The sequence below is a fragment of the Streptomyces sp. NPDC104226 genome (assembly GCF_055584085.1).
Genome location: NZ_JBVJMS010000005.1, coordinates 219713 through 275772 on the forward strand (window position 1 = coordinate 219713; position 56060 = coordinate 275772).

The following is a 56060-nucleotide window of genomic DNA, read 5'->3' on the forward strand; positions in this document are numbered from 1 at the left end:
CGTCGAGTGCGTCGAAGGTCCGGCCGGTGGGCAGCAGGATGGCGGCCTTCGGGTTCTTGCCCCAGAGCCGCCTGACCTGCACCGCGCTGCCCGAGGCCTGGGAGGCCCAGTCCTTGCCCGCGGCGTGTGCGCCGGGCGCCGGGCACTCCGCGGCCCCGCACGAGCACCGTTCCCGCCCGTCGCCGGACTCCAGCCAGGTGCCGGCGAAGACATCCCAGTGCCGCTCTTCCGTGTACCGCACGGCATGGTCCAGCAGCGGCTCACTGCGCTGCAGGGGGATGGGCGCGGTCTCCGTGACTCCGATGGTCTCTTCCACGTGCAACACAACTCTTGCGGTCACCGGGGGTTACGGGCGTAAACCCGCCGGGCTGGGGAGCATCGATCCTGCATGCGGGGCGCATCGGTGCATCGTGGGGGGCGCGTAGGAGGCCGGGGCGCCGTAGGTGGGTAGCGACAGGACGCAATGGGGAAGATTCCCCGCACATCAGGCGGGAAGTGATCATTCCAGCGATCACCCGCGGCCCCTGGGGGTTTTCATGGCAGCCAGGCCACTCGTCGCCCGTCAGCCGAACGAACGGCTGCAGGCGCTCATCCAGGAAGCCGGGTGCTCCAATGCCGGGCTCGCCCGGCGCGTCAACATGTGCGGGGCCGAGCACGGCCTCGACCTCCGCTACGACAAGACCTCCGTGGCCCGCTGGCTGCGCGGCCAGCAGCCGCGCGGCCGGGCCCCCGGCATCATCGCCGAGTCCCTGGGCCGCAAACTCGGCCGGACCGTCACCATCGACGAGATCGGCATGGCCAACGGCAAGAACCTCGCCTCCGGTGTCGGCCTGCAGTTCTCCCCGACCGTCGTCGGCGCGATCGAGCAGGTCAGCGAGTTGTGGCGGAGCGACGTGGGGCGGCGCGACTTCCTGTCGGGGTCGAGCGTGGCCTCCTCGGCGCTGGTCGAGCCGAGCCGGGACTGGCTCATCACCGGGGCCGACGCGCAGGTCGCGCGCAGCGGCGGCTCACGGGTGGGGATGTCGGACGTGGAGGCGGTACGGGCCACCACGCAGGCGCTGAAGGACCTCGACCACCGCTTCGGCAGCGGGCACGTGCGCCCGGTGGTCGTGCACTACCTCAACTCGGTGGTCTCCGGACTGATCGGCGGCGCCTACCGGGAGCCGGTCGGCCGGGCGCTGTTCGCGGCGGTCGCCCGGCTCACGGAGCTGGCGGGCTACATGGCGGTGGACACCGGCCAGCCGGGCCTGGCGCAGCGCTACTACATCCAGGCGCTCCGGCTCGCGCAGGCGGCGGGCGACCGGGCGTACGGGGGCTACGTGCTGGCGGCGTCGATGAGCCACCTCGCGGCCGAGCTGGGCAACCCGAGGGAGATCGCGCAGCTGGCGAGAGCCGCACAGGAGGGGACGCGGGGCCAGGTCACCCCCCGGGTGGAGGCGATGTTCTACGCGGCGGAGGCGCGCGGGCACGCGCTGCTGGGTGACGCGCGGTCGACGGCGGTGCTGTCCTCGCGGGCGCTGACGGCGCTGGAGCGGGCGGAGCCGGAGTCGGGGGACGACCCGGAGTGGATCCGGCACTTCGACCAGGCGTACCTCGCGGACGAACTGGCGCACTGCCACCGGGACCTGGGGCAGGCCGACGCGGCGGCCAAGCGCGCGGAGGAGGTCCTACGGGACCTGCCGGCGGGCAAGGCGAGGCGCCGGGCGATCGGGCTGCTCCTGCTGGCGGCGGCGCGGGTGCAGCAGCGCGAGGTGGAAGCCGCCTGCCAGACGGCGACGCAGGCGGCGGAGGTCCTGTCGGGCCTCCGCTCCCACCGAGGGGCGGTGTACCTGGAGGACTTCCGCACCCGCCTGGACCCCTACCGGGAGGAACCGGCGGCCCGGGAGTTCACGGCCCGCCTGGAGGCGGTCCGCCTGGAGCCGGTCCGCTGACCCCGCCGCCCGGCCCTGTGAACCGGGGCCGTCGGGCGGCGGGCCCGCCGGGGCGGGCACCGCCCGATGTACCGCAGGCTCAGCCGATGACCTCGATGCGGCCCTCACGGCCCGTGCTGATGAGGTGGGTGGCGTCGGCATCGACGAAGCGGATGAGCCAGGAGCCGCTGGTCTGCGCGGTGAACTTCATGCTCACGGCTCCGTAGGCCCCGGAGACGGAGGTGCCCATCTCCTTCCACGCGGTGGAGCCGTCGGGCCGGAAGTAGTAACGGACCTTCTTGCCGGAGTACGGCACCAACCCCTCGGGGGTGGAGGTCCGCAGGACCCCGGAGACGGACAGCTGCTTCCCCTTGACCGCCTGGAGCGGTGCGAAGCGCTCGCCCGAGATCCGGGTTTCGACCCGGTTCTGGGTGAGCACCCGGGTGCCCGTGCTGGGGCCGATGTTCTTGGTGCCCGGCGTGTGCACCCGCCACCCGGTGGCGGTGTACCACCGCGACGGGGCGACCGTCGCGGTGAACGGCTTGTTGTACGGCACGGCGAGGGTCGTCTTGGTGATCCACCGACCGTCGGTGGTCCGGAACTGGATCTCGACCGGCGCCTGCTGGCCGGTGATGCCGTCGACGGTGATCTTGGCGCCGAGGGTGAGCCTGCCGTACTTGTCGGTGGAGACCAGCTTGTCCTCGACGACCTTGGTCGTGTGGGTGACCTTCTTGACGGTCGCGGTGCGCGTGCCGTCGCCGATCAGCCAGCTGCTGGTGGCGACGGCCACGTTCACGGAGCCGGTCCTGAAGATCGGGGGCAGCAGGGTGTAGCTGCCGTCGGGGGCGGCGGTGGCCTCCCCCGTGCCGACCCCCGTCGCGGTGACGCCCTGGCCGGCGGCGGGCTTGACCGTGCCGTCGTCCGCCCGGCGGGCGAGCTTGCCGAGCACGGGCACGGCGGTCCCGTAGCGGGCGGTGAGGGGGGCCGTGGAGGTCAGTGTGAGGATGGACTTCTGGGCCCGGATCGTCGACGGAGCCGTCACGGACACCTCGGTGTCCCCGCTCGCCAGGGCCACGGTGTGCGTCAGGGCCTTCTCGGTGCCGAGGGCGGCGACGGTGATGGTGAACCTGCCCTGCGCGTCGGACACCCCGGTGGCCCAGCCCTCGCCCAGGCGGGCACCGACGAGGGCGCCCGCCAGCGGCATGCGCTGTCCGGTGTGCGGGTGGACCGCGGTGACCGAGCCGGTGACCCGGGTGTCGAGGGCGTCCAGGGAGAACTCCTGTCGGCTGGATGCCGCCTCGAACCGGGCTGCGAGCGCGTAGGTGGACCGGCCGGCGTTGCGGCGGGTCACCTCATTGCCCTTGTAGTCCCGGGCGTACACGTCCAGTTCGTAGTCCGCCATGTCGTCGAGGACGAGGGGCCCGCTCGTGTACCACACGCGTCCGGTCGTACCCGACTCGCCGATCCCGTCCTCGTGGCGCGTGAGGTTGTCGACCACGGCGACGACCTTGTCGGCGCCCGCCCGGCGCACCTCGACCCGGTACGGACGCGCGTTCCAGCCGCCACCGACGTAGACGCTGAACGTGGTCCCGTCCACCTGGATGCTGGCGGACCCCACCTCGACCGGAACGGACTTCGTCTCCGGGTCGGACGTCAGGGCAGTCTGCCGCGCGGCCGGAGTCGCCCCGGGGGCGGCGTTGGCCGTGGGAGCCGTCAGGGCTCCCACGGCCGCGAGCGCGACGGCCGTGCCGACGGCCGTCATGGTCCTCTTGAAACTGTTCACCGGAATCCCCCGTGCGTCACTTGTGATCGACTGCACGGGTTGGACGGCCGAAGGGCCCCGGAGGTTGTACGCGTTCAGCGCGCGAGTTCGACGCGGCCCTCACGGCCCGTGCTGACGAGGTGGGTGGCGTCGGCGTCCACGAACCGGATGCGCCAGTAGCCACTGGTCTGGGCAGTGAACTGCTTGCTCACGGCTCCGTTGGCCCCGGAGACGGAGGTGCCCATCTCCTTCCACACGGTGGAGCCCTCGGGCCGGAAGTCGTAACGGACCTTCTGGCCGGCGTACGGCACGAACCCGCCGGGGGTGGACGTCTTCAGGACGGCGGAAACGGTGAGCTGCTTCCCCTTGTCGACGGTGCTCGGTCCGGCCTTCGCATCGGTGAGCTGGGTTTCGGCGCGGGTCTGGCGCAGCACCCGGGTGCCCGTGCTGGGGCCGATGTTGGAGGTGCCCGGGGTGTACACGCGCCAGCCGTCGGACGGGTACTGGGTGCTCGGGATCGTCACCCTCACGGTGAACGTCTTGTTGTAGGGCACGGTGAAGGACTGGCGGGTGACCCACTTGCCCGGGGCGTACTGGAACTGGATCTGGATCGGCGCCTGCTGGCTGGTGATGCCGTCGACGGCGACCTTTCCGCTGATGGTGAGCCCGCGGTACTTGTCGGTGGAGACCAGCTTCTCCTCGACGACCTTGGTCGTGTGCGTGACCTTCGCGACGGTCGCGGTGCGCGTGCCGTCCCCCAGCAGCCAGGCGTCCTGGACGGTCACGCCCACGGAGCCGGTCTTGAGGATCGGGGGCAGCAGGGTGTAGCTGCCGTCGGCTCCGGTGGAGGCCGTCGCCTTCCCGGCCCCCGAGGCGGCGACGCTGCGGCCGGCGGCGGGCTTGACCGTGCCGTCGTCCGCGACGCGGTTGAGCTTGCCGCGCACGGGTACGGCGGTCCCGTAGCGGGTGGTGATCGGAGCCGTCGTGGTCAGCGTCAGCGCGGACTTCTGGGGACGGATCTTCGCCGGGGTCGTCACGGGCACCTCGGTGTCCCCGCTCGCGAGGGCCACCGTGACGCTCTGGGTCAGGGTCTTCTCCGTGCCGAGGGCGGCGACGGTGACGGTGAACCTGCCCTGCGCGTCGGACACCCCGGCGGCCCGGCCGTCGCCGAGGCGGGCCCGGATGGCGGTGCCCGTCAGCGGCATGCGCTGTCCGGTGTGCGGGTGGACCGCGGTGACCGTGCCGGTGACCTGGGTGGCGAGGGCGTCCAGGGAGAACTCCTGCCGGCTGGACTTCGCCTCGACCCGGGCGTCGGACGCGTACGTGAACCGTCCGGCGTTGCGACGGCTCACTTCGGTGGTGCCGTTCTTGGCGTACACGTCCAGCTCGTAGTCGCCTATGTCGGCGAGGACGAGCGGCTGCTTGTCACCCTCGTACCAGTCGATCCAGGGGCCGCCCGATTCGTCGGGACCCGGGTCCATGTGCGTGAGCTTGTCGACCACGGCGACGACCTTGTCGGTGCCGGCCCGGCGGACCTCCACCCGGCTCGGAGCGGCTGCGTCGCCGTCGACGAAGACGATGAACTGGTTCTTCTCGTTCTTCCGGACACTGGCGGCCGGCAGCGCGATCGCCGCCTTCGTCTCCGCGTCCGCCGCCAGGGCCGTCTGCCGTGCGGCCGGTACGGCCGCATGCGCGGCGGGAGCCGCCAGCGCCCCCACGGCTGCGATGACGACCGCCGTGCCGACGGCCGTCATCGTCCTCTTCAAGCTGTTCACCGGTTGTCCCCCCACACGTTCGTATGCCTGCTGCGGGGTTTGACGGACGGCCCGTCCCCAGGGTTGTACGGCCTCGGCACCCATCTCGCCGATACCGGACACCAGGTGGCCGGTAGGGCCCCGGCGAGGAGGCCGACACTGGCAAACTCGGCGGAGGACGGTAGCGTGAGCCGACGGTTCCGCGGACGCGGACAGGTCGGAGAGGGAGTTCCGGTGACGGAGAGCGGACAGGGCGCAAGCCCGCAGGGAGGCGAGCCGTGGGGCCCGCCCATGCCCGCACAGCCGCCGGCGCAGCCGCCCGTGCAGCCCGGCGGGGAGCCGGAGTACCTGTACGGCCAGTCCTCCTACGGTGAGACCCCCCACGGCCGGCCGTCCTACGGTGAGCCCTCCCACGGCGAGCCCTCCTACGGCTACCCCGCACCCGGTGGCCCCGCCTACGGCTACCCGCAGGGGCACGTCGTCGGCCCCGGCTACGAGGGCCCCGGCGCCCCCCACGGCTACGGCTACCCGCCGCTGCCGGAGGCAGCCACCCAGTACATCGCGCCGGTCCCGGCCGCCCCCGCGCACGGCGAGGCGGCCACCCAGTACATACCGCCGGTCCCCGCGGCCCCCGGGCACGACGAGGCCGCCACGCAGTACATTCCGCCGGTACCGGCCGCGCCCACCGATCCCGGCCCCGGGTTCGACGGGCTGTTCCGGGAGGACGCGCAGCCCACGCAGCAACTGCCCCCGATCCAGGAGCCGGTGCTCGGCGGCCAGCCGCCGCGGCGACCGCGTCCGCAGCAGCCGTACCAGCAGCAACCGCCGCAGTACCAGCAGCAGATGCAGCAGCACCCGCAGCAACAGCAGTACCCGCCGCAGCAGTTCCAGCAGCAGCCGCACTTCCAGCCGCCGCAGGACCCCGGACCCGCGCCCCGCAGGGTCTCGCCCGCGATCGTCGCCGCCGTCGTCATCGGGTTGGCCGTCGCCGGACTCGGGGTCGGCGCCCTGCTCAGCGACGGCAAGGCGCAGAACAACGACCCGGCCGCCACGGCCCCCACCCCCAAGCCCGGCAGCTCCGCCGCGGAGAGCGGGGAGGCTCCGCTGGACCCCGCGCAGCCGCAGGCGGTCCAGCTCGACAAGCTCCTCGCGGACAGCAACGACAGCCGGGCCGCGGTGATCAAGGCGGTCGACGACATCAAGGGCTGCAACAACCTGGACCAGGCGGCCACCGACCTGCGCGACGCCGCCCGGCAGCGCGAGGAGCTGGTGACCCGCCTCCAGGAGCTCAAGGTGGACCAGCTCCCGGACCACGCGAAGCTGACCGCGGCCCTCACCAAGGCGTGGAAGTCCTCCGCCGAGGCCGACAACAGCTACGCGGCCTGGGCGGACGACATCAAGTCCGACGGCGACAAGTGCAAGGACGGCAAGGCCAAGTCGACCGGCAACGCCTCGGACGGGAACAAGGCCAGCGGCGACGCCACCCGCGCGAAGGAGAACGCGGCGGGCATGTGGAACGCCATCGCCGGCAAGTACGGCCTCACCAAGCGGGACAAGAGCCAGCTGTAGCGGCGCGTCCGGGCCCCTCGGCCCGAACTAGCTCGACCGGGGGGCCTGTTCCAGGGTCTTGGTCATGTCCATGGACTGCTCGCCGCCCGGCTGGGCGACCAGCCGGCCCTGCTGGACGACCTGGAAGGCGACCCGGCCGTTGACCATGCGGGGGAAGCCGGAGACGGCGCGCATGTCCTGGTAGCGCCAGCTGAGGTCGGGGGTCAGGCCGCCGGTCTTGACGGGGTCGGACTGGTTGAGCTTGCGGGTCAGGCTCCGCCCGGTGAGCTCCTCGCCCTCCTTGAACCGCTTCACCATCTCGCTGAACACCGTGTACGCGATCCAGGTGGTCTGGGCGCCGCTGTCGTCGGGGTCGACGGCGTTGTCGCCGAAGGCGTGGTCCGAGATCACGTTGCGCATCTCCGTCCACAGGGGGTCGGTGGAGACCGGGTACCAGCTCGTGACGTACGCGCCCTCGAAGGGGCTCTCCTTGCCGCCGGTGCGGTCGACCAGGGCCTGGCTGACGGAGCCGAGCACGGAGGAGACCTGCGGTTTGCGATTCTGGGCGTCGGCGCGGCGGAAGGCGTCGAAGAAGGTCTCGGTGCGGGCGCCGAGCACGGCGGCCACGCAGCCCCGCTCCTTGCCGTCCTTGCCGTCCTTCGCGGAACTCGCGCCGCCCTTCGCCGGGGCGGGGGCGGTGGAGGCGGCCAGTGCCTCGTTGGCCTGGACGGAGAGGTCCGCGGCGTCCTCGGCGGCCCGGATGTCGCTGGCCGGGCCCATCTGGTTGGCCTTCAGGCCGGCGTTGAGCTGGAGGGGCAGGGAATCGCCGGCGAGGGTGTCGGGGCGGACCAGGGCGACCTTGGCGCAGGCGCGCCCCAGCTGGTGGCCGGCGCCGGCCACCAGGACGGGCTGGCCGCCGTTGACGGGGTAGGAGAGCGGGGACTGGAACTCCTCCGCGGAGACTCCGTACCCTCCGATGAACGGGATGCCCTCGGCTTCCAGCGGGGCCAGGAAGGCGCGTCCGTGCTGGCTGTAGGAGCCGATGACGGCGACGGCCTTCTCGGCGACCGCCTTGCGGGCGCAGTCGGCGGCGCCGGTCGGCGTGTTGCGCTCGTCGCAGGTCAGGACGCGGAGCTTGCGGCCGTTGATGCCGCCCTTGGCGTTGACCCAGCGCTCGTAGGCCTTGGCCATGCCCGGCATGCCGGGCATGTTGGTCGCCTTCGAGTCCACCGGGGCGAAGGTCATGACCGTGAGGGTGTCGGCGCCCCCGGAGCCCCCCGAGCCTCCGGGGAGCGCCCCGCAGCCGACGACGAGACACGCGCCCATCGCCATGGCCGTGGTCCGGGCCAGAAGGGTGCGGGACAGTGCTGCTGCGCATCGCCGGGTGGTCATGTGCATGCACCATTCCGCGCCCCGGGTAACTCAAGCGTGAGGTGTACACAACATCAGGTGACACCCAGGTGAATTACGGGTGGCGCCCATACGCTGGGTGAGCGCCGGGCGGGTCCCGGCCCCCGGCCGCAGGTGCCTGAAGATCACGTCCAACGGGAACGTACGATCGAAAGCGTGACATTCGCCCAAGGTTCGAAGAACTCTTCCCGCCGCGGCGGCCGCTCCACCACCATGGGCGGCATGCCCCTCAACGACATGCCGTGGTGGCGCTGGCGCAGCAACGTGCGCTCGGCGCTGCACATGCTCTCCGACCCCGCGTTCCAAGAGGACACCTGGCTGGCCGGCGCCGAAGGGTACGGGGACGTCACCGACGCCGTGTACCGGCTCGTCGAGGACACCTGGCTCGACAGCTGGTCCGCGGAGAAGTACGTCGGCACGATCTTCCGCGACTCGCAGGAGGCGGCCTTGGTCGACCTCGCCGTGCTGCGGGTGCTGCGGATCATGCACCAGATAGGCCCCGACGCCCCGGTCTCCGGCTACCTGGAGCACCACGCCTGGCCGGAGGCGGTACGGGCCGCGCGCGAAGCCCACGTACGGATGGCGACCGTGGACGGGGAGGACCCGGACGCGCGCCCGTGCTCACTGGACGTCCTGAGGATCCTCACGCGCGCGGTGTGATGTGAAAGGCTGTGGGGTCATGAGCGACGACCCGCAGCCCCAGGCCCCGCAGCAGTACGTACTGACCCTCTCATGCCCGGACAAGCAGGGCATCGTGCACGCCGTGTCCAGCTATCTGTTCATGACCGGGTGCAACATCGAGGACAGCCAGCAGTTCCGCGACCGGGACACCGGCCTCTTCTTCATGCGGGTCCACTTCGTCGCCGACGCCCCGGTGACCGTGGAGAAGCTGCGGGCCAGCTTCGCCGCGATCGGCGACAGCTTCCGGATGGACTGGCAGATCCACCGCTCCGACGAGCGCATGCGGATCGTGCTGATGGTGTCGAAGTTCGGGCACTGCCTCAACGACCTGCTCTTCCGCCACCGGATCGGCGCGCTGCCCGTCGACATCGCGGCGGTGGTGTCGAACCACACCGACTTCGAGGAGCTGGTCGGCTCCTACGGGGTCCCGTTCGTGCACATCCCGGTGACGAAGGACACGAAGGCGGCGGCCGAGGCGCAGCTGCTGGAGCTGGTCCGCGCCGAGGACGTCGACCTCGTGGTCCTCGCCCGCTACATGCAGGTGCTGTCGGACACCCTGTGCAAGGAGATGAGCGGGCGGATCATCAACATCCACCACTCCTTCCTGCCGAGCTTCAAGGGCGCGAAGCCCTACCACCAGGCGCACGCCCGGGGCGTGAAGCTGATCGGCGCGACCGCGCACTACGTGACGGCGGACCTGGACGAGGGCCCGATCATCGAGCAGGAGGTCGAGCGGGTGGGGCACGACGTCACCCCCGACCAGCTGGTGGCGATCGGGCGCGACGTGGAGTGCCAGGCGCTGGCGCGGGCCGTGAAGTGGCACAGCGAGCACCGTGTCCTGCTGAACGGGACCCGGACGGTCGTCTTCGCCTAACCCCGGCGGGCGGGGGTCGGCAGGGCGTCCGGGTGGGCAGGGCGTCCGGGCGCCCGGGCCTACATCCGGCTGAGGGACGCTGCCGCGAAGAGGACGTCGCGGATGGCTTCGCGGTCGCCGTTCTGGCCGACCGCGGCGTCCTCCGGGGAGATGTGGCCCGCGGCGAGCTGGCAGAATTCGGCGCCGTCCAGGGCGATCCGGGCCACGGTGTGGTCCGGCGAGGGCTTCGCCGCGGGGGAGTCCAGGGCGATGTCCCAGCCGCCGCCTCCCGCCCCCTCGATCTCCAGGTGCAGGGTCCGGCCCGGCGCTCCCGCCGCGACCAGCCCGCGCGGCGGCGCCGCCAGTCCGGCCCGCCGGCGCCCGGCCAGGGCGGCCGGCAGGAGCCGGGCGGCCAGGTCGATCATCCGGTTCAGGTGCGGCGCGGCCGGCGGGTCGTACGGGTAGTCCACCGCGTCCGCGATGTCCAGGGCGTGCACCCAGCACTCGAAGGCCCGCTCCAGGAAGGCGTCCCCGAGGGGCAGGGCGAAGGCGCCGTAGTCCACGTCCAGCTCGGCCACGCCGCGCCCCGCGAAGGACACCGTGCGGACCAGGTTGTGGCCCTGCTCCCGCCACGGCTCGCGGACCCGGCGGGTGGTCGGGTACGGGGAGTCCTCCCAGAACCGTTCCGTGCGCTCGGCCGGGGTGTCCGCGGCCGCCTCGCGGCCCAGCGGGTCGTCCAGGCCCAGCGCGGCCGCCACGAGGCCGTCCACCGCCAGCAGGTGCCCGATGACCCCGGCCACCGTGGTCCGGCGCGTCCGGCGGCCCTCGTCCTCGAACCACTTCAGCCGGACCGGGGTGTGCCACTCCGAGTCCCCGAAGTCCCGTAGCAGCGCGTCGAGCCGCGCCGTCTCGGTGTCGTACGGGCTCGCCCACACCGGGACCGGGATGCGGGCCGGGCGCTTGCCGAGGCAGTCCTCCAGCACGCGCGAGCGCAGCAGCGGCTTGAGGTCGAGGCTCTCCTCCGGCTGCAGCAGCCCCACGGCATCGCGCAGCCGCAGCGCCTCCTCGGCGCAGCGCGCGCATTCGGTGAGGTGGTCCTCGACGGCCTGGGTCTCCTCCGCCGAGCACGCCGCCAGGGCCCAGGCGCCGAGCAGGGACTTCAGTACGGCGTGGGTGGGCGGGGGGCCGGCGGGGACGGGAGCGGGTTCGGCGTCGGGTTCGGGGTCCGCGGGCGCGGGTGTGAAGGTGTGGGCGTGGACCTCCGGGTACCGGGTGTACCGCGCGTCGACGATGTCATCGAGGTCGTCGACGTCATCGAGGTCGTCGAGTTCATCGCGATCGTCCATGTCACGGAGGCCGTCAAAGCCATCGAGGTCGTCGAGGTCGTCGGCCGCGCCGCGCGGGCCCGGTATGCGTGCCGGGCCGACGGGGTTGCGGGACTGCTCGTGCCGCTCGTTCTGCTGGTGCGGTCCGTACTCTTCGCCGTCTTCTTCACCGAAGGGGCTGCTCGGCGTCGTCATCGGGTGGTTCCATATCCGGAAGGTCCGTATTCCGGCGGGACCGTGTCCTCGCGCGGAACGGTGTTGGCCGTGGAGAGGAGTTGCAGGCCCAGGCGCAGCCGGCGCCGGGCCTCGTCCTCGCTGATCTGCAGGTCTGCGGCGGTCTGGCGGTAGTTGCGGCGCTTGAAGTAGGCGAGTTCGAGCGCGGCCCGCAGGGGTGCGGGCATGGAGGTGACGATGAAGTCGGCGCGGGCAGCCGCGTTGGCGGTGCGCACCTTCTGTTCCACTTCCTCGCGGGAGCCGTTGCCCAGTTCGGCCTGGCGCAGGCGGGCCACGGCCTGCCCCTGGGTGATGCGGGCGATCCAGGAGCGCATGGAGCCCTGTTTGGGGTCGTAGGCGTCCGGGTTCTCCCAGATGTAGCCGAAGACCTCGCGGGTGACCCGGTCGGCCGCCTTCTCGTCGCCGAGGACCCGGTGGGCGAGGCCGTGCACGAGCGAGGCGAAGCGGTCGTACAGCTCCCCGAGCGCGGCGGCCTCGCCGCGGGACAGGCGTTGTTGCATGCGGCGGTCCCAGCGCGGTGGTGCGTCCTTCGGCATCGTGCCCCCAGCCGGGATTCCCGGTTTCGCAGCCGTGTGTCGACCACTCGAATGTAGTGGGCATCCAGCCGTGTGCGCCCGTTTTGGCTGAACCTCGTCCCGGACGTGCGCCCTGCGTGATAGCGGCGTCGCGCGGGGTGAAGGCCGATGTCGGCCGTGCTCCATGGGTACAGGCGTACGCGCCCCACCGCGCTCCTCGTGCGCTGGTTCGATGCGGCCACCTCCTTGACCGCTTCGCTTAACGCGCAGGCCACGTAGGCCTTACGCTCCTGTCCTGTCTTGAACTGCACCCCACCGCACACGTGAAGGCGGAACGCCGAAAATGGACAGCGCAGAATACGAGCGCAAGATCGCCGCCCGCTTCGCCACCTTCGACCAGGACGGGTCCGGGTATATCGACCGGGAGGACTTCAGTACGGCCGCCAAGGCGGTCCTGGCCGAATTCGCCGTGGCGGCCCGGTCCGACAAGGGCCAGGCCGTCTTCGCCGGCGCGGAGGCCTTCTGGCAGGGCATGGCCGGAATCGCGGACGTGGACGGAGACCAGCGGGTGTCCCGCGAGGAGTTCGTCACGGGCGCGGCGAAGCGGCTGCGGGACAACCCGCACCGGTTCGCGGAGATCGCGCGCCCGTTCCTGCGGGCGGTGATCGCGGCGGCGGACACGGACGGCCTCGGCGCGACCCCGGTGGCGACGGCCCGCGTGCTGCGCGTGCTGGGCACGCCGGAGGAGTTGGCGACCCCGGTCGCCACGGCCCTGGACGCGGACGGCGACGGCCGCATCACGGAGGACGAGATCCTGGCGGCCTTCGCCGGCTACTGCGGAGTGGCCGCCCCGGACGCGTAACCCACGTCCCCGGCCCCTGGGACCCGCCCCGTGCCGTTCGGCAGGGGGCGGGTCCTCGTGTTCGTCGGCTCCTGCGCGCGGGGTGACGGGCGGCGCAGGCTGCGGCGTCATGCGAAGGACGGGGTGCCGCGGAGGGCCTGGCGGACCGCGTCGGCCAGGGTGGCGACCTCGGTGGGGGAGAGCGGGGGCGCGGGGGGCGTCTTCGTGCCCGGGGCCGTGCAGCTGCGGCAGGGGGTGTCCGGGGCGGGGAGCGGGTCGCGGCAGGAGCCGCATTCGGCGGGGCGCGCGGGGTCCTCGCGGAGGCGGGGGGACGGGAGTTTGCGGACCAGGCGGTCGGCGAGCAGGGCGCGGGCGGAGTACACGAAGCGCGGCAGCCCGTCGGCGAGCAGGGAGCGGGCCTCCAGGAACGACACGCCGTGCGCCGCCCATGGTTCGGCGAGGGGGGCCAGCCCGAGGGCTTCGACGGCGCTGAGTGCGAGGCGCGGCTCGTAGGCGGCGATCCGGGCGAGCAGCGCCGCCCCGCGGCCGGTGGCCCCCGGGGGCGGTTCGGCGGGCTCGGTGGGTCCGCCGTGTTCGCGGTGTCGGCCGGCTTCCTCGCGTCCGTCCCGGCCGCCGCGTCCGTCGTGTCCGTCGGCTCCGGGGAGGGAGGGTTCTTCTTTCCCGGTACTTCGTCCCTGGGGGGACGCTCCCGTCGCGCCGTGCTGCGTGTCACCGGTTCCCGGGTTCGGACCCGGGGGCGGGGCCGCTGCGGGTTCGCCCTCAGGAGTGAGATTCGGGTCCGCTTCCGGAGCGGGTGGCGGGGGCGCTCCGTCAGGCCCTGGCCCGTGGTCCGCGTGCGGGGTGTCGGTGACGAAGGTCTGCGTGTGGACGTACCCGGTCTCCGCGTCGCGCACGGTCCGCCGCACGTAGTAGCCGTAGCGGACCAACTCGTCGACGGCCTTGGCCACTCCGCGCCGGCCGACGCCCGGGTGCTTGTCGGCGAGCGTACGGACGTCCTCGCGGGTCCCGTCGGGGAGGGAGAGCAGATAGCAGAGGATGCCCCGGGCGGTAAAGCTGAGGCGCCGGTCCCGGACGACTTCGTTGCCGAGGACGGTGAACGCGCGCTTGCGCGGGCTAATCTGAATACGCATCGGAGACCTGATTTGTCTCTAGTGCCGGGCCCCGGGGCGTTGGCGCGCCGCCGGGGTCACCTGACTGTCCAGTTCGTGACGAGCCGGACGATAGCGCAGCGTTCGCGGCATATTCCACCCGTGGCCAGGGCTATCAACTCCGCGTCAATCGCACGGAGTTCGACGGAACGTGCCGCCAGTTGCCCCGTACGGCGCCGCGGCCGCCAGGGGCGACAGGACGGCGGCCCCCGGTCGGCCCGCACCCATGACATACGCTGCCCGGGGGGCGGTGCGATCGGCGCGTCGGCCACGGGGGAGCGCGCGCGGGGGCCGATGACGCAGCGACGGAACGACGGAGCGCCCGGGGCGGCGTCCGGGGCGGTGCCCTTCCGTGAGGGCGGAGGGTGGGACTCCGCCTTGTCGGCCGGAGCGTTCGCGGCTGTGCGGGAAGCCGGATTCGAACCGGTCGGGCAGGTCGTCGGAACGGCCGTCTTCCACATCGGCTACACCGGAGTCTGGGGCTGCCCGGGTGCCTGGTCCGTAGAGGACGGCAAGAGGTCCAACGCCTCGGCGTGGGACGCCTCCTTCTCCTTCCTGGTGCGGTCCTTGTACGAGGCGCGCAGGCTGGCGATCGGCCGCGCGGTGGCCGACTGCCGGACGCTCGGCGGGGACGGCATCGTCGGCGTGGAACTGAAGGCCAGGGAAATCACCCCGGAAACAGTGGAGTTCGCCGCATCGGGCACCGCGGTCCGGGCCCGCTCGCGCGTCCGGCCACGAGCGCCGTTCACCTCGCACCTCACCGGCCAGGACTTCGCCAAGCTGCTGCACGGCGGCTGGGTACCCACCGGGCTCGTCCTCGGCATCGCCCTCGAAACCCGGCACGACGACTGGCGCACCAACCGCCGGAAGACCTGGATCGCGGGGAACCAGGAGATCGAGGGCCACACCCGGCTGATCGGCCACGCCCGCCGCACGGCACACGAGGAACTGGCCCGCGACGCCGCCCGGCACGGCGGCGACGGGGTGGTGGTGGACGAGATGAGGCTGGTGGTGCGCGAGAACGAGTGCCCGTCCTTCGGATACGGCCGCGACCTCGTCGCGGAGGCGGTCCTCGTCGGCACCTCGATCGCCCGGTTCCGCCGCGCCGAGCGGCCCGCCGGGCCCGGACCACTGACCATCATGAGACTGGAGCGCGAACACTGACATGAGCGAGCGAACGGGGCGGGAACCGGGCGGGACGCCCGCATGGCAGGCGGCGGAGGCCGTCTCCGACGACGCGATGCGACGGCTCGCGCAACTCCAGCCGGGCGAGAAGGGATCGCTCTTCACCTCGGACCTCACGGTGAACGAGTTCCTGCTGGTGCGCGAAGCGGGCTTCCGCCCGCTCGGCCTGGTGCTCGGCTCCTCCGTCTACCACGTGGGCATCCAGCTCGGCCGGTGGTCGAAGAACCAGGAGCTGACCAAGCTCTCCCAGGCGATGTACGAGGCGCGCGAGCTGGCCATGGGCCGGATGGAGGCCGAGGCGCACGCCCTGGGGGCGGACGGGATCGTCGGGGTGCGCCTGGACATCGAGTTCAAGGAGTTCGGCTCGGACATCGCCGAGTTCATCGCGGTCGGCACGGCCGTCAAGGCCGACGGAGCAGATCCGGGGCCGGGCGGGAGCTGGCGCAACAACAAGGGCAGGCCCTTCACCTCCGACCTGTCGGGCCAGGAGTTCTGGACCCTGATCCGCGCCGGGTACGCGCCGCTGGACCTGGTCATGGGGTCGTGCGTCTACCACGTGGCGCACCAGCGCCTCACCCAGGTCATGGGCAACACGGGGCGCAACGTCGAGATGGAGCAGTTCACGCAGGCCCTGTACACGGCCCGCGAGCTGGCCATGAGCCGGATGCAGGCGGAGGCGCAGGCCTTGGAGGCCGAGGGGATCGTGGCGGTCCGGTTGCGGCAGCACTCCCACAGCTGGGGGTCGCACACCACCGAGTTCTTCGCCGTCGGGACCGCGGTGCGCCCGCTGCGCGAGGACCACGTCATCGACCGGCCGTCCCTGGTGCTGGGTCTCGATGCCTGAGGCGGACGTGGAACTGCTGGCCGCCGCCCTGCGCCGGGACAGCGCGGACCTGCGCCTCTACGTCGCCGTGCTCTCGGCCGGCCTCGTGGAGTCGCTGCCCCCCGGTACCGTCCGGGTCGATCGCCGGCGTTCCCTCGCGGAACGCCTGGCCGGGCGCGAGGGGACGGTCACGGGGCTGGACGTCGTACTCGGTGAGCGGCGGCTCTCGCTGCGCACCGAACGGGGCGACGTGCTGGGGGAGGTCTGCCACGAGGTGCGGGGGATCGTGCTCTCGCGCCGCCGTGTGGACCTGGACGAGTGGATCGGCTCCCTGGCCCGCGCCCTGACCGAAGCCGCGGCCTCCAGCGCTCGCGCCCGCGAGGCCGTGGAGCGCTTCCTGGCCTGACCCCCGAGCTGCCCCGGGGGTGCCCGGAGGGCTGCGACGGCTACGCGAAGCGTTCGCGGAGCTTGTACTTGAGGACCTTGCGCAGGGCGTCGTTGCGGGGGAGGGCGTCGACCAGCTCCAGTTGTTCCGGGAGCTTGTGCGGGGAGAGGCCCTCCGTGCGGAGGTACGAGACCGCCTCGGCCAGGGTCAGGGGGGCGGCGCCGGGGGGCTGCTCGATCACCGCGCAGACGCGCTCGCCGCGTTCCGGGTCCGGGAGGCCTATGACGGCGACGTCGGCCACGGTCGGGAGCTGGTGGAGGAGGTCCTCGATCTCCTTCGCCGAGATGTTCTCGCCCTTGCGGATGATGACGTCCTTGCTGCGGCCCGTCAGGACCAGGTAGCCGTCCTTGGTGAGGTGGCCGAGGTCGCCGGTGATCAGGTAGCCGTCGGCGTCGAAGGTGCCGGCGTTCTCCTCCCGGCCCAGGTATCCCTGGCAGACGGCCTCCCCGCGCAGGCGGACCTCCCCGTCGGTGTCCGGGGGCAGGAGCGCGCCCTCCGGGGTCGTGATGCGGATCGACATGCCCTCCGGCGGGCGGCCCTCGGTGGTGGCGAGGTTGTCCGCGGTGTCGTCCGGGGCGCCCATCGTGATCATGGGGACTTCGGTCATGCCGTAGCCGTGGGTGAGCTGGCAGCCCAGTTCGCGGACGACCGCGTGGTAGATCTCCGGGGGCTTCGGGGCCCCGCCGCCCGCGAGGAGGCGCAGGGTGGGGATGAGCTTGGCGGAGGGGTCCTTGCGCTGCTCGGTGAGGAACATGGAGTAGAAGGCCGTGGAGCCGCCGGCGACCGTGACCCCGTGGCGGCGGTAGCCGTCCAGGGCGTCGGGCATCGCGAACTTCTCGAAGAGGACCGCCGGGAACCCGTAGAGCAGGAGCATCACCGTGTAGTCGGGGCCGGCGATGTGGGCGAACGGGAAGGCCATCGAGCCGACGTCGTCCGGTGACAGGTGCAGGGCGTGGGCCAGGCAGGAGCCGCCCGCGATGAGGGAGCGGTCGGTGTGCAGGACTCCCTTGGGGTCCGAGGTGGTGCCCGAGGTCCAGTAGATCCAGCGGACCGAGACGCCCTCCTCGGGGGGCGGGGGGAGCACGGCCGGGTCGCCCGTCGGGAGGGAGTCGTAGGCCTCGAAGACGCCGTGCGCGCCGAGGCGGTGTGCCATCGCGGTGTGGTCGAAGCCGCGCCAGGTGCCGGGGACGGCGAAGAACTCCGCCTTCGACTCGCGCAGCGCGAAGCCGACCTCGCGGTCCCGGTAGAAGGGGATGACGGGGGTCTGGACGGCGCCGATGCGGGCGAGGGCGACCGAGAGCAGCACGGTCTCGATGCGGGTGGGGAGCTGCCAGGCGACCACCGTGCCGGGGCGCACGCCCATGCCGTACAGGCCGGCCGCGACCTGCTCCGAGCGGTCGCGCAGCTCCGCGAAGGTCAGCCGCCGGTCGTCGGCCGCGTTCTGCTCGGGGCCTTCGGCGGCCTCTATGAGGACGGGGGCGTCCGGGGTCATGGCGGCCCGGCGGGTGATCAGGTCCCACAGGGTGCGGGACCGGCTGAGTTCGACTGCGGTGCTCTTGTCCGTCATCCCGGACCCGCCTCCCCTTGGCCGCCACATGACCTGACGGATAGTCAGATCCAGCGCAGAGCGTAGAGCGCGGACGCTTGTCGGTCCAGGGGTGGGGAGCTAGCTTGGTTCCAGATTTCTGACGCTCCATCAGATTCGGGATGTCGGAGCGGATCAGGTCCAACGGGATTCAGCGAGGGGACACCATGGAACTGCCTCGGATCATCAGCGTCGACGACCACGTCATCGAACCGGCCCACCTCTTCGACGTGTGGCTGCCGGCCAAGTACCGCGACCGCGGCCCCAAGGCCCTCACCGCCGGCATCGGCGAGCTCGCCTACACCGGCGGCAAGTACGTGATCACCATGGACCCCGACGGCCCGCCGACCGACTGGTGGATCTACGAGGACCTGAAGTTCCCGTACAAGCGCAACATCGCCGCCGTCGGCTTCGACCGCGACGAGATGACCCTGGAGGGCATCACCCGCGAGGAGATGCGGCGCGGCTGCTGGGACCCCAAGGCGCGCCTGCTCGACATGGACCTCAACCACGTCGAGGCCTCCCTGTGCTTCCCGACCTTCCCGCGCTTCTGCGGGCAGACCTTCGCCGAGGCGAAGGACAAGGAAGTGGCCCTGGCCTGCGTGCGCGCGTACAACGACTGGATGGTCGAGGAGTGGTGCGGCGACAGCGGCGGCCGCCTCATCCCGCTCTGCATCATCCCGCTCTGGGACATCGACCTGGCCGTCGCCGAGATCCGCCGCAACGCCGCCCGCGGCGTGCGGGCCGTGACCTTCTCCGAGATCCCCACCTACCTCGGCCTGCCGTCCATCCACTCCGGCTACTGGGACCCCTTCTTCGCCGTCTGCCAGGAGACCGGCACCGTCGTCAACATGCACATCGGGTCCAGCTCCCAGATGCCCGCCGCATCCCCCGACGCCCCGCCCGCCGTACAGGCCTCGCTCAGCTTCAACAACGCCATGGCCTCGATGATGGACTTCCTCTTCAGCGGGGTCCTCGTCAAGTTCCCGACGCTGAAACTCGCCTACAGCGAGGGCCAGATGGGCTGGATCCCGTACGCCCTGGAGCGCGCCGACGACGTCTGGGAGGAGCACCGGGCCTGGGGCGGGGTCAGGGACCTGATCCCCGAGCCGCCGTCCACGTACTACTACCGGCAGATGTTCTGCTGCTTCTTCCGCGACAAGCACGGCATCGCCTCGCTGGACGTCGTCGGCCGCGACAACGCCACCTTCGAAACCGACTACCCGCACGTGGACTCGACCTTCCCGCACACCAAGGAGGTCGCCCTCGACCACGTCAAGGGTCTCGACGAAGAAACGGTGTACAAGCTCATGCGCGGAAATGCCATCCGTATGCTCGGACTTGACTTCGACAAGGACCGGCGGACGGGGCGGTAGGCGCAGTGGACCTCACCTATACCGAGGAGGAGCGCGAGTTCCGGGCCCGGCTGCGGGCCTGGCTCGCACACGTGCTCCCCGGGCTGCCGCCCAGGCCCTCCCCCGACGACTGGCCGGGCCGCCGCGCCTACGACGCGGGCTGGCAGCGCCGGCTGTACGACGCCGGGTACGCCGGACTGCACTGGCCGGTCGACGCCGGCGGCCGCGGGGCCACGCCCACGCAGCACCTGATCTACCTGGAGGAGACCGAGCGCGCGGGAGCCCCGTACGTCGGTGCGAACTTCGTCGGACTGCTGCACGCCGGGCCGACCATCGCCGCCGAGGGCACCGCGGAGCAGCGGGCGCGCTGGCTGCCGCCCGTCCTGCGCGGCGACGAGATGTGGTGCCAGGGCTTCAGCGAGCCCGGCGCGGGCTCCGACCTGGCCTCGCTGCGCACCCGCGCCGTCCGCGACGGCGACGAGTACGTGATCACCGGCTCGAAGATATGGACCTCGCACGCGGAGGTGTCCGACTGGTGCGAGCTGCTGGTCAGGACGGATCCGATCAGCGAGACCACCCCCAAGCACCGCGGGATCTCCTGGCTGGCCATGCCGATGGACGCCCCCGGGGTGACGATCCGGCCGCTGCGCACCCTGGCCGGGTCCACGGAGTTCGCGGAGATGTTCCTCGACGAGGTCCGGGTCCCGGTCGCCAACCGGGTCGGCGCGGAGAACGACGGCTGGCGGGTCACGATGGTGACCCTGTCCTTCGAGCGCGGCACCGCCTTCGTCGGCGAGGTCGTCGCCTGCCGCCGCACCCTGGGCGAGCTGGCGCGCGCCGCGAAGGCCAACGGCCGCTGGGACGACCCGGTGCTGCGGCGCCGGCTGGGCCGGCTGTACGGGGAGTTCGGCGCCCTGTGGCGGCTCACCCAGTGGAACGTCAGCGAATCGGAACGCTCCGGCGGGGTCCCCGGCATCGGCGGCAGCGTCTTCAAGCTGGCGTACTCGCACGCGCGCCAGGAGCTGTACGACACGGCCGCCGAGGTGCTGGGGGCGCAGTCCCTCTCGCTGGAGGAGGAGTGGACCCTGGACCGGCTCTCCTCGCTCTCGTACACGATCGCGGCGGGCACCTCGCAGATCCAGCAGAACATCGTGGCCGAGCGCATCCTCGGCCTTCCGAAGGGCAGGTGAGCGATCCGTGGACTTCCAGCCGACGCAGGACCAGCGGGACCTGCGGGCAGGCGTACGGGACCTCCTGGAGGGCCGCTACGACCGCGACGCGCTGCGCGCCTCGGTGGACGGGGCGGCCGCCACCGGCCGGTCGGTGGACCGGGCCCTGTGGCGGGAGCTCGGCGAGGCCGGGTTCTTCGCGCTGCGGCTCCCGGAGGACGAGGGCGGGGTCGGCCTCGGGCTCCCCGAGGCCGTCCTCCTCTTCGAGGAGGCCGGGCGGGCGCTGCTGCCCGGCCCGCTGGTCGCCACCCACCTGGCCGCCGGGCTGGTCGCGGGGGCCGCGGAGGGCGCGGCGGTGGTGACGGCCTTCGACATGGAGGGCCCGCTGGTGGCCCACCTCGGCGAGGCCGACGCGGTCCTCGGCGCGGACGGGGAGCCGGTGGAGGTCTACGCCGGGGAGCCGGTGCGCTCCGCGGACCCGCTGACCCCGCTGGCGCGGGTCTCCGTACCGGGACGGCCGGTCGCGGCCGGGACGTACCGGGACGAGGGCGCACTGCTGACGGCGGCCCTGCAGCTCGGCAGCGCGCTGCGGACGGTGGAGCTGGCCGTGCGGTACGCCAAGGAGCGCGAGCAGTTCGGGCAGCAGATCGGGGCGTTCCAGGCCGTCAAGCACCTGTGCGCGCAGATGCTGGTGCGGGCCGAGGTGGCCCGTACGGCGGTCTACGCGGCCGCCGTGACGGCCGACCCGGCGGAGGTGGCCGGAGCCAAGCTGCTGGCCGACGAGGCGGCCGTGCGCAACGCCAGGGACTGCCTGCAGGTGCACGGCGGGATGGGCTTCACCTGGGAGGCGGACGTGCACCTGCACCTGAAGCGGGCGTGGGTGCGGGCGGAGCAGTGGCGGACGGCGGCGCAGGCGGAGGAGGCACTGGCGGCGGAGCTGCTGGCGGCGGCGGAGTAGGCGGGGGGCCGAGCCGGGGGCTGTGCGGGGGACTGTGCGGGGGACCGGCTGTGCCAGGGTTCGGTCGCCTGCTCGCTCGCTGTGACGGAGGGGTGCGGGAGGGACGGCGCGGGACGCATGTCCGATTACAGAGAGTTGATATCGGTTTGTGTCCTTCGCCCGACTCATTGCGGCCCGGAGGCGGGGGGTCGCTCCGGTACGCTCCCGGGAATGCAAGCGGTTGAGCGGCGGAAGCGCCGCACAGTATGCACCACGCCTACTCCTTCACGCTGGAATATGCCCGAAGCGCTTGTTGTGGTGACTGTAGGTCAACCATGCTGCTCCGCAAGGGGGTCACGCGCTGTGACCCCGTCGTCCCCTCGTGAGGCGAAGTGTCCGCCGGTTCGGATGGTGTGAGCGGTGCAGGTGCTTCAGGTGCAGCTGGAGGTAGGACCGGACCCCGCCGAGGTCGGCCGGGCCCGCCGATGGGCCCGCTCCCGGCTCGCGGGCTGCGGCATAGGGGATGACGAGCCGCTCGCCGAGACGCTGATCCTGCTGATCTCCGAGCTCGTCACCAACGCCGTCGTGCACACCGGCTGTCCGGCCGTGCTGCGCATGCTCTTCGGGGAGCCGGGGGTGCGGGTGGAGGTCGCGGACGCGAGCGACCGGGCCCCGTCCCCGCGGCAGGCCGCCGGGGACGACACGGGCGGCCGCGGACTGGAGCTCGTGGACGGGCTCGCGGACCGCTGGGGCTGGCAGCGCGAGGGCGCCGGGAAGCGGATCTGGTGCGAGATCGACCGCGAGGAGAAGACCGCGGAGGGGATCGCGGAGGGGATCGTGGAGGAGGCTCTGGAAGGGGTCGCGGAGGGGCGGGCGGACATCCTTGGCGGCGGGCCGGAAATCCGTTCCGCGATCCGGGAACCGCACGTGTACCTCTAACGAGGTGTTGACGGTTCGTCAACTGGTGATCACTCTTGTGTTCAACGATTCGTCGCGAGGGGACGCCAAGGGTCAGTCCTGCCTTGACGAGTGCGGGTCGTGGGGTGGCGGCCGCCGTGCCGCGCTCGGGGCGCGCATGCGCGCCGCCGCCACCCGCAGGTACCGGGAAGTACGCGGACGGAGCTTGGGGCATGGACGACGACGAGAAGCTCAAGCGCCGGCTCGGGATCGCGAACTGGAGGCACCTCTCCCGGGAGAAGGTGGTCCGGTTCGCGGCGATGATGCCCGACATGGGCAGCGAGGCCCGCCTGAAGCTCATCGAGATGTTCCCCGAGTTCAAGGACCTCGCCAAGCACTCCGTGGAGTCGATACGCAAGGCGCACAAGGCCACGCTCGACGCCAACGAGAAGAGCCAGGAGCGCTTCCAGCAGGCCTCCCAGGATCAGCGTGACGCCCTCAGGGAAGACCTGCGCAGGGACGACCTCGACGCGGAGCAACGGGATTCCCTGCACGACCGCATGCAGCGGAACGTGGACCAGGCGGCCGAGAAGGACAGCGAGAACAAGCGGTTGCAGGAGAGGCTGTTCCAGACGGTGGCGGCCACCGGCGTCGCCGCGGCCGCCCTGGGCGCCGTCTTCGTGGGAGCCAAGATCGTGGGCGCGACCAAGGACGGCCCGGAGGAATCCCTGGAGGCCTGAGCGCTGCTCCGCGGGATCCGTACGCGGGGAACCATGAGGTGTACATGACGTGTCTCTTGTGCGGGTGACACGTCACTCCACCCCGAGAACCCACCCTCACCGCAGGAGGAGCGCAGATGGCAAACCCGTACGAGGTGACGCCTCCGTCCACCCCGAGGCGCCGCGGGAGCAGACTCCCCGGATTCCTCGTCCTCGTGCTGGTCGTCGCGGGCGGCTACGGAGCCTTCCAGTGGCTCGGCAAGGACGGCGGCGGGAGCGACGCCAAGCCCTCCTCCTCCGCCTCCTCACCGGCTTCCGCGGCGCCCTCCAAGGACCCGGGGAACCCGGAGTCCTCCTCCGACACGTCGAGCTCGTGGGCGGTGGGCGACTGCGGCGGCCCCGACCCGGACAACAAGCCGGACGGCTACCGGCCGCAGAAGTGCTCGGCCTCCGGCGCCACCTTCAAGGCGATCGACATCAAGGACGCCAGTATCCTGCCGGGCGCGATCCAGTGCCCGCCCGGCACCGACCTGATGATCCAGGTGAGCATCTCCTACGGTTCCGCGAAGTCGGGCGGCATCCCCACCAACACCGTGTGCGGCCGGAACCTGACCGGCGAGCACCCCGGCGACGCGGGCGCCGGCGGCGGCCAGCTGGTCCAGGGCGACTGCGTCACCGACCAGGCCCAGGAGGTCCCCTGCGCCTCGGGCGGCTCGGGCGCGTACAAGGTGCTCGGCCTGGTCAAGACGAAGGCCGAGTGCCCGTCCGGCACCACGGAGCCGATGCAGCTGACCATGGCGGTGGGCCGCCCGTACGACGTGATCTGCGCCAAGGGCTGACCGTAGGGCGACCGTGGAAGCGGTGGTCCCGGACCACCGCCTCTCGTCGGCGACTTCGTGGCCGAGGGAATCGGCGAACTCCGGTCGGCCTCCCATCAGGCCGTGAGGGCCTGGGCTTCATCGCGGTTCGGCAGGGCCGTCCGCTCGCACGTCGGAGGCCGGCTGCGGAGGGCTGACCATCGCCTGAACCACAGCCGCAAGTAGCTGGGCACGCTCTTGGGTGGGAAGCTGCGCCTCCATGACCAGCCGTTCTGCGGCGAGGTAGCGGGACAGCTCCAAGGGCTGGTCGAAGTAGGCGCGCAAGTGTCCGGCGGAAGATTCCTGGGATCGGACGAAGGTGCGACTCACGTAGCCGGCGAGCGCGGCAGAGGTCACCCCGAGAGCGCCGGCGACGATGCTTGCGGTGGTCGTTTTCGCGACCAGAGCCAGCAAGGTGAATCCGACCAGGAGGATGAAACCGGTACCCATGGCGAGCTGTGCGTTCCGGAAGGACTTGGTCGCCTGCCCCAAGGCGGTCGCGTGGTAGTGATCCAGTCTCCGGTGGTTCACTCTCCACAGGTCTGAGAACAGCAGGCCGCTGCGTTCCGGAGTGCCGATCCCCCCGCCTTCGGACTGGGGCGGATGGTGGAGGCGGAGGTTCTCTTCGAGGTTCTCCTCCGCTTCGCGGACCCGGGCGCGCGATTCGTTGCCGTTCCTCTCCTCCCGCCGCAAACGGGAGTAGAGCACCAGCGCTGGTCTTGCGGCCGTCAAACCCCCGCACAGCACCAGTACTCCCGCGAATGCCGTGAGCGGCTGGGGAAGCGGCTTCTCCTTCTCCGGGGTCGAGGCGGATTCGCGCTGCACCGTCACTTCGATCGGGCACTCGACGGGTTTGCTGAGGGTGAGGGAGAGGGTGACGCTCGTGGCAGAGGTCCGGATGGGGATCTCCACCATGTTGCGAGTCAAGTTGGCGGCCGCCTCACCCGGCACCGACTTCTGGAAGGGCTTCGCCTGACCGTCCACGGCGCGGACGTCGATCGTCGTGCCGCGGCCGCAGGTGAAGTCCTTCGCGATGGAGACGGACAGTTCGGCTCGCTCGTACCCACGGGGTATGGGGAAGGTGAACGCGACGGGTTTACCCGAGTCCACTTCCTCCGTCTTCCCTCCCGCCTTCTCCCAGAGGGTCAGACTTCGGCCTTCGGTGTGGGACTGGTCCTTCGCCAGCGTGAAGAGGAGCATGCCGCCGGCGGCGAGCAATGCTGCCAGCAGGAGCATCAGGGGCTGGTCCCGGCCCGGTGGGCCGGGTGGGAGGTTCGCGCCACCACGTGGGTCCGTCATGACAAACGAGCATGACGACCGGCGGGCTGCGCCGTACCGGAAACGGCAATCTCAAACAGGCGGAAGGGCAGTGGCGGACGCACTCCAGGGCGTCGACCACTGCCCCCCTCGTGCGCCCGGGGTGTGGCCCCCGCTCAGAGGATGGCGATCGGGGCCACCGGGGTGCCGACCGCGCCGACGAAGGGTTCCGGCATGGCGGAGAGGAGGAACGTGTAGCGGGATTCTTCCGCACAGGCTGTGGACAACTTTTCGAGGTTCCAGTTCTGGCCCTGGTGCATGCCCATCTCGACCAGGTCCAGTGCGTGCACCGGCAGCCACAGGTTGTCCAGCTCCGGCGGGAAGATCTCGAAGGTCAGCGTGTCGTTCGCGACGGCCGCCACGTCCCGGGCGTGGAACCACTCGGGCGTACGGACGGACAGGCCGGGGGACGGGTAGCCGTAGCCGTGCTTGTCGCCCGCCAGGTAGACCTGCACCTGGCCGGTGCGGACCAGGACGATGTCGCCCGCGCGGACGGTGACCCCGGCGAACTCCTCGGCCTCCGACAGGTCCTCGGGGGTGACCGCGTGGCCTCCCGGGAGCCGGTCCAGGCCCTTGGCGCGGGCCACGTCCAGCAGGACCCCGCGCGAGACGATGTGCCCGGCCTTGTCGATGCCGCTGAACTCGGCCCGCCCGTGGGCCGTGATGGTGCCGGCCGGGCGGCCGTTGTAGATCTTCCCCGAGTGCGAGACGTGCGTGAGCGCGTCCCAGTGCGTGCCGGCCTGGAGGCCGAAGGTCACCGCGTCGTCGCTGCAGGCCACCGTGCCCGGGCCGAAGAGTTCCTGGTTGATCTGCACCATCGTGTGCAGCGGGTTGATCCGGCCGGGGATCATGCCGGACTGCACCCCGTCCTCCTTGAGGGGGAGGGCCAGCGGGATGCGGCGCCCGGTGCGGATCTCGGCCGCCGCCGCGCGGACCACCTCGTCGGTGATCAGGTTGAGGGTGCCGATCTCGTCGTCGGCGCCCCACCGGCCCCAGTTGTTGACGCGCTTGGCGATGTCGTGGAACTCGGCGGGCATGGCCATGGATCTCATCAGCTCCTTGAGGGGCAATCGGGCCGTGGTGGCGAACTGGGGCTTGTGCTCGCGCATCGAGGTGCCCATAGAATCTAACGGACCGTCAGAAAACGCGGGAAGGGGCCGGACGTGGGGAACTTCTTGGCAGGCAAAGTCGTCGCCGTCACAGGCGCCGGCCGGGGCATCGGACGGGCCGTGGCACTCGCCGCGGCCGCCGAGGGCGCCAGGGTCGTCGTCAACGACTACGGCGTGGGAATGGAGGGCAACGAGCCCACCAGCGAGATCGCCGAAGCCGTGGTGAAGGAGATCGTCGCCGCCGGTGGAGAGGCCGTGGCCGTCGCCGACGACATCTCGACCATGGCGGGCGGGCAGCGCATCGTCGACACCGCGCTCGCCCAGTACGGACGCATCGACGGAGTCGTGTGCGTCGCCGGCATCCTCCGCGAGCGGATGCTGTTCAACATGTCCGAGGAGGAGTGGGACCCGGTGGTCGCCACCCACCTCAAGGGCACGTTCACCGTCTTCCGCGCGGCCTCCGCCGTCATGCGCCGCCAGGGCACCGGCACGCTGATCGGCTTCACCAGCGGAAACCACCAGGGCTCCGTGGCCCAGGCCAACTACAGTGCGGCCAAGGGCGGGATCATCTCGCTCGTCCGGTCGGCGGCCCTGGGGCTGGCCAAGTACGGGGTCACCGCCAACGCCGTGGCGCCCGTCGCACGCACCCGGATGTCGGCCAACGTGCCGATGGAGCTCAAGGAGATCGGCGAGCCCGAGGACGTGGCGGCGCTGGTGACCTACCTGCTCTCCGACCAGGCCGTGGCCGTCGGCGGGGAGAAGATCACCGGGCAGGTCTACACGATCGCCGGCCCGAAGATCGCCGTCTGGGCCCAGCCCCGCGAACTGCGCGCCGGCTACGCCGAGGGGTCCTGGACCCCCGAGAAGATCGCCGACTTCCTGCCGGGGACGGTGGGCACCGACCCGATGCCGATGCTCGCCCAGCTCGAAGCCATGGCCAAGGCGGCGGCCGCCAAGGAGCGCCCCAACGCGTAAGCCCTGGCCGGGCGTTCGGGGGCGCTGCTCGGGCTGCTCCAGGCGTTCCGGCTGCATCGGCAGCTCCGGGTGTTCCGGGCGAGCCCGGTGGACCCGGTGGATGCGCGCGTACGCGTGCCAAGGCGCGAGAGGCCGGCCGCAGCGGCCGGACAGGACCCAAGGGGGGTACCGACCATGGACTTCCGCTTCGACGAGGAGGACGAGGAGCTGCGCGCTCACGCGCGGGCGTGGCTGGCGGAGCACCTCGTGGGCCCGTACGAGGAGGCCGTCGGCCTCGGCGGGCCCGGCAGCGAGCACGAGGGGGTCGAGATCCGGCGCGCGTGGGAGCGCGAGCTGGGCCGGGGCGGCTGGATCGGGCAGGGCTGGCAGACCCCCGGGGGCGGTGACGGCGCTACGGACGGTGCCGGCGGCCCCGCCGGGGCGCAGGGCCCGTACGGATCGTGCGGCCCGTACGGGAACCGGCGGCTCTCCCTCACCGGGCAGGTCGTGTGGGCCGAGGAGTACGCGGCCGCGCGCGCCCCGGCCCGGGTCGGCCACATCGGCGAGAACCTCCTCGCGCCGACCCTGATCGCCTACGGCTCCCCGGAGCAGCGGGCCCGCTTCCTCCCCGGCATCGCCCGCGGCGAGGAGCTGTGGTGCCAGGGGTACTCCGAACCCGGCGCGGGCTCCGACCTCGCCGGGATCCGCACGGCCGCCGTGCGCGACGCGTCCGACGGCCTGTACCGGGTCACCGGGCAGAAGATCTGGACCTCGCTCGCCCAGGACGCCGAATGGTGCTTCGTCCTGGCCCGCACCGAGGCCGGGTCGCGGCGCCACCGCGGGCTGTCCTTCCTGCTGGTCCGCATGGACCAGCCGGGCAGGGTCGAGGTCCGGCCGATCCGGCAGATGTCGGGAACCTCGGAGTTCAACGAGGTGTTCTTCGACGGGGCCGTCGCCGCCGAGGTGGTCGGCGGGGAGGGCAACGGCTGGTCCGTGGCCATGGGGCTGCTCGCGCTGGAGCGCGGGGTCTCCACGCTCGTCCAGCAGATCGGCTTCGCGGCCGAACTGGAGCGGGTGGTCCGGGCGTACGTGGACACCGGCGCGGGCGACCCGGCCCTGCGCGAACGCCTCGTACGGCAGTGGGCCGAGCTGCGCACGATGCGGTGGAACGCCCTGCGGACCCTCGGCTCCCAGGACGGGGACCCGGGTGCGCCCAGCGTGGCCAAGCTGCTGTGGGGCGGCTGGCACCGGCGGCTCGGGGAGCTGGCGGTGGAGGTCCGGGGAGCGGTGGCCACGGCCGGGCCGGGGCACTGGTCGCCGGGGACCCCGTACGAACTCGGACTCGACGAGGAGCAGCGGCTGTTCCTGTTCACCCGCGCCGACACCATCTACGGCGGCTCGGACGAGATCCAGCGCAACATCATCGCCGAGCGCGTGCTCGGCCTGCCTAAGGAGTCCAGATGAGGGGCGTCGTATTCGACGGCAAGCAGGCCCAGGTGGTCGACGATCTGGAGATCCGGGACCCGGGGCCGGGGGAGGTGCTGGTCGCGATAGCGGCGGCCGGGCTGTGCCACAGCGATCTGTCGGTGATCGACGGGACGATCCCGTTCCCGCCGCCGGTGGTGCTGGGGCACGAGGGCGCGGGCGTGGTGGAGGCGGTCGGTTCCGGGGTCACGCACGTGGTGCCCGGTGACCACGTCTCGCTGTCCACGCTCGCCAACTGCGGGGCGTGCGCCGACTGCGACCGCGGCCGGCCCACCATGTGCCGCAAGGCGATCGGGATGCCGGGGCAGCCGTTCTCGCGCAGCGGCAAGCCGCTCTTCCAGTTCGCGTCCAACTCGGCCTTCGCGGAGCGGACGATCGTCAAGGCCGTGCAGGCCGTGAAGATCCCCAAGGACATCCCGCTGACCTCGGCCGCCCTGATCGGCTGCGGGGTCCTGACGGGCGTCGGCGCCGTGCTGAACCGGGCGAAGGTGGACCGGGGCGAGAGCGTGGTCGTCATCGGGACGGGTGGCATCGGGCTGAACGTGCTCCAGGGCGCGCGGATCGCGGGCGCCACGACCATCGTGGCGGTCGACGCGAACCCGGCGAAGGAGGCGGTGGCCCGGCAGTTCGGCGCCACGCACTTCATCGACGCCTCTGCGGTGGCGGACTCCTCGGCGGCCGTGAAGGAGATCCTGCCCACGGGCGCCGACCACGCCTTCGAGTGCGTGGGCAACGTCAAGCTGATCCGGCAGGCGATCGACCTGCTGGACCGGCACGGACAGGCGGTCCTGCTCGGCGTGCCCGGCTTCAAGGAGGAAGCGGCCTTCCAGGTCTCGTCCATGTACCTGGACAAGACGATCATGGGCTGCCGGTACGGGTCCTCGCGCCCGCAGCGGGACATCGCGCTCTACGCGGAGCTCTACCGGCAGGGCAGGCTGCTGCTGGACGAACTGGTCACGGAGGTCTACCCGGTGGAGGACTTCGCCAAGGCCGTGGACGACGCCCACCACGGGCGGGTGGCCCGCGGGGTGCTCACCTTCTGAGTCTTCTGAGCCTTCTGCGTCTTCCGGGCGTGGCGACCGCTGCCGAGCGCGGGCGGGTGGTCCGGGTCAGTTCTCCCGGACCACCCAGGCCAGCGCCAGCGCCGGCGTCAGGCCGGCGAGGAAGGCGGGCAGCCGGTGGTAGCCGCCGACCTCGAACTCCAGGGCAACGGGCAGCAGCAGGACCAGCCCGCACAGCAGGATGCCGAAGACCGGCAGGTGCAGGACGGGGCGGAACCGGCGCAGCCGCGTCACCTGGAAGTCGTACAGCTCCGACTTGATCCAGGCGCCCGCTCCGATGAGGAACGGCAGGACGAAGAGCACGGCCATGACGTAGCCGAAGACCAGGCCGGCGGGAGCCAGCGACCAGTGCTCCGCGGCGCCCTCCTCGGGGTGGCCGGGGGCGTAGTAGGCGTCCACGCGCATCCCCGGCTCGGGCTGCCGGCTGGTGCTGTACCCCTCCAGGACCAGCTCGCGCGGGCCGGCGGTGAAGGGGACGCGCACGAGGAGGTCGGTGGTCCAGAAACCCGCGGTGTCCTCCCCGGGCGGGCTGTACTCGGAATCGCCGACCGGCCGGACGATCTCCACCTTGCGCTGCTCGTAGCCGATCCGTTCCAGGTGCTCGCGCTCCATGCCCTCCGCGCTGGAGCCGGTGACACCCACCATCCAGGCGGCGGCCACCGCGAACGGCACCCCGAAGGCGAACAGCCAGCTCAGGACCCGGTCCGTGGGGCGGGCGCCGGGCAGCGGCCGCGGCTTGTCCAGCGGACCGTACCGGGCCCGGTACGAGGCCACGACCCAGCAGCAGGCGAAGAAGGCGGAGGCTCCGCCGAAGCCCAGCTCGGCCGTCAGCGGCGGGTAGTCCGAGACGGCCAGCAGTGCGCTGAGGATCGCGGCGAGCGCGCAGCCCACCGTCAGCCAGCCGGTGACGCCGGTCCACCGGCTGTGCCCCGGCTCGTACGTGTCTCTCATGGCCCCCCGCCCGTTCGAGAGGGGCAGGATAGCTTCCCGCGGCGCGCCGTCGTCGGTGCGTACGTCCGGGACCGGCTCACGGAAGGCTTGCGGCATGCGGAAACTGATCTACGGCATGAACCTGTCCCTGGACGGCTACATCGCGGCGCCCGGCGACGACATCGGCTGGAGCGTGCCGAGCGACGAGCTGTTCGGCTTCTGGTCCGACCAGCTGGTCGGGATCGACCTGGAGCTGTACGGGCGCAAACTGTGGCAGACGATGAGCTCCTACTGGCCGACCGCCGACCAGCAGCCCGGGGTCACCCCGGCGGAGGCCGAGTACGCACGCCGCTGGCGGGACCTGTCCAAGGTGGTGTTCTCCTCGACGACCGAGGAGGTCGACGGGAACACCCGGCTGGTCACCGGCGACGCGGTCGCCGAGATCACCCGGCTCAAGGCGCAGGACGGCGGCCCGATGCACATCGGGGGTGCGACGCTCGCCGGGGCCGCCGTGCGGGCCGGGCTGGTCGACGAGTACGTGCTGGCCACCGCACCGGTCCTGGTGGGCGGCGGCACGCCGTTCTTCACCGCGCTGGACACCTGGGTGAACCTGAAGCTGGTGGAGACGCGGACGTTCCCCTGCGGGGTGATCCTGACCAGGTACGAGACTAGGCGCTGATGCGAAGACCTGCTGAGGCGCTCGGCGTTCGTCAGTCGGCGAAGCGGCCGAAGCGGCCCTTGTGGAAGAGGAGGGGGTCGCCCTCGCCGGCCGCGCCCATGGCCTCGACCTTGCCCACCACGATGAGGTGGTCGCCGCCGGTGTGGACGGCGTGGATCCGGCAGTCGATCCAGGCGGGCACCGCGTCGAGCTGCGGCGAGCCCGTGGCCGGGGCCGGGGTGTGGGTGACGCCGGCGAACTTGTCGGCGCCGCTGACGGCGAAGGCCCGGCACAGGTCGCCCTGTTCGGCGCCGAGGATGTTCACGCAGAACACCCCGGTGCGCGCGATGCGGGGCCAGGTGGTCGACGTACGGGCCACCATGAAGGTGACCAGCGGCGGGTCGAGGGAGAGCGAGGCGAAGGACTGGCAGGCGAAGCCGGCCGGGCCGTCCTCGCCCTCGCCGGGCGGGGACGTGATGATCGTGACCCCGCTGGCGAAGTTCCCCAGAACGGCCCGGAATTCGGCGGGGCTGACGGGCGCACGCTCGTCTTCGCCGACGGCCCGCAGATCGGGGCGGGGCAGTGCTTCGACGGGTTCGGATCCGGGCTCCGCGGCGGCGGAGGGGAGGGAGCCGACTGATCTGAGGTATCGGACGACGGTGGCCGCCATCCCTGCGTGTCCCATCACATTTTCGATTGAACCTGACGGTGCGTCAGATGGGAAGGGGGGTGTAGGGTCCACCCTGGGTTGAACGTGTTCAATTAATGGTCCGGGGGGATCGCCATGGGTTCTGGGGCTGGGGCTGGGGCTGGGGCTGGTACGGGTGCGTGGAACGGTGTGGTCGTCGCCGAGCCGAAGCGCCGCGACTGGAGCGCCATCGCGCCGGGTGCGGAGACCGTGGCCGGGGGGCAGTTCGTGGCCGCCGGGGTGTTCTGGCAGATGAACACCTTCGCCACCGTGGTGGACGACCCGTACGGCCGGGGCTACGGCGGCGGACTCGGCGTGCTCTTCGGACTGTTCTTCGTCTGCGCCGTCCTGCCGCTGCTCGCCTTCGCGGCCGGCTGGGTGCACAGCACGCTCGTCACCGTCCCCGTGCTGGAGCTCTCCAACGCCCTTGGCGTCCGCACCCGGATCCCCGCCCCCTGGTGGTCCCTGCCGGTGCTCGCCGCGCTCGGCGTGCTGTACGCCGCCCCGGTGGCCCTGCTGACGAGCGCCCCGTACGCCGCCACGTGCGGCTGGCTCGCGGCCGCCGGGGTGCTTCCGGTGGTGGTGGCCGTGTACGCGCGGATGCGGCAGCGGACGAAGTCCGCGGTACGGCGCCGGGCGCTCTGGGTGTCCGCGACGGCGGCCGTGGTGGCCTTCGTCGCCGGCTCCTCCTGGTCGTCGTCCTCGGAGCCGTACCGGCCGCCGGTCCTGTCGCAGAGCGACTACGTCGGCGTGTGGACCGGCGACGGAGTCCGGTTGGAACTGGACGCGCAAGGCGGCGTGATGGCGGAGAAGCTCCCCGTGGAGGACGGGTTCGAGGTGGTCGACCGCTGCTCGGGGCGCGGCACGTGGAAGCCCCGGGAGGCGGACGAGGACCTCTACGAGCGGGCCGCCGTAGTGCTCACGGTGCCGGAGTGTGAGCAGGCCGCACGGGTGTGGAACCTGGCGGGCACGGCGGCGGAGCCCGAGCTGTTCGTCATGATCGGCGACCCGGACGGCGGGGACGTGCGGGTGCTGCGGAAGCGGGTGCGGTAGGCGGGCGGGGTGGGCGGGAGCGGTGGGCGGGCGGGGGTGCGGGCGGGGGTGCGGCCGTACGGGTGGTTCCACCGACGTGCGGGGTTTCCCGGGGCGCGTGCCCCGTACGGGCTCGGCATCGTGGCGGGGGTCGGGGGCCCGAGGCGGACTCCCGGCCCCCGCAGCAGCGCCGCACGCACGCACAGGAGGCCCTCATGCTCGGCACCGACTTCCGCAAGGGATCGCCCAACTGGCTCGACCTCGGGAGCCCCGACACCGACGGGGCCGTCTCGTTCTACACCGGCGTCTTCGGGTGGGAGTACGTCTCCCTCGGCCCGCAGGCGGGCGGCTACGGCTTCTTCCAGGTCGACGGGAAGACCGTCGCCGCCCTCGGGCCGCTCACCGAGGAGGGCGCCACCCCGGCGTGGATGCTGCACTTCGACACCCCCGACATCCAGGAGACGGCGGCCGCCGTCAGGGCGGGCGGCGGAGTCGTGCGCATGGAGCCCGGGGACGTGATGGGGGAGGGCTGGCTGGCGCAGTTCACCGACCCGCAGGGCGCGGAGTTCGCGTGCTGGCAGCCGGGGAAGACCGGCGGGCTGGGGCGGGCCTCCGAGGTGAACACCCTGGTCTGGGCGGAACTGCACGTACCCGACCCGGTCGCGGCCGTGGAGTTCTACGCCGGCCTCTTCGGGTGGCGCTCCGCCGAGATGGAAGCCCCCGGGATGACCTACCGGGTGCTGAGCATCGCCGACGGGGACCAGGAGGACGGCTCCTTCGGCGGCGTCGCACCCCAGGGTGACGGCGTCGGTGACGAAGTCCCGCGCTGGGTGCCGTACTTCCACGTCGCCGACGTGGACGCGACGGTGGCCGCGATCCGGGGTGGCGGCGGGTCGGTGCTGATGCCCGCCGCGGACGTCCCGGAGGTCGGGCGGATGGCGTGGACGGCGGACCCGACGGGAGCGGTGTTCGCGCTGCTCACGCCGGACCCGCGGATGTAGCGGCTCGCGGGGGCCGGCGGAGCTACCGGCCGAGGTACTTCGGGGTGCGGCGCTCCACGAAGCTGGCGACCCCTTCGTTCGCGTCGGCCGTGGTCATGTTCAGCTCCTGGGCGGTGGCTTCGGCGGCGAGCGCGGTCGCCCGGTCACCGTCGAGGGAGGCGTTGACCAGCTGCTTCGTCAGGGCCAGGGCGCGGGTGGGGCCCTGCGCGAGGCGCTCCGCCCACTCCCGGGCGGTCTCCTCCAGGGCCTCGGCGGGAACCACCTTGTTCACCAGCCCGAGCCGCTCGGCCTCGGCCGCCGGGACGGCGTCCCCGAAGAACATCAGCTCCTTCGCCTTCTGCGGTCCCACGAGGCGGGGGAGGAGGTACGCGCCACCGCCGTCGGGGACCAGGCCGCGGCGGACGAACACCTCGATGAAGCGCGCCGGTTCGGCGGCGATGACCAGGTCGCAGGCGAGCGCGAGGTGGGCGCCGATGCCGGCCGCGGTGCCGTTCACCGCGGCGATGACCGGCTTCTCGCAGTCGAGCACGGCCGTGATCAGCCGCTGCGCGCCGAGCCGGATCATGCGGGCCACGTCGCCGACGACCCGCTCCGCCGGGGCGGCCGGGGAGCCGCGCAGGTCGGCGCCCGCGCAGAAGCCCTTGCCGGTGGCGGTGATGACGACGGCGCGGACGTCGGGGTCGGCGGAGGCCTCGGCGAGGAGCGCGATGACGCGCTCGCGCTGGTCCCAGGTGACCGCGTTCATGGCCTCCGGCCGGTTGAGGGTGATCCAGCAGACGCCGCTCTCGAATCGGTGGAGGACCTCGTCCTCGGGGGTGCCGGTCATGGTGCAACTCCTCGTCGGGGGTGATTGGTTCGGGCGGTCCGGGGTGGGGCGGGCTGCGGGTGGGGCGGTGCCGGGGGTGGGGTGGGGTGTTGGTCTGGACTCATGATTTAGGCGCCCTGTGCCGGGCTCCGACAGGGAGACGGCCTGTTCTCGCGCCACAAATCACGTTTTACGTCCAGACCAACACCCCACCCCACCCCCGTCCCCACCCCGCGCGACATCCCTCCGGCCCGGCCGCCTTTCCAGCCCCGGCGAGCCGTAGGCCCCTGGTGGGCCTTCTGTCCCGGCCGGGGTGTGTTCCTTTCAGCCGTCCGGCGTTTGAGGACCGGGGTCTGGGGCGGAGCCCCAGGGGGTCCGGGCGCAGCCCGGGGCACCTATTCAGCCTCGCCGGCGTTTGAGGCGCGGGTCCGGGCAGCGCCCGGGGAACGGTGGAAGGGTGGGTAGGGGAGCTTCGCCCCGCGCAGCGGCAACCGTCGGAGCCCGGGGCCGGGGGCGGGCCCCGGGTCCGGGCTGCGGGGGCTCCGCGAGGGGGCTCAGCGGCAGATGGCCAGGGCGTCCAGGGCGACCGCCCCCTGGCCCCGGGGGAGAACCATCAGCGGGTTGATGTCCAGCTCCGACAGCTCGTCGCCCAGTTCCATCGCCATCCGCTGGACCCGGAGGATGACCTCCACCAGCGCATCCACGTCGGCGGGGGGCGCCCCCCGGACCCCCTCCAGCAGCGCATGCCCCCGCAGCTCCCCGAGCATCGCCCGCGCCTGGTCCTCCCCGAACGGCGGCACCCGTACGGCGACGTCGTGCAGCACCTCCACCAGGACCCCGCCCAGACCGACGGTCACGGTGGGGCCGAAGAGTTCGTCCTGGGTGACCCCGACGACCATTTCGACGCCGCGCTCCACCATCTGGCAGACGAGGATCCCGTCCAGCGGGACGTTCTCGTAGCGTGCGATGTCCGTGAGCTCGCGGTAGGCGTCGCGGATCTGGCTCGCCGAGGTCAGGCCGATCTTGACGAGGCCCAGTTCCGTCTTGTGTGCGAGCTGCGGCCCCGAGGCCTTCATGACCACCGGGTAGCCGACCAGGCCCGCGGCCCGTACGGCGGCTGCCGCGCTGGTCACCAGCTGCTCCCGGGGCACCCGTATCCCGTAGGCCCGCAGGAGCTGCTTCGCCGCGTGCTCGCTGAGCTGCTGGCCCGGGCGCATGAGGGCCTGGGCCTTGCGGAAGGAGGGCGAGGTGGTGCGGGGGGCGTCTTCGAAGGGGGAGCGGTAGGAGGCGGTGAAGCGGTGGTGGCCGAGGTAGGCGCGGACGGCGGTGATGCAGTTGCCGAAGGTGCGGAAGGTGGCGACGCGGGAGGAGCCGAGGAGCGTGGTGCGGTAGGCCTCCTCCGTGCCGACCGGGGAGCCCCAGATCACGCAGATGAGTTTGTCGGTCTGTTCGGCCGCGTCCACCAGGTCCTGGGCCAGCTTGTCGCTCATCGGGGGGAAGGGGCCCGTGATCGGGCAGATCAGGACGCCGACCGAGGGGTCCGCGAGGATCGCGTCGATGATTTTGCGGCCGCGCCAGTCGCCTACGGGGTGGCCGCCGTTGTCCACGGGGTTGGAGACGCCCAGGTACTCGGGGATCCACTGGTGCAGCTCGTCCTGTTTGGCCTGGGAGAGCGTGGGGAGGGTGAGTCCCGCCTCGGTGGCCAGGTCGGAGAAGTGGGCGCCGGTGCCGCCGGAGATGGAGTAGACGACCACGCCGTCGGCGAGGGGCTTGCGGGCGCGGGCCAGGAGGGCCGCGGTGTCCTGGAGTTCGTCGAGGCCGTCGACCCGGATGACGCCGAACTGCCGCATGGCGGCGTCGACGACGGTGTCCGCGCCGGTCAGCTTCCCGGTGTGCGAGGCGGCCATGCGGGCGCCGGTCTCGGTGCGGCCGACCTTGACGGCGACGACGGGGACGCCGTTGCGGGCGGCCCGGTCGGCGGCGAGGAGGAACTGCCGGCCGTCCTTGAGGCCCTCCACGTAGCAGGCGATGGCCCCGACCTCGGGCTGCTCGGCGAAGTAGGAGATGAAGTCGGAGGTTTCGAGGTCGGCCTCGTTGCCGGTGGGCGCCCAGTGGGAGAGGCGGATGCCCAGCTCCTGGAGGGTGTACACCGGTCGGCCCTGGTGGCCGGACTGGGTGATGAGGGCGATGGCCGGGCCGTCGAGGTCGTCGCGGAACTTCTCGAAGGCGTTGAGGTTCGTGTTGGGCCCGAGGAGGCGCAGGCCAGAGCGCTGTACGGCGGCGCCGAGCCGGGCCTGGGCGGCGGCGCCCTCGTCGCCGGTCTCGGCGAAGCCGGAGGCGAAGGCGACCGCGAACTTTACTTTGGCCTCCGCCAGTTGCTCCACGACCGGGAGCGGGTCGGCCACGAGGAGGACCGCGAGGTCCACCTGTTCGGGCAGGTCGGCCACGGAGGCGTGGCAGGGCAGCCCGAAGACCGTGGTCCGGGTGGGGTGTACGGGGTGCAGCCGGGCGCCGACGCGTTCCGCCCAGGCGATGAGCTGGCGGGTGATGCCGGTGTTCGGTCTGCCGTCGGCGTCCGAGGCGCCGATGACCGCCACGGACTCGGGCCGGAAGAACCGGTCCAGGTCGGGAGCGTCGGCGTGCAGGGGCCGACCGCTGACGTCCAGCGCGACCGTGTCCTCGGCGGACGGAGCCGCTGTGGAGTGGACGGCCGTCCTGGGGGTTTCCCCGCAGGCCTCGACACGTGCGCGGAAGTCGGTGGTGAGGGTGCCGTGAGTAGATCCAAGCATCGTTCCGCCCGCTCCTGCTCGTTGAACCTCGACGAATCTCAATAACTGACGCGTAGTCAGATTACTGAACTGACGTGCCGTCAGGAACAGGGATGCACAGGAAAGCTGGTGGAGGTGATGTGTGGAACGCCTGCTGCCCGGCTCCCGGACCCCTCCCGGGGTGGTGTGCGGGACGGGTCGCGGGATGGCGTGCGGGGCCGTCCAGGGAACGGTCTCAGATCGAGGGGGCCCGGTCCAGACCAGTATTCGGCCGAGGTCAGAGGGGTGCGACGGCCGCACGGGGACGGCCGCCCGGCCGGGCCGGAGGCCGCGCCGCTCCCGGGGCGCTCACCACTCCCGGGGGGCGATGAGCTGCTCGACGTCCGCGTCCGGGAATCCGTACGCGGACGCCACGAACGCGAAGTCCTCGGCTATCTCCTCGCGGGCCACGGTCTCGATCTCGCTCCCCGCGGCATCGAACTCCGCCTCCAGCAGGTTGAACTCCTCGGTCGCCGCCCCCGTCAGCACGTACAGCCCGGCCAGGTCCGCGGGCGGCCCGGCCTCGATGCGCGCGCAGAGGCGGAGCAGGATGTCCCGGCCCTTGTCGAGGACGTGATCGGGGTAGTACGCGTCCGCGTAGAGCGGTTTCAGGAAGGCGTGGGCCGACACGCGCCGGTTCGTGATCGGCAGAGGTGTAGGTGTAGGCGTAGGCATCGACATGGTGGTCCCCCCTGTTCGGCGACGGCCCGGTGGGCCCGGTGGGTCCTGGGCGTCGATGTACCGATGGTGCACCGGGGCACTGACAACGGGTCCGGAGCTGTGGGGGCTGCTACGCGCCGATCGTGCGGGCTATGCCCTTGGCTATCTTCTCGGCGTCCAGGGCCAGCTCGCGGAGGTTGCCGCTGATGGGGTTGGTGAAGCCGGTGAAGTAGAGGCCGGGGGCTTGGGGCGGGGTCTTGGCGCCGTGCGTACGGGGGCGGCCGCGGTCGTCCAGTACGTCGAGGCCGCCGACCAGGCCCTCCAGGGCGCGGCGGTAGCCGGTGGCCGCGATCACGGCGTCCGGGGTGATCCGAGAACCGTCCGCGAGGACCACCTCGGCCCCGTCGAAGGAGGCGACGGCGGCCACGGGCTCCACCCGGCCCGTGCGGACCGCGTCGATCAGGCCGACGTCCTGGATCGGGATCGCCCCCTGCTTGACCCTGCTGTACAGGCCGGCGGTGGGGCGCGGGAGCCCGTACGCGGACAGGTCCGGGACGGAGGCCTTGCCGACGATCGCGCCGAGCCGGTCGACGAGCCGGACCGGGAGCCGCCGGACCAGGATCCCGGTCCGCTGGGCGGGCCAGCCCGCGGTGGAGCGGCGCAGGATGTGCGGGGCGGTGCGCACCGCGAGCCGGACCCGGGCGGCGCCGCCTTCGGCGAGGTCGACGGCTATCTCGGCGCCCGTGTTGCCGACGCCGACGACCAGGACGTCCCGGCCGGCGTAGGGGGCGGGGTTGCGGTACTCGGCGGCGTGCGCGAGGGGGCCCGGGAAGGCGTCCCGGCCGGGCCAGTCGGGGACGAAGGGGGTGTGGTTGAACCCCGTCGCGACCACGACCGCCCGGGCCGCCATGACGCGGCCGCCGGTGGCGTGCAGGGTCCAGCCGGGGGCGGCGGGGCCGCTGGTGCCGTCCTGGCCGTCGGGGTCGGAGTCCTTGGCGGGCTCGATGCGGGTCACCTCGATGCCGGTGGCGATCTCCAGCTCGTGGAACTCCGCGTACTTCTCCAGGTAGCGCACCACGTTCTCGCGCGCCACCCAGCGGCCGAAGCGGCGCGGCATGGCCAGGCCCGGGAGGGCGGAGAGGCGGCGCGTGGTGTGCAGGTGGAGGCGGTCGTAGTGCCGCCGCCAGGAACTGCCGACCGAATCCGACTTCTCCACGACCACCGCGCGGATCCCGCGCCCGCGCAGTGCGGCGGCGACGGCGAGGCCGCCGGGGCCGGCGCCGATCACGTAGACCGGGCGGGGCTGGGTGGACAGGTCGGGTGTTGCGGGGACTCCGGGCATGAGGTGTGAGCGTATCGCCGTACGGGCGCGGTGGGTCTCGGACGAGGAGGGAATCGGTTGCGGATCGATTACGGGGAGTGGTGGAGGGGGGTGGCCCGGTGGACGGGGGCTTGTGGGATGGGGTGGGATCCGGTGAACTGACGGTACGTCAGATGGGTTCGGCTGGGTTTCGTCCCGAGGAGTGGTGTCGTGAGTACTGGAGCCGGTACGGCTGCGCGGTTCGACCTGCCGGAGATCGACGACTTCACGCGGCCCTACTGGGACGCGGCCGCGGAGGGGCGGCTGTTGCTGCGGCGCTGCGGGGAGTGCGGCAAGGCGCACCACTACCCGCGGGAGTTCTGCCCGTCCTGCTGGGCGGGGGAGGACCGGGTCACGTGGGAGACGGCGAGCGGGCGGGCCACCCTGTACACCTGGTCGGTGATCCACCGGAACGACCTGCCGCCCTTCGGGGAGCGGGTGCCGTATGTGGCGGCGGTGGTGGATCTTGCGGAGGGGCCGCGGATGATGACCGAGGTCGTCGTGGGCGGGGGGCAGCCCGAGCCTGGGCTGGAGCTGAGGGTGGGGATGGAGCTGGAGGTGGCCTTCCGGGAGGCGGCGGAGGGGATCTGGGTGGCGGTGTTCGCTCCGCGGGGCGCCTGAGCGGCGGGCGGCCTCTGTCGACGTCGCCGCTGCGCGGGGCGGAGTCCCCTACCCGCCCTTCCACCGTTCCCAGGGCTCAGCCCTGACCCGGTCCTCACACGCCGGACGGGCTGGAGGGGGTACCGGGCTGCGCCCGGACCCCCCGGGGCTCCGCCCCGGACCCCGGTCCTCAAACGCCGGACGGCTGGATTTGCTGCGCTCGGACCCTGGGCCTCAAGCGCCGGACGGGTGGATTGGCTGCGCCCCGGACCCCGGGCCTCAAGTGCCGGACGGCTGGATTTGCTGCGCCCCGGGCCCCGGGCCGCGGGCCTCAAGCGCCGGACGGGTGGATTGGCTGCGTCCGGGGCTCAGGGCCACAGGAGGTGGTGGGTCCAGGGGGTGGTGGGGGTGCGGGTGTAGTGCAGGCGGGTGTGGAGGCGGGACGCGTCGCCCTGGAAGAACTCGATCTCCGTCGGGGACAGGACGTACCGGGTCCACGTGGGTGCCGGGGCGTCCGGCTCCGTGCCGGCCCGCTCCCAGGACACCGCCGCGGCCGCGGCCAGCTCCTCTCGTGAGGCCAGTACCTCGCTCTGGCGGCCCGTCAGCGCCGCCGCCAGCGCTCCGCGCGTGCGGGCCGCCAGGTCGGCGCGGCTCTCCACCGCATCGCACGCGGTGACCCGGCCCCGGATGCGGATCTGGCGGGCCACCGCCGGCCAGTAGAAGCCCAGTGCCGCCGCCGGCTGCCCCGCCAGCTGGCGGCCCTTCGTGCTGGTGGAGTGAGAGGCGAAGTGCAGGCCGCGCTCGTCGGCGTCGTGCAGCATGAGCGTGCGTACGTCCGGGCGCCCGTCAGCGTCCACCGTCGCCAGGCTCATCGTGTGCGGCTCGGGCTGCCCCGCCTTGGCGGCGTGCGTGAACCACTCCCGGAACAGGTCGAGCGGCTCGGCCGGTGCGGTGGCCGTGTCGAAGGTGGGCAGCGGGCCGTCCCAGACGCGCAGGGAGTGCAGGGTCGTGTGGAAGTCGCTCACGTCGCTCGTCTCGCTCGTCTCGTTCGTCTCGCTTGTCTCGCTCGTCATTTCCCAATCGAACACCACGCGGCTTGGCCGTCACTACGATGTGCGGGTTTACGTGCTTTACGTGACTCGTGAGCGTGGGGAGACGTAGGAATGGACAACAGCGGCGGCGTCAGAGCCGGCGGCATACGAAGAGCCCTGGTGGCATTGGTCGTTGCGGGTGTCGCGGTGGCCTGCGGGCCCGCGCCGGGGGGTGGCGGGACGGCCGCCGTCCCGTCCGGCTCCGGGGCGGCGACGGCCGCCGCCACCACCTCCGCACCGGCGACCTCGGCTCCGCCCACCTCCGCACCGCCGACCGTGGCGGCGGCACCGACACCGACACCGCCGCCGACTGTCGCGCCCACTCCCGCGCCGACGAAGGCCCGGACCCCGGCACCCGCGGACGCCAAGCCGGCCCCGACCCCCAGCCGGAGTACGGCGAAGCCGCCGGTCGCCACCAAGACGCCGCAGGAGCCCCCGAGCGGGGTCTGCGAGATCGTGTCCAACGCCGGGAACTGCTACAACGCCGGCCAGTTCTGCCGCAAGGCCGACCTCGGACGCTCCACCCACGCCGCGAACCGGCGGATGATCTACTGCCGCATGGACGGGGCGCAGGCCCGCTGGCAGTACTAGCGGCGCGGCCGTCAGGTGCGGAAAAGGGGCGCCCCGCCCGGCCTGTTCGGTCGGGTGGGGCGCCCCTCGGACGTCTGCGTGCTTCAGCAGGGCGTCAGGGAGTCACGACATCAGTCGAGGACGTCCGGGATGGGCTCGCTGGGCGTGCTGCGCTTCAGCGCCGGTGCGCCGGCGGGTGCGCCGAGGGACCAGTTGGTGAGCGCGATGGCGTCCGGGTAGCGGTCCGTGGAGTTGAGCAGGACACCGATGATGGTCTTGCCGTTGCGGGTCACGGAGAAGACGAGGCACTGGCCGGCCTTGGAGCCGCTGCCGGTCTTGACGCCGATGGCGCCCTGGGTCTGGTACGCGTGGCCGGGCGTGATCAGCAGGTTGGTGTTCGTCCACGTGGCGCTGGTGGAGGTTCCGCCGGTGCTGTACGAGTAGGTCTTGACGATCGACTTGAAGGTCGTGCCCTTCATCGCGGCGCGGGTGAGCTTCGCGAGGTCGCGCGCGGTGATCTTGTTGTTGCCGTGCTGCGAGATGCCGTCGAAGGCGTCGTAGTACGTGTTGGTCATGCCGAGGGTCTTCGCCTTGGCGTTCATCTTCGCGATGAAGTCGTTGATGCGGGCCTGCCGGGATGAGCCCGAGCCGAAGGTGTCGGCGAGGGCGTAGGCGGCGTCGCAGCCCGAGGGCAGCATCATCCCGTAGAGGAGCTGGCGGACCGTGGGGGTGGCGCCGGCCTTCAGGCGGGCCGTGCTCGCGCCCTCGCGGGCGACGTAGTCCAGGTACTCCTGCTGGACGGTGACCTTCTTGTTGAGGTCGATGCCCGGCGAGGTGAGGACGACCAGGGCCGTCATGATCTTCGTGGTGCTGGCGCCCTCGAGCTTGGTGTCGCCCGCCTTGTTGGCGAGCGTGGCACCCGTGGTGCCGTCCATGAGGAAGGCGGACTTCGCGAGGGTCGGCGGTCCTTCGACGGCCTGGGCGGGCGAGGCGACCGCGATGAGGGCGCCGGTGGCGACGGTGACGGCGAGAGCGGCGCGCGAGCGTCGCAGCAGATTCGATATCAAGTCAGTTCCCGTGATGGCTGGAGATTCCCCGAAGGGGCCGTGGGCACCGAGGTGCCGGCCCCTCCGGGAGCTTACGCAGCCCAACGGACAGGGAGATCAGTCCCGTCCGAGAATGATGGTGCCCGAGGAGCAGAACCAGCCGCCCGTACCCGAGGCGACGGCCACCTGTGGGAGGGTTCCGCCTGCTTTGCGCACCTGTCCCGACCCTGCCTCGCCGCGCAGTTGGCGTACCGCCTCGACCAGCAGGAACAGTCCGCGCATGCCGGGATGGCAGGCGGAGAGTCCGCCGCCGTCCGTATTGACCGGGAATTCGCCGTCCCGCAGGAGCCTGCCCTTCTCCACGAAGGTGCCGCCCTCGCCTTTGGCGCAGAAGCCGAGGTCCTCGAGGGTGACCAGCGTCATATAGGTGAAGGCGTCGTAGATCTCGGCGAGATCCACGTCCGCCGGGGTGAGCCCGGCCCGGGCGAAGGCCTGGCGGCCCGAGACCGCCGCGGGGGAGACGGTGAAGTCCTCCCACTCCGACATCGTGGTGTGCGAGACGGCGGTGCCGGAGCCGAGGATCCAGACGGGGTCCTTGGCCGTGTCCGGTACGTAGTCCTCCGCGGCCAGCAGGACCGCGCAGCCGCCGTCCGAGCGGATGCAGCAGTTCAGCTTCGTGAAGGGGTCCGCGATCATCCCGGAGGACAGGACGTCGTCGACCGTGATCGGGTCGCGGAACATCGCGTCCGGGTTGGTGGCGGCGTTCGCCCGCGCCTGCACCGCCACCTCGGCGAGCTGCTCCAGCGTCGTGCCGTACTCGTGCATGTGGCGGCGCGCGGCCATCGCGTACTTGGAGACCAGCGTGTGCCCGTACGGGACCTCGAACTGGAGCGGGCCGCGGGCGCCGAAGGAGAGGTTCGAGGTCCGGCGGCGGGCCTTGATGTCGGCGCGCGCGGTGGATCCGTAGACGAGGAGGACCGCGTTGGCGTGGCCGGCCGCGATGGCATCGGCGGCGTGGGCGGCCATGACCTCCCAGGTGGAGCCGCCGACGGAGGTGGAGTCGACCCAGGTGGGCCGCAGGCCCAGGTACTCGGCGACTTCCACGGGCGCCAGGATGCCGAGGCCGGCCGAGGCGAAGCCGTCGATCACCGACCGGTCCAGTCCGGAGTCGGCCAGGGCCCGGCGGGCGGCCTGCGCGTGCAGGGCGTACGGGGTGGGACCGTCCACCCGTCCGCAGTCCGAAAGGGCGACGCCGACGACGGCGACCCGGCGGCGGGGCCGGGCCTGGGGGTCGGCGGAGGCGGAGAGGGGTCCAGGTGTGACAGGCATGGACCCGACGGTACAACTGACGTACCGTCAGATGCTAGGGGTGCCCGCCTTCGTCCTCCCCGGCCTCCCCCGCCCCTTCCGTCCTCTTCGGGAGGTCCGCCCCCTGTGCTTCTGGCGCCTCCCGCCCTAACATGACGGCCCGTCAGATACGGGGAGGAGCCCGACGATGGATGCCGCCTTCACCGCGGAGCAGGACGAGATGCGCCGTACCCTGCGCGAGGTCCTCGGCAAACGCTGCGGCCCGGACGAGGTCAAGGCCGCCGTCCGGACCGCCGCCGGACACGACTGCGAGCTGTGGCAGCAGCTCGCCCGGCAGCTCGGGCTGCCGGGCATCGCCGTGGCCGAGGAATACGGGGGCGTCGGCTGCACCGCCGCCGACCTGGCCCTGGCCTGCGAGGAGACCGGGCGGGTGCTGCTGCCCTCCCCACTGCTGGCCACCGCCGTGCTCGCCGTGCCGCTGATCACCGCCCTGGGCACCGGCGAGCAGCGCTCCGCCCTGCTCCCGCCGCTCGCGGCGGGCGGGCTCACGGCCGCGCTCGCCGTACCCGGCCCCGCCCTGGCCACCGCCCTCGCGCTGACCGGCGACAACGCCCCGGGCGACTGGGCCGGCGGAGGCCGGGCCGGCGGGGTGCAGGCCCGCGCTGTGGACGGCGGCTGGCGGCTGTACGGGGAGGTCGCCCAGGTGCTCGACGGGCACAGCGCCTCGCTCCTGCTGGTCGCCGCGCACACGGGAGGGTTCGCCCGCAGTCGCACGCTGCTGTTCCTCGTACGGGAGGACGCGCCCGGCCTGGTACGGGCGCGGCAGACCACCCTGGACGAGACCCGCCCGCAGGGCCGCATCCAACTGCGTGATGTGGAAGCCGAGTTGCTCGGCTCCTCCGAGGACGCCGATGTCGCCGGAGCCCTCGCCGCCGCCGGGCGCGGGGCCGCCGCCGTCCTGGCCGCCGAGGCCGTCGGCGCGGCCGGGCAGGCGCTCGCCCGCACCGTGGAGTACGTACAGCAGCGCGAGCAGTTCGGCCGGGCCATCGGCTCGTTCCAGGCGGTCAAGCACCGCCTCGCCGACCTCTACGTCCAGGTCCAGGCGGCCCGCTCCGCCGCCTACTACGCCGCCTGGGACCCGGAACAGGGCGGACTCGCCCTGGCCCAGGCCCTGGAGGCGCTGCGGATCACCGCCGGCGAGGCCATCCAGCTGCACGGCGGCATCGGCTTCACCTGGGAGCACGACGCGCACCTCTACTTCAAGCGGGCGGCCGCCGACGAACTGCTCTTCGGCCCCGTCCACCGGCTGCGCGCCCATGCCGCGGAAGCCGCCGGGCTGTTCGCCCCCGCGGCCCCGTCGGCCCCCGCGCCCGTACCAGCCCCCGCCCCCGCCCCACGGAACGAGAAGGTGGCCGTCTGATGGCGCCCGGAGTCAAGCTGATGCAGAAGGTCTCCTCGACCATGCTGTTCGCCAAGATCGCACCGCACTTCATCCCCGCCATGGACAAGGCGGTGCACAAGCTGACCCGCGGCAAGGTCATCCTGAGCGCCCAGATGCTCCCCGGCGTGATCCTCACCGCCAAGGGAGCCAAGACCGGCGAACCGCGCACCACCCCGCTCGCGTGCATGCCGGAGCAGGACGGGGTGAGCTGGCTGCTGATCGGTTCGAACTTCGGCCGCCCCGGACACCCGGCGTGGACCGGGAACCTGCTGAAGAACCCTGACGCGGACGTGAGTTGGAAGGGTCAGGACATCGCCGTACGCGCCCGCCTGCTGGCGGGTGAGGAGCGCGCGGCGGCGTGGCAGGCGGTGCTGAAGTTCTGGCCGCCGTACGCGACGTACCAGGCGCGCATCGAGCGCGAGATCCGGTTGTTCCGCCTGGAGCGTCGCTGATCGCGGCGGAAGTCCCGTAGTCGAAGTCCCGGAGTCGAAGTCCCGTGAGAGCGGCAGCGCGAGCGGCCGCCCCGAAGGTGCGGCGGACCCTGTTCGGGTCCGCCGTCTACTTCGTGGGCTTCTTGCCCGTGACGCCGAGGTGTACCAGGAGCGCCAGGTTCGGCTTCAGTTCCGCCTGCTTCACGCCCCAGGTCTGGAACCCCTTCTGGTGCGAGGCGACCGCCGCGAGCATGGCGACCAGCGAACCGGCCATCGCCGCGGGGCTCACGTCCTTGTCGACCTTGCCCTTGGCCTGGAGCTCCTTCATCGACTCCGTCAGGGAGTTGGTGACGGAGTTGAGGATCTTCATGCGGATCTTGTAGAACCGCTTGTCGCCCTCGGCCGCACCGAGGTCGACGACGCGCAGGATGGCGTCGTTGCGCCGCCAGAACTCCAGGAACCCGTCGACGAGTTCCTCGGCCGCGGCCCAGCCCGCCTTGCCGACCCACGCGCGCCCCTCGACCAGTGAGGTCAGTTGGGCGCCCTCGTTGGCCATGCGCTCGGCGATCTCCAGGACGGCGCCTTCGACGTCCGGGAAGTACTGGTAGAAGGTCGCGGGGGAGGTACCGGCCTTGCGGGCGACGTCGATCACTTTGACGTCGCGGTACGGCGAGGAGCTGAGCATCTCGCTGAGGCAGTCGAGCAGCTTCTGCCTCGTCGCCTGACCGCGCCGGCCGGCAACGCGGCCGTCGACGGTGCGTACTTGTCCTGTCATGCCGTCAGCTTACCGAGGGGTGATCTGCGCGCGATTCGGCCGCCTGCAAATGGGGTGACGGGGCGCCTGGCCTGGGCGTACACCCGCTCCGGCCCGTCACCGCGGCCGATTCCGGCCGGGTGCGCCCCCCCGGGCGCGCCGTCCGGCTTCGGGGCCTGTCCCCCGAATAGTCTTATCAACAGGCTGTGGACAAGTTTTCGGGCACATCATGATCCGGAGGACATGGCTGGGCGAGCGACGCGGAACGTGCGCGGAGGGTGCACACCCTTGCACACCCCCGCACAACGGAAGGAACCGGGCTCATGGCCGCATTCGCAGAAGGATCGCCCTGCTGGGTCGATGCCTCCCTGCCGGACGTGGAAGCGGGCAAGCGCTTCTACGGTGAGCTCTTCGGGTGGACCTTCAACGAGGGCGCGGGACCCGAGTACGGCCACTACACCCAGGCCTACAGCCGCGGCCGCAACGTCGCCGCCCTCGCCCCCAAGCCAGACGGCCGGATGCCGACCGTCTGGGGGGTCTACCTCTACACGACCGACGCGTACGCCTGCGCCCAGCGCATCCGCGCCGCCGGCGGCCAGATGGTGATGGACCCGATGCCGGTCGGCCCCTACGGGACCGCCGCGATGGCCGCCGACCCCGGCGGGGCCGTCTTCGGCCTGTGGCAGCCCGGCACCCACCACGGCTTCGACGCCCAGAACGAGCCCTACACCTACTGCTGGTCCGAGGTGTACACCCGGGCCCGCGACGCCGTGGACGTCTTCTACGCCAAGGTCTTCGGCTACGTCCCCGAGGACCAGAACGACGAGGAGTCGGGCATCGAGTACCGCGTCTGGTCCCCGCCCGGCAAGGCGCCAGGCTCGGAGACCGCCGTCCTGGGGCGCAGCCTGATCACCGACGCCTTCCCGGAGATCATGCCCGCGCACTACCTCGCGTACTTCGCCGTCCCGGACTGCGACCAGTCCGTGGCGATGGTGCAGCGCCTCGGCGGCCGGGTCACCGCCGACCCCGTCGACACCCCGTACGGGCGCATCGCGGTGGTCGCGGACAACCAGGGCGCCGTCTTCGGGCTCCTCTCGGAGCCCCGCACGAGGACGGCCTAGGACACCCCCTGGGGCCTGTCGTCAGCCGGGTCAGCCGGTGACCTCGACCGAGTCCACGCGGCTCTCCGAGTTGATGAAGCGGTCTCCCGAGAACACGGCCTTCCAGTCGCCACTGCGCCGAACGGTGAACTTACGGGTGAAGGTGCCGTCGGCCGCGGTGCCCGTGTAGCCGGCACGGATCCACTGGGTGCTGCCCTTCGTGCGGAAGTAGATGTCGACGTGGCCCTGGGCCGGCGCCGTGGTGCCGAGTTCCCGCACCTTGCCGACCACGGTCAGCTGTCCACCGCTCTTGACCGGCTCGGGGTGGGCGTTGAACTCGGGGATCTCCGTCTTGGCCCGCGTCACGTGGACGAGCGCCGAAGCGCTCTGCCCCAGGTCCTTGCCCGCGTACCGGACGCGCCAGTAGCCGCGCTCCCCGGCAAGGGACTGCCTGAACTGCTTGCCGAACTCGGCCGTGAAGGTCTTGCGGGTGGTCCATGTGGAGCCGGTCGTGGAGAACTGGATCTCGAAGGGTCCGCGGGCCGGGGGCGTCTTGCCCGGATCCACGTGGCTGGTGCTCGGCGTCAAGTCGAAATAGACCATCGGGGTGTTGCCGCCGGCGAGCCACTCGCCGGACTGGCCGTAGTAGCTCACACCCGAGGTGACGTCCACCTCGACGGGGGCGAAGGCCTTCTGGTCGAGCCAGATCTGACTGCCGGTGGAGACCTTGAAGGTGGTGTCGTACGGAGCCTTGGCGCTGACGGAGAAGCGGCCCTCGGGGCTGCTGTTGAACATCACCGGCTTGCTCGCCGTACGGGTCAGCTTCATGGCCGAGGCCAGGGGCTTGAGCGTGCCGTCCGCCGCGACCCGCTTCAGCGAGCCGTTGATGCGGACGGGGTTGCCGTACGGCGCGGACACCTTGCGGGAGGCGGGGTCCAGGTCGATCCGCACCGGCTGCCGGTCGATCCGGGCGTCGGCGTCGATCCAGCCGGCGAGGCCGCTGGCGTTCGTGTGCGCCAGGCGGATCGACGCGCTGGACTCGGTACCGGTGAAGGCGACAGGTGCCTTCAGGCGGCCCGTGCTGTCGGTGGAGACGGTGGTGGACTTGCCCGACACGTCGATCGCAACCTTCGCGCCGCCCAGCGGGGTCAGGGTCCCGTTGCGCGGGTCGAGGCCCCTGAGGACCGTTTCGACGGTGGTGCCCAGACTGTCCAGGGAGACCGCTTTGGACGTGATGACCTCGTCGAAGACGGGCTTGGGCGTGTAGTTGAGGGTGGTCGCGTCCTTGCGCACGAGCGGCTCGCCCTCGGTGCCGCGGTACTCGATGTCGACGGAGTAGACCCCGAGCTTGTCGAGCTTCACCGGGCCGGAGGTGGAGGTGAAGGTCCCCTCTCCCGACGACGAATCGCTCGGCTCGTACGAGAAGTCCTTGATGGTCAGGACGCGGGTCCCGGAGCCCTTCGCCCGCAGGTGGACCACGGGCTGCATGTTCTCGGCGCGGACCACGCCGATCTGTACGCCGTCCGTGGTGACCGTGATGTGGAAGTCCTGGTCGGCGGCGTGCGCCGTGCCCGGAGCGAGGAGCATGCCGCCGATGGCGGCGGCGGCGACCGCGAGTGCGGTGGTGTAGCGGATGTGCTTCATGGGTCCCCCCGGACGGTACGGATGACGGGTTGCGCGTTGAGGGTGATGGGTTACGGGTTCACCGGGAGGTCGTCGCGGCGGCTCACGGCGTTGAGGTGCTTGCCGTCCGCGTCGCGGTAGCGGGCGAACCAGGCGCCGCTCGTCTCGGTGGTGAACTCGTGCTCGAAGGAGCCGTCCTCGGCGGTCGTCGCGTGGCCCTTGTAGACGGCGTCCTGGCTGCCGGCGGGCTGGAAGTAGAACAGCACCATCTGGCCGCCGTACCCCTTCCACGGGCTCTCGTGCCGCAGGAAGCCCTTGATGCGGAAGGGCTTGCCCTTGTCCTTCGGCTCCGGCGACGCGTTGAAGCCCGCGAACGCCGTCGCCGTCCGGGTCAGCCGGACCGGCTCGGTGACGGAGCCCTGGATGCTGGGCGCGGCGGCGTACCGCAGCCGCCAGTAGCCGTCCCCCTTGGCCGGCACCCGCTGGTCGAAGCGGGCGGAGCCGAACTCCACGGTGAAGACGGTGCTCGTCTTCCAGTCCGCCTTGCCGTCGGCCGAGTACTGCACCTCGATCAGGGTGGGGGTCTGGCTGAGGGGCTTGTGGGCGAGGCTGCCGGTGAACTTCACGCCGTCGGCGTCGATCGTGGCCTCGACGTCCCTGAAGTAGCTGACCTCGACGACGTCGACCGCCGTACTGGCGGCCGCGTTCTCCAGCCACGGGGACTTGCCGCCCGCCCACGTGGTCCGCACGGGGCCGCCGTGGACCGTCTGGATCTGCCGCTCGAAGCGGCCGTCGGCCACCGTCCGGGGCTCACCGGTGAGGTCCGCGAGCATCGCCGTGCCCGCGGGGACGGGCTTGCGCGTACCGTCCGCGGCGGTCCGGACGGCCTGTCCGGTGATCTTGGTGGTCGCGCCGTAGCGGGAGGTGATCTTCCGCGACTCGGGGTCGAGGACGATCTCTGCCTTCTGGCGGACCGCGCGAGCGGTTTCGCTGCGGCCCCCGGGGCTCATGTCCGGGGTCTCCAGGACCTCGACGCGCACGTCGGTGTGGTCCTCGGTGCCCAGGAAGGTGAACGGCGCGGACAGGTGGCCCCGCGCGTCCGTGGTGGCCTCCTGCGAGGTGCGCTCGCTGGAGAGGCGGACCTTGGTGTTCTTGAGCGGGGAGCTCGCCCCGGTCCGCGGGTCGAGGGTGGCCACGTCCGCCGTGACGGTGGTCTTCAGGTTGTCCAGGGACACCCCGTCCGCCGCACTGACCCCGGTGACCACACCGCGCAGCCGGTAGTCGAAGGTCCCGCACTCGAAGGGCTCGTTCTCCGGGCCGACCTCGGCCGTGTAGATCCCGAGCTCCGCCAGCTTGAGGGGCTCCGAGACCAGGTGGAAGTCGGGCAGGATGCCGTCCGGGTCGGTCACCTTGCGGAAGGTGCCGACGGAGGCCATGCGCAGACCCGTCTTCTTGTTCCGCAGGTGGACGACCAGGCCCTCGGGCACGCCCGTCCCGTCCGGCGCGCTGTGGACGGCCAGCGACCCGTCCTGCTTGGCGTACATCTCCGGCGGGCAGGCGCCGGCCGGAGTCTGCCTCGGCTCGGACGTGGACACGGATGCGGCGTGCACCGAGCCCGGCACGGCCAGGCCGCCGAGCAGCGCGGTGGCGACGACTACGGCTGAGGTCAGACGGTGACGCACGGATTCCCCCGGATTTTGACGAGCTGAACGATGGTTGGACCCGCGACACCCCCGATGGGTTGTACGCCTCTTCCCGCAGGTTGCGCCGATCGGCCCAACCTGCGGGAGCGCCCGTACGGGATACGCGTTACGGGTTCACGGCGAGGTCGTCCGGGCGGCTTTCGGCGTTGTAGTGCTTGCCGTCGGCGTCGCGGTAGCGGGCGATCCAGGTGCCGGTGCGGTCTGCCTTGAAGGCGTGGACGAAGGTGCCGTCGGCGGCGGTCTTGGAGTGGCCTTGGTAGATGTAGTCCTGGCTGCCGGCGGGCCGGAAGTAGAAGAGGACCGTCTGGGCGCCGTAGGCCTTCGCCGGGGTGCCGTGCTGGAGGGTGCCCTTGATGGTGAAGGTCTGGCCCTTGCGGACCGGTTCCGGGGCCGCGTTGAAGTAGGAGAAGGCCGTCGCCGTGCGGGTCAGGCGGACGGGCTGGGTGGTGGCCCCCTGGGTGTGCGTAGAGCCGGGGTAGTGGAGGCGCCAGTAGCCGTCGGCCTCGCCCGGCAGGGTCAGCTTGAACGCGGATTCGCTGTTCGCGTACACGTTGAACGTCTTGCGCGTGGTCCAGCCCGTCTTGCCGTCGGCCGAGTACTGCGCCTCGACGCCGAGGGTTCCGAAGCCGGTCTGCCGGATCAGGGACCCGGTGAAGGTCACCCGCCGCGCCGCGTCGATCGTGGCCGCGAACTTCGTGAAGGACGTGGTGTCGTAGAGCTCGACTTGCGTGAAGCCCGACGCGAACGACAGCCACGGATATGCCTTGTTGTTCGCCCAGGTGGTCCTGATCGACTGGCCGTCCTCGGTGGTGACCCGTACCTGCCGCTCGAACCGGCCGTCCGCTCCCGTCCCGGGCTTGCCGTCGAGGTCGCCGTTGAGGGGGGTGCCCGCGGGTACGGGCCTGCGCGTGCCGTCCGCGGCGACCAGCGAGGCCCTGCCCGTGAGCTTCGCCGTCGATCCGTAGACGACCTTGATCTTCTGCGACGCGGGGTCGAGGACGATCTCCGCGTCCCGGCGGTCCGTGGCCACGGTCAGGAAGCGGTCCTCCGGGTCCATCTCCGGGGTGGTTTCGACCTTGACGTGCAGCAGGGTCGACTTCTCCGTGCCGCGGAAGGTGACAGGGGCGGCCAGCCGGCCCTGTGCGTCCGTGGTGGCCGCCAGGGAGATGCCCTCGCCGGTGAGGCTGACCTTGGCGTTCTTGAAAGGTGCGGCCGTCTGGGTCCGCGGGTCGAAGGTGGTGAGGTTCGCGGACACGGTGGTCTTCAGGTTGTCCAGGGACACCGTGCCCGCCGTGGGCGTGGTCATCTCCGAGCGGATCCGGTAGTCGAAGTCCCCGCAGACGACGGGGGAGGAGGCGTCGCCGACCTCGAGCGTGTAGATCCCGAGGGCGGACAGCTTCAGGGGCTCGGAAATCAGGTCCCACTCGGGCGCACCGTCCGGGTGGTTCACCCTGCGGAACTGGCTGACCGACGCGATGCGCTGCCCGGTCTTCTTGTCCCGCACGTGGACGGCGGCGGGCTTGGGCATGTCCCACACGCCCTTGACGAGAATGGCCCCCTCACGGGTGGTCTCCATCCCCTGGAGACAGCCCGCACCGGCGGCGTGCGCCGCTCCCGGCACGGACAGTCCGCCGAGTGCTGCCGCGGCGATGACGATGGCTGAGGTCAAGCGGTGGCGCATGGATCCCCCGGAGGTTGACGAAACGAACGGGGGCTAGACCCACGGCATCCCCGAAGGGTTGTACGGACGCCCGCGCGGGCGTCCGTACCAAGTGCGGCTCACCGCTTGCCGCTTGCCACCTACCGCCTACGGGTTGACGGTGAGGTCGTCGCGGCGGCTGTCGGTGGTGTCGGCCTTGAAGGCTGGGGTGAAGGTGCCGTCGGCGGCGACGCGCCGACCCGTCTTCTTGTCCCGCACGTGGACGACGGGCTTGGGGGAAGACCCGGCGGACAGGCCGCGCCGGCGGCGTATGCCGTCCCCGGCACGGACAGTCCGCCGAGTGCTGCTGCGGTGATGACGATGGCCGAAGTCAAACGATGGCGCACGGATCCCCCCGGATCTTGATCGGATGAACGGGGGCTGGACCCACGAACTCTCCGCGGGGTTGTACGGCTTTGCCCGCACCCCGTACGCGACCACCCGCCGTGCCGGGGCCGGACCGGGCGCGGGCCTGACAGAATCGGGGGTGCGTGACCCGGGCCGACCCCCGGAGTGAGACGCTGCACGGGGCAGGGACCCGCGGCGGCTCGTGCGCATCCGGTGACGAGACGGCGATGACGGCGACGCCACCGGCGATGGCTGGAAGAGCGGGGTCCGCGGAGGTCCCCGTACGGGGATGGGTGTGGAGGCGAGTGGTGGAGCAGCTGACGCAGCACGACCCGAGACGGATCGGCCCCTTCGAGGTGCTGGGACGGCTCGGCGCCGGCGGCATGGGGCTGGTCTATCTCGCCCGGTCGGCGTCCGGACGCCGGGTGGCGATCAAGACGGTGCGCACCGAGCTCGCCGAGGACCAGCTGTTCCGCGTCCGCTTCACCCGCGAGGTGGAGGCGGCCCGCGCCGTCTCGGGCTTCTACACCGCGGCCGTCGTCGATGCCGACCCGCGGGCGGCCGTGCCGTGGCTGGCGACCGCGTACGTCCCGGCGCCCTCGCTGGAGGAGATCGTCCACGAGTGCGGGCCGATGCCCGCCCAGGCCGTACGGTGGCTCGCCGCGGGCATCGCCGAGGCGCTCCAGTCGATCCACGGGGCGGGCCTGGTCCACCGCGACCTGAAGCCCTCCAACGTGCTCGTCGTCGAGGACGGCCCGCGCGTGATCGACTTCGGCATCGCCAGCGGGGTCTCCAACACCCGCCTGACCATGACGAACGTCGCCGTCGGCACCCCCGCGTACATGTCGCCGGAGCAGGCGAAGGACTCGCGCAGCGTCAAGGGCGCCAGCGACGTCTTCTCGCTCGGCTCCACGCTGGTCTTCGCCGCCACCGGCCACCCGCCGTACCACGGGGCGAACCCGGTGGAGACGGTCTTCATGCTGCTGCGCGAGGGCCCGAACCTGGAGGGGCTCCCCGACGAGCTCCGCCCGCTGATCGACTCCTGCATGCAGATGGACGCCACGCAGCGGCCTACCCCGGCCGACCTGCAGGCGCAGCTCGCCCCGCACCTCTTCGAGGGCGGCGACGAGAGCGGTACCGCCTCGGCGTGGCTGCCCGAGCGGGCCGTGGCGATGATCGAGGCCCGGCGGGCCGGCCACCGCAACGCCGCTGCCGCCGCGGCGGCGGCCGCGGCAGCCGGGCGGAAGCCGGGGATTCCCCGGGCCGGAGTCTCCGCGCCCATCGAGAGCCCCGGAGCGGGGTCCGGCCCCGCCTCCGGTCCCGCGTCCGGTCCCGCCACGCACCGCCGCCAGCGCGGCGCGGCCGACCCCTGGACCGACCCGCGGACCGGCCAGGCCCTCCCGCAGCGGCCCGAGCACCCGCCGATGGCGCCCTCGGGCGAGCCCGTGCGGCTCGGCGGCTCCCCGGTGCCGATCGGTCCCGGGCCGCAGGCCTCCGCCTCGGCTCCGGGCGCCCACGCCGTCGCCGTGGACTCGGCGACCGGCTGGATCCGGCCGCCCGCCGGGACCCCGGTGTCGGGCCCCGCGCCCTCGGTCCTCGTACCGAACCCGGGCCCGGCCCCCGACAGCGGCCGCTGGCGGCCCTGGCGGTTCCGGATGTCGAACGAGGTCTGGGGCACCCCGACCGTCGCCGGCGACCTGCTCTACGTCACCTCCTTCGAGGTGCACGCCCTGGACGTGGCCAGCGGCCGCCGCCAGTTCAAGACCCGGGACGTCGCCTGGTCCATGGCCGTCTCCGACGGGCGCATCCACGCCTCCGACGGCCCCTCCCTGTACGCCTTGGACGCCGCCGACGGCTCCGAGCGGTGGCGGCTGTCCGCCGATGCCTGGGTGTACGCCCTGCGCGCCGAGCGGGGCACCGTCGTCACCGCCACGCGCGGGGGCGGCGTACAGGCCTGGGAGTCCTCCAGCGGGCACAAGCTGTGGGAGCTGTCGGGCGCGCAGAGCGAGTTCGAGACCGTCGAGGCGGCGCCCGTCCTGCACGACGGCACGGTCTACGTGTGGCAGGACGCCCGGCTGCGCGCCCTGGACGCCCGCTCCGGCCGCGAGTCCTGGTCGTATCCGGTCGGCGACGCCGGCTCCTGCGGGAACGTGCCCGTACGGGTCACGCCCGCCCCCGACGGCAACGTCTACGTCGCCGCCGGCACCCGGGTGATCTCCATCGACCGGGCCTCGGGCCGGGTCCGCTGGCACTTCGAGGCGCCCGCCGTGTTCCTCGCGCCCCCGGCCTTCGCCCCGGGCGCGGCCGTCACGGGCGGCGGGGTCTACCTCGCGGACTACCTGGGCACCGTCTACGCCCTGGACGCGGCCACCGGCAAGGACCGCTGGCGTATCGCCACCGAGCCCCGGCAGTCCGCCGACCCGGTCCTCGTCGCCGCCGGCAACGTCCATCTGGCCGCGGGCAGCGCCGTGTACACGCTCGACGCGGTCACCGGCACCCCGAAGT

Annotated in this window: 49 protein-coding genes (2 of these 49 running past the window's edge); 26 read left to right on the top strand and 23 right to left on the bottom strand. The window is 72.1% G+C overall.

Annotation, left to right across the window (positions count from 1 at the left end; genetic code table 11):
- Positions 1-316: the start of a bifunctional DNA primase/polymerase gene (locus ACZ60J_RS17420; RefSeq protein ID WP_469682743.1), read on the bottom strand. It extends 365 nt beyond the left edge of the window; only the first 316 of its 681 coding nucleotides appear in the window; its start codon is at positions 314-316; its stop codon lies off the left edge, out of view.
- Between the two features lie 220 nt (positions 317-536).
- Between ACZ60J_RS17420 and ACZ60J_RS17425 the strand changes: the two genes are divergently transcribed.
- The gene (locus ACZ60J_RS17425; RefSeq protein WP_469682744.1) at positions 537-1931 is read left to right on the top strand and encodes a transcriptional regulator; all 1395 of its coding nucleotides are present in this window, start codon (positions 537-539) and stop codon (positions 1929-1931) included.
- A 79-nt stretch (positions 1932-2010) separates the two neighbouring features.
- Here the strand turns inward: ACZ60J_RS17425 and ACZ60J_RS17430 are convergent, their stop codons facing one another.
- Positions 2011-3693 carry a hypothetical protein gene (locus tag ACZ60J_RS17430; protein ID WP_469682746.1) on the bottom strand — a complete coding sequence of 561 codons (1683 nt, stop codon included), beginning with the start codon at positions 3691-3693 and terminating at the stop codon, positions 2011-2013.
- Between the two features lie 74 nt (positions 3694-3767).
- Positions 3768-5447, bottom strand: a complete 1680-nt coding sequence (locus ACZ60J_RS17435) for a hypothetical protein (RefSeq protein WP_469682747.1) — start codon at positions 5445-5447, stop codon at positions 3768-3770.
- Between the two features lie 270 nt (positions 5448-5717).
- Between ACZ60J_RS17435 and ACZ60J_RS17440 the strand changes: the two genes are divergently transcribed.
- Positions 5718-6995, top strand: coding sequence for a hypothetical protein (locus ACZ60J_RS17440; protein ID WP_469682749.1), 1278 nt, complete (start codon positions 5718-5720; stop codon positions 6993-6995).
- Positions 6996-7022: 27 nt separating this feature from the next.
- Here the strand turns inward: ACZ60J_RS17440 and ACZ60J_RS17445 are convergent, their stop codons facing one another.
- Positions 7023-8366 carry an ABC transporter substrate-binding protein gene (locus ACZ60J_RS17445; protein ID WP_469682751.1) on the bottom strand — a complete coding sequence of 448 codons (1344 nt, stop codon included), beginning with the start codon at positions 8364-8366 and terminating at the stop codon, positions 7023-7025.
- A gap of 231 nt (positions 8367-8597) precedes the next feature.
- Between ACZ60J_RS17445 and ACZ60J_RS17450 the strand changes: the two genes are divergently transcribed.
- Together ACZ60J_RS17450 and purU are read left to right on the top strand one after the other, a co-directional pair.
- The gene (locus tag ACZ60J_RS17450) at positions 8598-9044 is read left to right on the top strand and encodes an SCO4402 family protein (protein ID WP_469683263.1); all 447 of its coding nucleotides are present in this window, start codon (positions 8598-8600) and stop codon (positions 9042-9044) included.
- Between the two features lie 19 nt (positions 9045-9063).
- Positions 9064-9939 carry a formyltetrahydrofolate deformylase gene (gene purU / locus ACZ60J_RS17455; RefSeq protein WP_469682752.1) on the top strand — a complete coding sequence of 292 codons (876 nt, stop codon included), beginning with the start codon at positions 9064-9066 and terminating at the stop codon, positions 9937-9939.
- Positions 9940-9998: 59 nt separating this feature from the next.
- Here purU and ACZ60J_RS17460 read toward each other — a convergent pair whose 3' ends face one another.
- Positions 9999-11438 (bottom strand): maleylpyruvate isomerase N-terminal domain-containing protein, encoded by a 1440-nt coding sequence (locus tag ACZ60J_RS17460; protein ID WP_469682754.1) that lies wholly within the window; start codon positions 11436-11438, stop codon positions 9999-10001.
- Positions 11435-12013, bottom strand: coding sequence for a sigma-70 family RNA polymerase sigma factor (locus tag ACZ60J_RS17465; protein ID WP_469682755.1), 579 nt, complete (start codon positions 12011-12013; stop codon positions 11435-11437). Before ACZ60J_RS17465 ends, ACZ60J_RS17460 begins: the two co-directional genes overlap by 4 nt.
- Before the next feature lie 322 nt (positions 12014-12335).
- Between ACZ60J_RS17465 and ACZ60J_RS17470 the strand changes: the two genes are divergently transcribed.
- Complete coding sequence (locus ACZ60J_RS17470; RefSeq protein ID WP_469682756.1) at positions 12336-12854, top strand: EF-hand domain-containing protein; 519 nt, start codon at positions 12336-12338, stop codon at positions 12852-12854.
- 107 nt (positions 12855-12961) lie between these two features.
- Here the strand turns inward: ACZ60J_RS17470 and ACZ60J_RS17475 are convergent, their stop codons facing one another.
- Entirely contained in the window at positions 12962-13984 is a 1023-nt protein-coding gene (locus ACZ60J_RS17475; RefSeq protein ID WP_469682758.1) for a helix-turn-helix domain-containing protein, read from the bottom strand.
- A 420-nt stretch (positions 13985-14404) separates the two neighbouring features.
- Between ACZ60J_RS17475 and ACZ60J_RS17480 the strand changes: the two genes are divergently transcribed.
- The 3 genes from ACZ60J_RS17480 to ACZ60J_RS17490 are packed head-to-tail and all read left to right on the top strand — an operon-like array spanning position 14405 to position 16416.
- Positions 14405-15166 (top strand): heavy metal-binding domain-containing protein, encoded by a 762-nt coding sequence (locus ACZ60J_RS17480; protein ID WP_469682760.1) that lies wholly within the window; start codon positions 14405-14407, stop codon positions 15164-15166.
- A gap of 1 nt (position 15167) precedes the next feature.
- Entirely contained in the window at positions 15168-16031 is an 864-nt protein-coding gene (locus tag ACZ60J_RS17485; RefSeq protein ID WP_469682761.1) for a heavy metal-binding domain-containing protein, read from the top strand.
- Complete coding sequence (locus ACZ60J_RS17490) at positions 16024-16416, top strand: hypothetical protein (protein WP_469682763.1); 393 nt, start codon at positions 16024-16026, stop codon at positions 16414-16416. Before ACZ60J_RS17485 ends, ACZ60J_RS17490 begins: the two co-directional genes overlap by 8 nt.
- A 40-nt stretch (positions 16417-16456) precedes the next feature.
- On the opposite strand, the gene ACZ60J_RS17495 is transcribed toward ACZ60J_RS17490, so the two are convergent.
- Entirely contained in the window at positions 16457-18022 is a 1566-nt protein-coding gene (locus ACZ60J_RS17495; RefSeq protein ID WP_469682764.1) for a class I adenylate-forming enzyme family protein, read from the bottom strand.
- Between the two features lie 185 nt (positions 18023-18207).
- On the opposite strand from ACZ60J_RS17495, the gene ACZ60J_RS17500 reads away from it, so the two are divergent.
- From ACZ60J_RS17500 to ACZ60J_RS17525, 6 genes are all read left to right on the top strand, one after another.
- Positions 18208-19416, top strand: coding sequence for an amidohydrolase family protein (locus ACZ60J_RS17500; protein WP_469682765.1), 1209 nt, complete (start codon positions 18208-18210; stop codon positions 19414-19416).
- Between the two features lie 5 nt (positions 19417-19421).
- Positions 19422-20585 carry an acyl-CoA dehydrogenase gene (locus tag ACZ60J_RS17505; protein ID WP_469682767.1) on the top strand — a complete coding sequence of 388 codons (1164 nt, stop codon included), beginning with the start codon at positions 19422-19424 and terminating at the stop codon, positions 20583-20585.
- Between the two features lie 7 nt (positions 20586-20592).
- Positions 20593-21522 carry an acyl-CoA dehydrogenase family protein gene (locus ACZ60J_RS17510; RefSeq protein ID WP_469682768.1) on the top strand — a complete coding sequence of 310 codons (930 nt, stop codon included), beginning with the start codon at positions 20593-20595 and terminating at the stop codon, positions 21520-21522.
- A gap of 399 nt (positions 21523-21921) precedes the next feature.
- Positions 21922-22440, top strand: coding sequence for an ATP-binding protein (locus tag ACZ60J_RS17515; RefSeq protein WP_469682770.1), 519 nt, complete (start codon positions 21922-21924; stop codon positions 22438-22440).
- Between the two features lie 191 nt (positions 22441-22631).
- A complete protein-coding gene (locus ACZ60J_RS17520; protein ID WP_469682771.1) occupies positions 22632-23138 on the top strand; it encodes a hypothetical protein in 507 nt (168 codons plus the stop codon).
- Positions 23139-23254: 116 nt separating this feature from the next.
- Positions 23255-23956: a hypothetical protein gene (locus ACZ60J_RS17525; protein ID WP_469682773.1), complete on the top strand. Its 702-nt coding sequence runs from the start codon at positions 23255-23257 to the stop codon at positions 23954-23956.
- A gap of 117 nt (positions 23957-24073) precedes the next feature.
- On the opposite strand, the gene ACZ60J_RS17530 is transcribed toward ACZ60J_RS17525, so the two are convergent.
- Together ACZ60J_RS17530 and ACZ60J_RS17535 are read right to left on the bottom strand one after the other, a co-directional pair.
- Complete coding sequence (locus ACZ60J_RS17530; protein ID WP_469682775.1) at positions 24074-25210, bottom strand: hypothetical protein; 1137 nt, start codon at positions 25208-25210, stop codon at positions 24074-24076.
- 197 nt (positions 25211-25407) lie between these two features.
- Positions 25408-26334, bottom strand: a complete 927-nt coding sequence (locus ACZ60J_RS17535) for a cyclase family protein (protein ID WP_469683265.1) — start codon at positions 26332-26334, stop codon at positions 25408-25410.
- A gap of 120 nt (positions 26335-26454) precedes the next feature.
- Between ACZ60J_RS17535 and ACZ60J_RS17540 the strand changes: the two genes are divergently transcribed.
- From ACZ60J_RS17540 to ACZ60J_RS17550, 3 genes are all read left to right on the top strand, one after another.
- Positions 26455-27375, top strand: coding sequence for an SDR family NAD(P)-dependent oxidoreductase (locus ACZ60J_RS17540; protein ID WP_469682776.1), 921 nt, complete (start codon positions 26455-26457; stop codon positions 27373-27375).
- 174 nt (positions 27376-27549) lie between these two features.
- Entirely contained in the window at positions 27550-28818 is a 1269-nt protein-coding gene (locus ACZ60J_RS17545; protein WP_469682778.1) for an acyl-CoA dehydrogenase family protein, read from the top strand.
- A complete protein-coding gene (locus ACZ60J_RS17550; protein WP_469682780.1) occupies positions 28815-29882 on the top strand; it encodes a Zn-dependent alcohol dehydrogenase in 1068 nt (355 codons plus the stop codon). Before ACZ60J_RS17545 ends, ACZ60J_RS17550 begins: the two co-directional genes overlap by 4 nt.
- A 66-nt stretch (positions 29883-29948) precedes the next feature.
- Here ACZ60J_RS17550 and ACZ60J_RS17555 read toward each other — a convergent pair whose 3' ends face one another.
- Positions 29949-30851: a hypothetical protein gene (locus tag ACZ60J_RS17555; RefSeq protein ID WP_469682782.1), complete on the bottom strand. Its 903-nt coding sequence runs from the start codon at positions 30849-30851 to the stop codon at positions 29949-29951.
- Between the two features lie 94 nt (positions 30852-30945).
- Between ACZ60J_RS17555 and ACZ60J_RS17560 the strand changes: the two genes are divergently transcribed.
- Positions 30946-31509 carry a dihydrofolate reductase family protein gene (locus ACZ60J_RS17560; RefSeq protein WP_469682783.1) on the top strand — a complete coding sequence of 188 codons (564 nt, stop codon included), beginning with the start codon at positions 30946-30948 and terminating at the stop codon, positions 31507-31509.
- Between the two features lie 31 nt (positions 31510-31540).
- Here ACZ60J_RS17560 and ACZ60J_RS17565 read toward each other — a convergent pair whose 3' ends face one another.
- Positions 31541-32158 (bottom strand): flavin reductase family protein, encoded by a 618-nt coding sequence (locus tag ACZ60J_RS17565; RefSeq protein WP_469683267.1) that lies wholly within the window; start codon positions 32156-32158, stop codon positions 31541-31543.
- Positions 32159-32326: 168 nt separating this feature from the next.
- Between ACZ60J_RS17565 and ACZ60J_RS17570 the strand changes: the two genes are divergently transcribed.
- Together ACZ60J_RS17570 and ACZ60J_RS17575 are read left to right on the top strand one after the other, a co-directional pair.
- Entirely contained in the window at positions 32327-33229 is a 903-nt protein-coding gene (locus ACZ60J_RS17570) for a hypothetical protein (RefSeq protein ID WP_469682784.1), read from the top strand.
- A 194-nt stretch (positions 33230-33423) separates the two neighbouring features.
- Positions 33424-34209 carry a VOC family protein gene (locus ACZ60J_RS17575; RefSeq protein WP_469682785.1) on the top strand — a complete coding sequence of 262 codons (786 nt, stop codon included), beginning with the start codon at positions 33424-33426 and terminating at the stop codon, positions 34207-34209.
- Between the two features lie 22 nt (positions 34210-34231).
- Here the strand turns inward: ACZ60J_RS17575 and ACZ60J_RS17580 are convergent, their stop codons facing one another.
- The 4 genes from ACZ60J_RS17580 to ACZ60J_RS17595 form a co-directional block, all read right to left on the bottom strand.
- Positions 34232-35035 carry an enoyl-CoA hydratase/isomerase family protein gene (locus tag ACZ60J_RS17580; protein WP_469682786.1) on the bottom strand — a complete coding sequence of 268 codons (804 nt, stop codon included), beginning with the start codon at positions 35033-35035 and terminating at the stop codon, positions 34232-34234.
- A gap of 533 nt (positions 35036-35568) precedes the next feature.
- Positions 35569-37803 (bottom strand): acetate--CoA ligase family protein, encoded by a 2235-nt coding sequence (locus ACZ60J_RS17585; protein ID WP_469682788.1) that lies wholly within the window; start codon positions 37801-37803, stop codon positions 35569-35571.
- Between the two features lie 327 nt (positions 37804-38130).
- On the bottom strand, positions 38131-38472 hold the full coding sequence (locus ACZ60J_RS17590; protein ID WP_469683269.1) for a DUF5713 family protein: 342 nt from the start codon (positions 38470-38472) through the stop codon (positions 38131-38133).
- Between the two features lie 139 nt (positions 38473-38611).
- Positions 38612-39823 carry a flavin-containing monooxygenase gene (locus ACZ60J_RS17595; RefSeq protein ID WP_469682789.1) on the bottom strand — a complete coding sequence of 404 codons (1212 nt, stop codon included), beginning with the start codon at positions 39821-39823 and terminating at the stop codon, positions 38612-38614.
- Positions 39824-40012: 189 nt separating this feature from the next.
- Between ACZ60J_RS17595 and ACZ60J_RS17600 the strand changes: the two genes are divergently transcribed.
- Positions 40013-40462 carry a Zn-ribbon domain-containing OB-fold protein gene (locus ACZ60J_RS17600; protein WP_469682791.1) on the top strand — a complete coding sequence of 150 codons (450 nt, stop codon included), beginning with the start codon at positions 40013-40015 and terminating at the stop codon, positions 40460-40462.
- A 347-nt stretch (positions 40463-40809) separates the two neighbouring features.
- Here the strand turns inward: ACZ60J_RS17600 and ACZ60J_RS17605 are convergent, their stop codons facing one another.
- Positions 40810-41514: a pyridoxine/pyridoxamine 5'-phosphate oxidase gene (locus tag ACZ60J_RS17605; RefSeq protein ID WP_469682793.1), complete on the bottom strand. Its 705-nt coding sequence runs from the start codon at positions 41512-41514 to the stop codon at positions 40810-40812.
- A 138-nt stretch (positions 41515-41652) separates the two neighbouring features.
- Here ACZ60J_RS17605 and ACZ60J_RS17610 point away from each other — a divergent pair, with 138 nt between their 5' ends.
- Positions 41653-42123, top strand: coding sequence for a hypothetical protein (locus tag ACZ60J_RS17610; RefSeq protein WP_469682795.1), 471 nt, complete (start codon positions 41653-41655; stop codon positions 42121-42123).
- 110 nt (positions 42124-42233) lie between these two features.
- On the opposite strand, the gene ACZ60J_RS17615 is transcribed toward ACZ60J_RS17610, so the two are convergent.
- Both ACZ60J_RS17615 and ACZ60J_RS17620 read right to left on the bottom strand, forming a co-directional pair.
- Entirely contained in the window at positions 42234-43169 is a 936-nt protein-coding gene (locus ACZ60J_RS17615) for a D-alanyl-D-alanine carboxypeptidase family protein (RefSeq protein ID WP_469682797.1), read from the bottom strand.
- 96 nt (positions 43170-43265) lie between these two features.
- On the bottom strand, positions 43266-44477 hold the full coding sequence (locus ACZ60J_RS17620) for an acetyl-CoA acetyltransferase (RefSeq protein WP_469682799.1): 1212 nt from the start codon (positions 44475-44477) through the stop codon (positions 43266-43268).
- 166 nt (positions 44478-44643) lie between these two features.
- Between ACZ60J_RS17620 and ACZ60J_RS17625 the strand changes: the two genes are divergently transcribed.
- Positions 44644-45876 (top strand): acyl-CoA dehydrogenase family protein, encoded by a 1233-nt coding sequence (locus tag ACZ60J_RS17625; protein ID WP_469682800.1) that lies wholly within the window; start codon positions 44644-44646, stop codon positions 45874-45876.
- The gene (locus ACZ60J_RS17630; RefSeq protein WP_250742710.1) at positions 45876-46349 is read left to right on the top strand and encodes a nitroreductase family deazaflavin-dependent oxidoreductase; all 474 of its coding nucleotides are present in this window, start codon (positions 45876-45878) and stop codon (positions 46347-46349) included. The genes ACZ60J_RS17625 and ACZ60J_RS17630 overlap by 1 nt, the downstream gene beginning before the upstream one ends.
- Positions 46350-46455: 106 nt before the next feature.
- On the opposite strand, the gene ACZ60J_RS17635 is transcribed toward ACZ60J_RS17630, so the two are convergent.
- Positions 46456-47103 (bottom strand): TetR family transcriptional regulator, encoded by a 648-nt coding sequence (locus tag ACZ60J_RS17635; protein WP_469682802.1) that lies wholly within the window; start codon positions 47101-47103, stop codon positions 46456-46458.
- A 302-nt stretch (positions 47104-47405) separates the two neighbouring features.
- Here ACZ60J_RS17635 and ACZ60J_RS17640 point away from each other — a divergent pair, with 302 nt between their 5' ends.
- Complete coding sequence (locus ACZ60J_RS17640; protein WP_469682804.1) at positions 47406-48203, top strand: VOC family protein; 798 nt, start codon at positions 47406-47408, stop codon at positions 48201-48203.
- A gap of 30 nt (positions 48204-48233) precedes the next feature.
- Here ACZ60J_RS17640 and ACZ60J_RS17645 read toward each other — a convergent pair whose 3' ends face one another.
- The 3 genes from ACZ60J_RS17645 to ACZ60J_RS17655 form a co-directional block, all read right to left on the bottom strand.
- Complete coding sequence (locus ACZ60J_RS17645; protein ID WP_469682806.1) at positions 48234-49826, bottom strand: hypothetical protein; 1593 nt, start codon at positions 49824-49826, stop codon at positions 48234-48236.
- Between the two features lie 50 nt (positions 49827-49876).
- Positions 49877-51487 carry a hypothetical protein gene (locus ACZ60J_RS17650; RefSeq protein ID WP_469682808.1) on the bottom strand — a complete coding sequence of 537 codons (1611 nt, stop codon included), beginning with the start codon at positions 51485-51487 and terminating at the stop codon, positions 49877-49879.
- Between the two features lie 127 nt (positions 51488-51614).
- Positions 51615-53177: a hypothetical protein gene (locus ACZ60J_RS17655; RefSeq protein WP_469682810.1), complete on the bottom strand. Its 1563-nt coding sequence runs from the start codon at positions 53175-53177 to the stop codon at positions 51615-51617.
- A 686-nt stretch (positions 53178-53863) separates the two neighbouring features.
- Here ACZ60J_RS17655 and afsK point away from each other — a divergent pair.
- Positions 53864-56060, top strand: partial view of a protein serine/threonine kinase AfsK gene (afsK, locus tag ACZ60J_RS17660; RefSeq protein ID WP_469682812.1) — the 5' portion only. 254 nt of this gene lie beyond the right edge of the window; 2197 of the gene's 2451 nt are visible here — the first part of the coding sequence; it begins with the start codon at positions 53864-53866; its stop codon lies beyond the right edge, outside the window.

Excerpts from the sequence above, each read along its gene's own strand:
- ACZ60J_RS17425 (WP_469682744.1), top strand. The coding sequence starts at position 537 with ATGGCAGCCAGGCCACTCGTCGCCCGTCAGCCGAACGAACGGCTGCAG.
- ACZ60J_RS17440 (WP_469682749.1), top strand. The coding sequence starts at position 5,718 with ATGCCCGCACAGCCGCCGGCGCAGCCGCCCGTGCAGCCCGGCGGGGAG.
- ACZ60J_RS17445 (WP_469682751.1), bottom strand. The coding sequence starts at position 8,366 with ATGACCACCCGGCGATGCGCAGCAGCACTGTCCCGCACCCTTCTGGCC.
- ACZ60J_RS17450 (WP_469683263.1), top strand. The coding sequence starts at position 8,598 with ATGGGCGGCATGCCCCTCAACGACATGCCGTGGTGGCGCTGGCGCAGC.
- purU (WP_469682752.1), top strand. The coding sequence starts at position 9,064 with ATGAGCGACGACCCGCAGCCCCAGGCCCCGCAGCAGTACGTACTGACC.
- ACZ60J_RS17460 (WP_469682754.1), bottom strand. The coding sequence starts at position 11,438 with ATGACGACGCCGAGCAGCCCCTTCGGTGAAGAAGACGGCGAAGAGTAC.
- ACZ60J_RS17465 (WP_469682755.1), bottom strand. The coding sequence starts at position 12,013 with ATGCCGAAGGACGCACCACCGCGCTGGGACCGCCGCATGCAACAACGC.
- ACZ60J_RS17470 (WP_469682756.1), top strand. The coding sequence starts at position 12,336 with ATGGACAGCGCAGAATACGAGCGCAAGATCGCCGCCCGCTTCGCCACC.
- ACZ60J_RS17475 (WP_469682758.1), bottom strand. The coding sequence starts at position 13,984 with ATGCGTATTCAGATTAGCCCGCGCAAGCGCGCGTTCACCGTCCTCGGC.
- ACZ60J_RS17485 (WP_469682761.1), top strand. The coding sequence starts at position 15,168 with ATGAGCGAGCGAACGGGGCGGGAACCGGGCGGGACGCCCGCATGGCAG.
- ACZ60J_RS17490 (WP_469682763.1), top strand. The coding sequence starts at position 16,024 with ATGCCTGAGGCGGACGTGGAACTGCTGGCCGCCGCCCTGCGCCGGGAC.
- ACZ60J_RS17495 (WP_469682764.1), bottom strand. The coding sequence starts at position 18,022 with ATGACGGACAAGAGCACCGCAGTCGAACTCAGCCGGTCCCGCACCCTG.
- ACZ60J_RS17500 (WP_469682765.1), top strand. The coding sequence starts at position 18,208 with ATGGAACTGCCTCGGATCATCAGCGTCGACGACCACGTCATCGAACCG.
- ACZ60J_RS17520 (WP_469682771.1), top strand. The coding sequence starts at position 22,632 with ATGGACGACGACGAGAAGCTCAAGCGCCGGCTCGGGATCGCGAACTGG.
- ACZ60J_RS17525 (WP_469682773.1), top strand. The coding sequence starts at position 23,255 with ATGGCAAACCCGTACGAGGTGACGCCTCCGTCCACCCCGAGGCGCCGC.
- ACZ60J_RS17530 (WP_469682775.1), bottom strand. The coding sequence starts at position 25,210 with ATGCTCCTGCTGGCAGCATTGCTCGCCGCCGGCGGCATGCTCCTCTTC.
- ACZ60J_RS17535 (WP_469683265.1), bottom strand. The coding sequence starts at position 26,334 with ATGGCCATGCCCGCCGAGTTCCACGACATCGCCAAGCGCGTCAACAAC.
- ACZ60J_RS17545 (WP_469682778.1), top strand. The coding sequence starts at position 27,550 with ATGGACTTCCGCTTCGACGAGGAGGACGAGGAGCTGCGCGCTCACGCG.
- ACZ60J_RS17550 (WP_469682780.1), top strand. The coding sequence starts at position 28,815 with ATGAGGGGCGTCGTATTCGACGGCAAGCAGGCCCAGGTGGTCGACGAT.
- ACZ60J_RS17555 (WP_469682782.1), bottom strand. The coding sequence starts at position 30,851 with ATGAGAGACACGTACGAGCCGGGGCACAGCCGGTGGACCGGCGTCACC.
- ACZ60J_RS17560 (WP_469682783.1), top strand. The coding sequence starts at position 30,946 with ATGCGGAAACTGATCTACGGCATGAACCTGTCCCTGGACGGCTACATC.
- ACZ60J_RS17565 (WP_469683267.1), bottom strand. The coding sequence starts at position 32,158 with ATGGCGGCCACCGTCGTCCGATACCTCAGATCAGTCGGCTCCCTCCCC.
- ACZ60J_RS17575 (WP_469682785.1), top strand. The coding sequence starts at position 33,424 with ATGCTCGGCACCGACTTCCGCAAGGGATCGCCCAACTGGCTCGACCTC.
- ACZ60J_RS17580 (WP_469682786.1), bottom strand. The coding sequence starts at position 35,035 with ATGACCGGCACCCCCGAGGACGAGGTCCTCCACCGATTCGAGAGCGGC.
- ACZ60J_RS17585 (WP_469682788.1), bottom strand. The coding sequence starts at position 37,803 with ATGCTTGGATCTACTCACGGCACCCTCACCACCGACTTCCGCGCACGT.
- ACZ60J_RS17595 (WP_469682789.1), bottom strand. The coding sequence starts at position 39,823 with ATGCCCGGAGTCCCCGCAACACCCGACCTGTCCACCCAGCCCCGCCCG.
- ACZ60J_RS17605 (WP_469682793.1), bottom strand. The coding sequence starts at position 41,514 with ATGACGAGCGAGACAAGCGAGACGAACGAGACGAGCGAGACGAGCGAC.
- ACZ60J_RS17620 (WP_469682799.1), bottom strand. The coding sequence starts at position 44,477 with ATGCCTGTCACACCTGGACCCCTCTCCGCCTCCGCCGACCCCCAGGCC.
- ACZ60J_RS17625 (WP_469682800.1), top strand. The coding sequence starts at position 44,644 with ATGGATGCCGCCTTCACCGCGGAGCAGGACGAGATGCGCCGTACCCTG.
- ACZ60J_RS17630 (WP_250742710.1), top strand. The coding sequence starts at position 45,876 with ATGGCGCCCGGAGTCAAGCTGATGCAGAAGGTCTCCTCGACCATGCTG.
- ACZ60J_RS17635 (WP_469682802.1), bottom strand. The coding sequence starts at position 47,103 with ATGACAGGACAAGTACGCACCGTCGACGGCCGCGTTGCCGGCCGGCGC.
- ACZ60J_RS17640 (WP_469682804.1), top strand. The coding sequence starts at position 47,406 with ATGGCCGCATTCGCAGAAGGATCGCCCTGCTGGGTCGATGCCTCCCTG.
- ACZ60J_RS17645 (WP_469682806.1), bottom strand. The coding sequence starts at position 49,826 with ATGAAGCACATCCGCTACACCACCGCACTCGCGGTCGCCGCCGCCGCC.